We start from the raw sequence: 42928 nt of genomic DNA, 5'->3' as shown, positions 1-42928 counted from the left end.
GCGCACTTAGGTGCGCTTTTTTTATGCCTGCGATTTAGAATTTCGGGAGTGAAGCCCCATCAAAAACACGTCGTAAAGCCATCCTTGCTTTTATGTAAGAGTTCCGACACCGCATCCCTGCGGTGTCAGGTTCAGAGAGCGATTTCCCTCTGTAATAGGCATAAAAAAGCTAGGACTATGCCTAGCTTCTCTATTTAGGTCGGTAGCAACAAGGGGGTTACATTTGCTCGACTTTGTAGCCTTTCGCCTTTAATAAGGCGATAACACTGTCATCGCCAACTAGGTGGCCAGCACCGACTAAGACAAATTCTTGGTCATCATCGCCAAACATGGCTTCGATTTGAGGTAGCCAGTTTTGGTTGCGCTTAGTAAAAACATCGTCGTACGAAGCGGGAGATTCACGTTTGAATGTGTCTACCACCAGTTCATCGATTTTCTGAGTATTCCCTTCTCTCCATGCTTTTATGGTGCTTTTAAGCATGTCTTTTAGCTCTGGTAGCGTTTCCAAAGTTTCAGAAATGAGGCGGTCTTCTTCACCGGCTCCCATATTGGCAAGCATACTGATTTGAAAATCTAACGATTCCAGATATTCACTGGCTTTTCCGTCGCGAGCAGCTAACTGCATGAAGTAGGCATCTACACCTTGTCCAGCTAGCTGAGAGCGTTGTGCTTCCATAGCTACCAGCATTGATGCAACCATGCCTGGCTTAAACTGCGCTAACTGATCGGCTGTTGCGCCAAAGTTGGCTAAATAAACATTGAGAGCCTGATAGGTCTCTTCTGATACATCATCTTTAAGCGACTTACCGTCTTTGTAAGCAAGCCCAGCCATCATTTTTTGCTGACCTTCAATATCCGTTGGGGCAGGCATTTTTACTTCAAAAACTAAAGTGTCACTTTTTTCATAGGTTTCAGTGAAAGTAGCGGGCAATGGAAATTCAGAGATTGGCAGAATATGTATTGTACCACCTACATAAACCGCATCATCGCCTTTCGACACTTTCCAAACCGAGGTCTGGTCGTGCTCTACATTTCCTGCAAAGGCTGTTGCCGAAATAGCGAAACTTGCCGCCATTGCCCATTTACGAAGGGGTATTCTTTTCATTGTATATATCCTTATTAACTATTCTACCAAGATGTCTTAGAGTGTATTGGCTACATGCAGCTTAATTCTTCCTGTCTGCCCCCAAAACACACTGCGCTCGACTAGTATTTCCAATCATATCAGATGCACAACTAAGTAAGGACTGATCTTCAATACAGATTTTATTACTCTTTGTTGTGTCACTTTGATGTAGAACCACTATACCTGCGGTAACACGCCGCGGTCGCGAACATTTCAACTCTCGCTGAGTGAGTAATTATCTCTGCGGACTGGTATAAACTATATGTTAAAGCTTCGGGCGAGTTAATACGTTACGCTATGCACTCCATATTCGGTGTAGGCTGGTAGGATTCATACATTCTTGGCACCAACTCGCTGTTTATTAACTTTAACACTTCAAAAATAATGTCAAAACCTAACGAACCAAAAACACAGACCGTTAGTGATGCTCTTAAGCATGCTATCGAAAAATTTCCGACGACACCTATCGCAGAGGTTAAGGCAACGGTACCTCAAGATGCTGCTAGTTGGCGGGAGCTCGTGCAGCAACGAAATGCGCAGCAAAAGAAAAAAATAAAGAACATGCGTAAACAATTAGATGTCAGTGTGGAATTACTGGAAATAGCCGGCGTAACAGTTCGTAAGCTCACACCGAAAGAGGTGTCACCGCATTTTGAAAACCATGTTTATATAGACGTGCATGGGGGCGCCTATGTATTTTTTGGTGGCTTACCGAGTATTGAAGAAGGGTTATTGATTGCATCACGGTTAGGAATAACCGTATTGAGTGTAGATTACGCTATGCCGCCACATGCCCCAGCACCTGCCGCGCTTTGTGATTTAAAAGCTGTATACCTAGCGCTTTTAGATAGCGTTGACAGTCGTCGCATACTCGTTGGAGGGACATCCGCAGGCGCCGGGCTGGTTCTTGCACTTGTACAGTCACTGGCCGCCGAGAGTATAAGCCTTCCTTGCGCTATCTATACAGGCACACCATGGGTAGACTTAACGCAGGCAGGGGATAGTCGACAAGTTAATGAAGGTGCTGATCGTGTGCTGGTTACCTACGAAGGGCTACTACAATCTGCGGCAGCGCTTTACGCTGGAACTATCGACTTATCACACCCTAGTGTTTCGCCTATTTATGGTGACTTTACTTCGTTTCCGCCTGTTTTCATCGTGGCAGGAACACGCGATCTATTTTTAAGCGATGCAGTCCGTCTGCATAGAAAAATTCGCGATTTCAACGGTACGAGTCAACTTGAGATTGTGGAAGGCCTGTCTCATGCGGAGTACCTCATCGCCCATGAAACTCCAGAGTCTTATATGACTTATGATGAACTACGGGCATTTTTCTTACAGCATCTCTAGCTCAATTCTACAAAACCATACTGTTACAAAACACCTTTAGCCAATGAAAAAGAAAGCCATATAAGCTTGTACTTATTCTTAATCAACCCGCGTTTTATCAGTTCTGACTGTCAGTTTAGTGTAAATTTGTAAAAGCATATGCAAATAAAAATAATTTGCATTTAGTTTAATCTCTCTGTATTTTACTCGGTGCCAAAATTCAACTCGGTACATTTAGGCATTTAATCACACACTTAAAAGCACTAAAGGGACTTCTTTTTCATGAAGAAAATGAATACAAAAAAAAGCGCACTAGCGCTGACAGTCACCGCAGCAATACCATTTGGAACCGCACTCGCTCAACAAGAGAATACCGCAGTTCAAGAGTTAGAAACCACTAAGGTTCAAGCTACCGAAGAAGCGGGTTATAAAGTTGACGAAACCTCTTCAGTAAAGCTAACGCAACCCATCGCGAATACCCCTCGTTCGATCAACGTGATTTCAGAACGCCTTCTTGAAGATCAGGGGATTACCAACTTAAACGATGCGCTTCGAAACGTTGCAGGCGTATCAACGTTTGGTGGTGGTGAAGGTGGTGGCGGTGTCGTGTCTGCCAGCGACAAGGTCACCATTCGTGGTTTTGATGCACGCTCAAATATCTATGTAGACGGTATTCGCGATATAGCTGGTTACAGCCGCGATACCTTCAACTACGAAGCTGTAGAAGTTATCAAGGGCGGAAGCGGCTCGTTAGACGGTCGCTCTACCGGTGGTGGTAGCGTTAACCTGGCAACTAAACGTGCGCGACTTGAAGATTTTGGTGCAGTGTCAGGTCGCTATGACTCTTTCGAAAACGCACGTGTAACACTGGATTACAATAAGAAGCTTTCTGAGAATGTTGCGGGCCGTTTAAACCTGTTATACAGCGATGGCGGTGACTTCTTTGACAATGGCGTTGAGGAATACCAAACCACTGGTGTGGCGGGCTCATTACTTTATAAAGTGAATGAAGCAACAGACATAAACCTTGATGTATTTGTGATGGAGCAGGATAACGTTCCGGTGCTTGGTCTTCCCTTCCTAACTTCAGCGGCTGCAGAAGCTACAGGTCAGCCCGAAGGACCGATAGATTCGGGTTTATGGGACGAATATTACAGTGTGCCGGGCCGTGACTTCGAAGAAGTGTCGACACAAATGTACACCTTAGTTATCAATCACAAAGTAAACGACGTGGTAACGCTTCGTAGCCAAACCCGTTTTGGTAGCAACGAAAAAGAGTCAGTAATTGGTCGTCCGTGGTGGAATTCAGGTGAAGAAGCTAACTTATTGAATGCTGAGCGCTTGCAAGCATTGGACGAAGAGACTGATTTATTTGTATCACAACTAGACGCAATTCTTTCACTTGAATCAGGGGCTTTGAAGCATCGAGTTGTGCTGGGTGCAGAAGTAGCAGAAGAAGAGCGTACCAGTTTTGGTGTGACAGCAAATTACACCTATGTCGATGGGCAAGGCAATGTGTTGGAAGCTCCCACCATTAACCCTTTCGACTTGCAAAACAACGTGTTTGTAACAGGTGGTACAACGCGTAGCGGCAATGACACTTCGGGTGATGCGAGCACGGTAGCCTTATATCTTCTAGATACCATTAAAGTCGGTGAGCACCTTCAAGTAGACATAAACGCGCGTTATGACGATTTTGATATCTCCGGTTCTGCGTGTGGTCGACGTAGCGGTTGTTTCGATGGGCTCGACGCTCAAGACAGCTACTTTAGCTACGGTGCAGCGGTGAGCTATATGCCTACAGAGAACGGTAATATTTACCTAAGTCACAGTAATTCTAAGCAGCCGCCCGGCGTAGCGTTAGCGCTATCAACCAACGCCGCGCAAAATGCGGTAAGGCCTGAAAATGCAGTAACCACTGAACTTGGTGTGAAATGGCAGTTCTTTAACGACCAGCTACTTGTTAGCGGTGCTGTGTTTGAAACTACGAAAGACGTGGTCGATTCACAAAATATTGAAGACGGTGTCACAGTGTATTCGCTAGCGGGTGAGCAAGAGTCTAAAGGCTATGAAGTCAGCGTTACAGGTATGCTAACGGACTCACTATCAATCTCTGCAAACTATGCGAGTTTAGATACTGAAGTTACCCAGGACACGACAGCGGATTCTATCGGTAACGGTCTACAAGCGTCGCCAGATGATACGGCTAACATTTGGGTTAACTATGCTGCAATGGATAACAAACTAAATGTGGGCGGTGGTATCTATTACAACTCTGGTGAAACCTACTGGCGCAGAAATACGGCTTATTTCACGGTCGATTCTTACACTACGCTTTTCCTAATGGCATCTTATCAAGTGACAGAGGATCTAAAGCTTCAGTTAAACGTTGATAACTTAACAGATGAAGAGTACGTGGTAGATTACAGCGCTAAAGGGCACTTCCGTCCAGGGAACCCTCGAAGTGTAGCTGTCTTTGCTAACTATACTTTCTAATTGAGTATTCGTTATTATAAAACCAGCCTTAGGTAAAAAGACCTCTGGCTGGTTTTTTATATTTTACTCGCTTTGCCACAATGGGAACATCATGCTGGTTAGAATTGAGAACTTCCTTACCAAACAAGAAGTCACCGATGCGGTGTCGCTTCTTGAGAAAGCCGATTGGGTTGATGGCGCTGTAACAGCGGGGCATTTAGCGTTACATGCCAAGAAAAACCTGCAGTTGCCTGAAGATTCTCCCACGGCACGCCAGCTAGGGGATTTCATTTTGAGCTTAATGGGTCAGTCGCAGCACATATTAGCGGCAGGGCTACCTAATAAAATATACCCTCCCATGTTCAACTGCTATCAGAGCGAAGGAGAATTTGGCGATCATATCGATAATACCATTAGGCGGGTGGCAGGAACTGCTGTAAAGGTTCGTACGGATATCTCAATGACGGTTTTTCTCAGTGAGCCCGAAGAATACGAAGGGGGAGAGCTCGTGATCCAAGATACTTATGGAGAGCAGCGTGTGAAATTCGCGGCGGGCGATATGGTAATGTACCCATCAACCAGTTTACATAGAGTGACACCTGTTACAAAGGGCCGTCGACTCGCATCGTTTTTTTGGATGCAAAGTTTAGTGAGAAGTGCTGAACAACGCCGTATTCTGTACGACTTAGATATGAGTATTCAGGCACTTAGCGCAGAGACGCCTAATAACGCTGAAATTGTAAGGCTTTCGGGTGTGTATCACAATCTGTTAAGACAGTGGAGTGAAACCTAAGCTTAAAGACCTGCAAGTAATGCGTGTTTGCGCAGTGAAATTTTCTAAGAAATTGACTAAGCTGTGGGCCATAAACAGTGCTTATTTATTTCTTCTATGGAGCCTACGCCGCAAAGCGCCATTGTCATTTCAAGCTCGTCTCTCAACAATCGAATAGTGTGAGCAACACCTAATGCCCCCGCCGTGGCTAATCCGTACATCAGAGGCCGACCAATAAGCACGGCGTTAGCACCCAGTGCCATGAGCTTTACCACATCAGCGCCTCTGCGCACACCGCTGTCGGCCAGTACCATCATTTCATCACCAACCGTTTGGCGAATAATAGGAAGCATTTCTACCGGTGAAGGCACGCTGTCCAAAGCACGGCCGCCGTGATTCGACACTACAATACCCGCTACGCCAAGTTCCGCTGCTTTTTGAGCGTCCAGTGGATTAAGAATACCTTTCAACACAATGGGCAATGACGTGTGTTGCTGGATAAAAGCAATATCGTCCCATGTAGGAGCCTGTGCCATAAGCCCTTGAAATACAACGCTCTTGCCTTCTCCGGGGTGCACTAAGGGAGGAGGCGTATCTATATTGACCGCGCGCACATTTGGAGGGAGCGAAAATTCAGCTCTCTGCTCACGGTTTCGCAAGCCGTTAATTGGCGCATCGATGGTGATTACCAATGCTGAAAACTGAAAATGTTCTGCTTTTTGTATGAGTTCTAGAGTTTGTGAAAGGGTAGGTTGAACATAGAGTTGAAACCAGCGGGGGCTTTCCACCTGACTAGAAATATCTTCAAAGGAGCAACTGGCTAACGTGCTCATCACCCATAAGCCGCCTTGAGCTTGTGTTGCCATCGCCGTAGCAATCTCACCATCGGGATGCGCTAACGCTTGATAAGCAACAGGCCCTGAAATTATAGGGTGTTCAAACTGCTGCCCTAACAAGGTGGTTTTAGTTCCCCCCAGTTTGATATCTTTCAAAGCGCGGGGAAGTAAACACAGGTCGTCTAATTTTTCTCGATTTCTTCGCATCGACAATTCATCTGCAGAGCCACCGGCAATATATGCCCACGATTGTGGGGTTAGTCGCTCCCGAGCCAGGTTCTCGTAATCAGACAGTGCTGCAAGGGTTTTAGGAATTGTATTTAGCGGTGTTTTAAGCATATTCGTCAGTTTTATGTAAAGAAAGTAAAAAGCCTTTCAATATTAATTAAATTGCAAATGATAATAATTGTCATTAAGATGCAGTGCGATTTGAGCACGATTAGCCACTTCTTGCAAATAAGAAGAGAAATAAAGCGATGAAAATTCCCTATGACAGACAGGGGATGCAAGTTTCTACGGATAGTCTCACTTTTGGGCATTCTTTCTTGGAATAACAATAATCACACCAATTGCCCTAACTCAAATAGTTAGTGCTTTGCTCATGTTTGGCGTTAGAGCCATTTATGAAGTTAAGCCGCGCGTAACAAGACACAACATTTTGAAATGGCGAGCCACTGGCTGGCCAACACTCAACACATTAAGGATTATCAAATGCCTGTAAATGGTAAGCGCATTATTTTGTTAGGAACCCTGTTTCCCATGTTGTCAGCGGGTGTGCTGGCGCAAAGCGAAGAGATAGAAACGCTCGACACCACCGTTGTGCAATCTGCGTCTGAAGAGCTGAAGCAAGCCCAAGGCGTGTCTATCATTACGGAAGAAGATTTCAAACGTCGTCCTGTCACTAACGATATCGCTGAAATTGTAAGAACCATGCCGGGTATCAACCTTACAGGTAACTCAAGCTCAGGACAGTATGGCAACAAACGTCAAATCGACATTCGCGGAATGGGTCCAGAAAATACGCTTATTTTAATTGACGGCAAGCCAGTGTTGTCGCGTAACTCTGTAAAAATGGGCCGTTCAGGCGAGCGAAACACACAGGGCGACAGCAACTGGGTTCCAGCTGAAGCGATTGAGAGCATTGAAGTTATTCGTGGTCCAGCAGCGGCTCGCTATGGCTCTGGCGCATCAGGTGGTGTTATCAATATTATCACTAAGTCTCCTGATGAAGCTTCTACCTCTATCACCGCTCAGACCGAGCTTTCTTCAAATAAATACGAAGGCGACAACCGTCGTTTTAACCTAGTAACAAGTGCGCCTTTATCTGAGCGTTTCTCTCACCGCACTATTGTTAACTACAACGAACAGGACGCTGACGACCCACGCGTAAATTTAGACGCAACAGACGTAACAACGGGCCGCGGCGGTACAGCAAAAGCGGTAGGTGCAGGACGTGAAGGTGTTGAAAACATCGACGTGCGTACTCTTGTTCGCTTCGACCAAGATGAAATTAATCGCTGGGACTTTGAAGCAGCCTATAGCCGCCAAGGCAACCGCTATGCCGGTGACAATGCATTTCAAGGCGTAAGCTACCCCGTTGATGAAAATGGCAACGTCATCATTCCAGACGCTGAAGACCTGGCAGAAACCGATCCTCAGAGCTTAATTGGTGAAGAAACACTAGTAATGCACCGTCGTACGTTCGGCGTAACACACAATGGTGAGTATGACTTCGGCGATTCATTTAGCTATATCCAATACGAAAGCACGTCTAACAGCCGTTTAGGTGAAGGCTCTGCAGGTGGTGGTGAAGGTCGCATTAATAGCCTTGAGATGACCACCATCAAATTAGAGAACATTACGGCAAAGACCGAGTGGAATGTGCCTTTAACGTTAGGCGGCTTCAATCAAACCGCAACGTTTGGTGCGGAATACCGCAAAGAGACCCTAGACGATTCAGTTAGCAATCAGCTTTCTCTGAATGTGGTTGATGACGGCACTATTCCTGGTGTAGAGACTGACCCAGAAAATCGTCCATCTGAAACCGACGCCACGCTTGTAGGTGTGTATGTTGAAGACAACATCATGCTAACTGATTCAATCACGCTTACGCCTGGACTGCGTTTTGATGATCACAGCAAAGCGGGTACAAACCTTAGCCCGAGCTTGAATGCATCATGGCAGGCATCGCCTAATATTGTGGTTCAAGGTGGTATTAGCCGTGCTTTTAAAGCACCAAATCTCTATCAATTAAACCCTAACTACGTGTACTACACACGAGGTAATGGTTGCCCAGTTGACTTCTCTAACCTAGGTGGCGGGTGCCACATTCTAGGAAACCCTGACCTAGAGCACGAAACCTCAGTAAACAAAGAAATTGGTGTTAACTACACCAACGAAGAGGGTTTGAACGCGGGTATTACTTACTTCCACAACGACTATAAAGACAAAATTGGCACCGGTAATGTACCGCCAGAGTATGTGTTACCTGGCGAAGAAGGTGGCGAGGCAAACGTTCAGGTATTCCAGTGGTTTAACGTTCCTGAAGCGGTTATTTCTGGCCTTGAAGGTAACTTGTTGTTCCCTGTAACCAGCACTATTGAGTGGTCGACCAACTTTACCGTGATGCTTGAGTCAGAAGATAAATCTACTGGCCAGCCATTATCTATCGTTCCTGACTACACAGTGAACTCGCTAATAAGCTGGCAAGCCACCGATGCACTTGAGCTTGTGCTTAGCGCTCAACATTACGGTGAGACAGAAAGCCCTACGGCCAGCGTTAATTCGGGCGCCGTTATCGAAGCTGATGATCGCGAAGCCTATACCATCACCAACATTAACGCCATTTACGCGTTCGACGAAAACTTAAGCTTCAACGTGTCGGTTAAGAACTTGTTTAACGAAAGCGTTAAGCGTGAAGGTACACAAGCATCTAACGCAGGGGCGAATACTTTCAATGAACCAGAAAGAAGCTTCTTGTTGTCTGCTACTTACCAGTTCTAATACTTAGCAAGCAGTAACAAGACATTAAAAATGCCGGCCTCGATAGCGATATCGACGTGCCGGCAATCTCATTAATTCAGCCAAGAGATGTAAGGGATTTGAATGAAAGTTAAAAGAAGTGCAGCGCTTTCTTTTGTACTGGTATCACTTGCCGTGGCCTCATCAGGTATTGTGATGGCAGCAACAAAAGCCAGCGATATCGACGGGCTCACTGAAAAGTGGATTAGCATTGAGCGCCAGACGCAAAAGCTAGAAAACGAGTGGCGTGAATCAGAGCCTGCATTGCGTCAGCGTATTCAACTGCTTAAAGCTGAACGTACTCAGCTGCAGAGTATGATTGACGAAAGTAAGGCTGCAACCACCGACGTAGAAGCCCAGCGAGAAGCACTGCTTTCTGAGCAAAGTGAGCTTGAAGCACAACAGGGTGGGGTAGAGCGTGCATTGACTGGAGTAATAGGGCAAGTAGACAGCCTTTACTCGTCGCTTCCTGAAATTATTCGCCAGACGTGGGATAAAGAGCAAGCCGAATTAGCGGCTGACGCCGACACGTCAAATAAGCTTCAGGTTACCCTTGCAAAACTTTCATCCCTTGCGCAATTCAATAGCAAGCTTCTGGTTAACGAAACCGTAATGCGTGCTCCCGATGACAAAGATGTATTAGTTAAGCAGTTCTTTGTTGGCAGCAGCTATGCGTGGTTTACCAACGCCGATGGTCAATATCAGGGGGCCGGTCGCGTTAAAAATGGCGAGTGGCAGTGGCAATTCAGTGACAATGTAGATAGCGAATCGGTGGCCCTTGCCGTCGCTATTTTTGAGAAAAAGCATGAACCTGACTTTGTTTCTTTACCACTTACACTGGCTAAAGGAGAAGGCGAATGAAATGCTTATCTCACGTCCTCACAACATTTAATCCAATGTTGAGATCCTCTCTCATCGCAGCATGTGTTGCTTTGTGCGCAGCTGTGGTTTGTGTACCGGCAGTGGCAGCGCCTGAAGATAGCATGCTGGCCAATATTAAAGAGGCAAAAGCGCGTCTGGATCGCACCGAAAGCAAAATTAGTAAAGAGCGGGTAGCGCTGGCTAATGAATTGCGTGCGCTTGAACAGCAGGTAATGAAACTGCGCAATGAAACCACGGTAGCCCGCCGTAAAATGGACGAAAGAACCCTTAGTCTTTCACAGTTAGAAAATCGCCTATCGAGCTGGAGCGAGCAACAAGAGTTCCAACAAAATTTGTTGAGCCGTTTCCTGCTTCAAACTGGTGTAGACAGTCTGTCATTAAGCGAAATGAGCTTGTCTGACAAAGTCCAGAAAGTGGGTGAAAAAGCGAAAGAGTTTGCCAATCAACAAACCCCTAATTTCAGTGCAGGAAAGGTTGTACTGGCGAATGGCGAAGTGACCCAAGCAAAAGTGCTTACTCTTGGCCCGGTGACGTGGTATCTGGCGCAAGCACAAAACGTTGCGGGTACGGCAGAGCGTAAGCAAGACCTGTTTACCTCTACGTCCACTTTTTCAGATACGGATACCGAAAGCCTTGCAAGCTTGGCAAGCAGCGGCAATGGCAGCATTAAAATAGATCCTACCCTTGGCCGCGCAGCAACGCGCGAGCAAGCGTCAGAAGGGGTAATTGAACATGTTGTGAAAGGCGGAGTGTGGGTGATCCCTATCGTTTTGTTTGCCCTTCTCGCTACGCTTATCGCACTGTTTAAAGTTATTGAGCTATGGCGCTTACCGAAGGTTAAGCAAGTAGCATCAGGCAAAGCTCTGGTGAACATGGTGGGCAGTTCAGGTGTGGGCTTCTTTGATGGCATGCAGCGCGAGCTGTATGACATAACTAAGCGTGCAAGCACGCCAACTGAACGCGACGATGAGCTGTTTTCTGCACTCCAGCAAGACAAAATCAAGCTTGAAAAATACAACGGCACCATTGCTGTAACTGCTGCCGTTGCACCCTTGCTAGGTCTTCTAGGTACGGTAAGCGGCATGATTGAAACCTTTAGAATGATGACGGCATTTGGCTCAAGCGACCCCGAAGTTATTTCTGGCGGGATCGCTAAAGCCTTGGTTACGACAGAGTTAGGCTTAGTTGTGGCCATACCGGCATTAATTCTAAATGCCGTACTCTCTCGCAAAGCGCGACATTACTACGAAGAGCTCGAAAGTTTCGCGCTTGTACTTAGCAATGACGAGCCTGACGTTGCTGAGAAAAGCGACCAAAAGAGTGATGGTCAACAGCAAGCGAGCGCAAGCTAATGATTGAACAGCTAGCGGGGAATGCATTGTGTTGGTTAATGCTGCTGGTGGCATGGTTTGCTTACCAGCAAATCTTTGTGTTGTTTACTACACGCAAAGAGATAGCCCAAGTGCGTGATGGAGAGAAAGAGCTAACAAAGCGAGAAATGGTACCTGCCGTACTGGTTAGTGCTCTTCCCTTGATGGGCCTGCTAGGAACAATAGCAGGCCTACAAGTGAGTTTCACCGGAATGATGTCGTTAGGTGTCGATAGTCAAGTCGTCACTGGTGGCATTGCCGATGCACTTTTTACCACTCAGCTTGGCTTAACCTTGGCTATTCCTGGCTGGCTTTTGTTGATGTTTGTTAATGGTGCGGTAAAGCGTGCCGTAGCAAGGGAGGCGTAAACATGGCAAGTCGATTACAGCGACGCCTTGAAAACCAGCAAGCGCAAGGCATTGATATGTCTCCGCTACTAGACGTGGTTTTTATACTTTTAATTTTCTTTATCGTTTCAACAGTGTTTGTAAAAGAGACTGGGGTAGAGGTAGATAAACCACAGGCAATATCAGCACAAAAGCTCGATCAAATGGCCATTATGCTGGCAATTACCCGAACCGGTGAAGTGGTGTATGACAGTGCCAATATCGGTGTGAGCGGTGTGCGCTCTACTGTTGAGCAATTGTTGATGAAAGAACAACGCCCAGTAGTCATTCAGGTAGATAAAGCCGTTCGCTCTGAATTACTGGTAGAAGTCATAGATGAAGCCAAACTGGCGGGTGCCGACACGGTAAATATCGCCACTTTGAAGCCATAGCGAACGAGGCAAAATTCAATGAAATACAATCTTCAACCTTCTCTACTTAGCGGTGTGGTGCTCCTTAGTGCGCTCGGCGTTATGTGGCTAGGGCACTTTTTGTCTAATCTGCAGCCCGACACTATGGTTGTGCGCAAGTTAGACATTGCGGTAACGCCTCCACCACCGCCGCCCCCTAAAACGCAAAATGTAGTGGAAGAGACTGAACTTGTTATGCAGGTAGAGGGCAGTGGCGCAGCCATGACCATGGCGGATTTAAGTGTTGAGCCAGATATTCAAGTGCCAAAGCCCGACATGCCAAATGTCAAAGTGACCCAAACCCAATGGGATATGCCTGATATTGAATTGGACGCCTTTGGGCTAAGCGAACTGGATTCAAAGCCTACCTTGCTGACTCCGGTCAAAATACGTTTTCCCAAACGACTTAAAAAGCAAGGTATCAAGCGGGTGATTGTAAAGCTCGACGTCATTATTGACGAACACGGCAACGTAAAGCTGATGGATATTGTCGAGAACCCGCATCACGAGCTCAATAAAGAAATAATGCGTTTTGTTAAAGCCAGCAAATTTACATCGCCCTACAAAGAGGATGAAGCGGTGAAGGCGCGTTTTATTTGGCCCGTAGTTATAGAGGCCTAATAGAAGCCTATTAAAGGCCTGGTTTAGCGCAATAAAGCGAAATAGAAGCTAAAGAATTTAGAGGTTGATTGAGACAATGTTAAACAAGATTACAGCCGTAACTGTCCTCAGCTGTGTAGTGAGCGCGCTGGCTTTTGTTAAGCCAGTAAGTGCGAAAATAACGGTGGAATTGGAAGAACCCGATTGGCAGTTTGTCATGCGTCAGCATCATAGAGATGATCATCGTGAACGTATATCCCGTGAAGAAGGTGAGTTTATCGGGCGCATTCAGGCCGACTTGCAAGCAGGCAATTATTCAAACGTTGCCAGCGCATTTGCAACCCAGGATATTTCTCAATTTAGTCCACGCTTGCGTGAGCTTTACGGACAAGTGCTATTGAATGAGAAAAACTACTCACTTGCCGAAAAAGTGCTGTTGGACGTTATCGATGCTATGCCAAACCTTCCATCGGCGCACAGAAGTTCGAGCATGGCGTATTTAATGACAGATAAATTGGCCAAAGCACGCACTCATTTAACTAAAAGCGTAGAGCTAGGTATTCAAGATGCCCAACTTTTCGGGCAGCTAGCCTATACCAATGTTCAGCTTGGCAAACCTGTCACCGCTATTGGTGCTTATCAAAATGCGTTAATGCTCGAACCTGAAAACAAGCAATGGTATCAAGGCTTATTGTTCGCGCTTATTGAAAGTAATGCACTTGCACAGGCGGAAAGCTTGCTAAGCGAAATGTTGGTAGATGATGAAAGTAATCAGCAGCTTTGGCTCCAACGGGGACAAATAGCGTTAAAGCAGGGTGACATGGTAAAGGCGCTGAGCAGCTTAGAGACTGCCCTTTCTTTGGGTGACAGCTCGCTGTCGAACTTGATCTCAGTGGCTAAATTGCACGTATCTGACGGCAGTCCGCGGCGCGCAGCAGACATACTGGCTACCCATGCGAAGACTTTCATTACCGACAAAGATGGGGAAGGCTTTGACGCTTACTCCAAAATAGCGGCTTACTTAGCGGCTAATGAGCAGTGGTCTGATTTAGGTAAATTAACGCAAGCTGCCGACAACAATGTGAAAAAGCTCACGACCACTCAAGCAGCTACGCTTAATGTACTTAAAGCTCAGTTAGCTATGGGCAAAGGGCAAAGCAAAACGGCAATTTCCCTTTTAACCAAAGCCATTGCTGACGCCCCTGACAATGGTGAGGCGCTGTTGTCTCTTGCTTCACTTTATCGTCAACAGAACAACGTCGAACGTGCCAAAATGACCTATCTACGAGCTGAGTCACTCGCCGACGTTAAACAGCGCGCCATGCTCGGGCGTGCGCAAATTGCCATAGATCAGCGTCAGTACCAAGATGCACTTACGCTTTTACGACAAGTCTATAAATCGTACCCATCCCGTTCTGATTTACTTGGCAACATCCAGTCACTAGAAAACCTAGTGAAGAACACAATATGAAGAGCCAAACGGTAAACCGCGTCGCCATAAATCGTGAACGATTGGATGTCGCACTTAGAACGCTGATTGCTGTGGCACTGGGCTACGCTTTTTCAGCGTGGCTAAGCAGCGCCATTGCCAATTTTATAGGGGCTGACGGACGAGAGCACGAAGTGTTGGTAAGAATGCTGTTCTTTTGTGTTTACTGCACCTTCATCCTTTTTACGTTCATCTTTGATACGACGAAAAAGGCGTCCATCGTAATGACAGCGCTCTCTGCGTTAGCCTTATGTCTTTATTCAATCAGTACAGGGCTTTAACATGAAAGGGAATGTCAGAAAGTCTATGACGTGGCTTCATACTTGGAGCTCGATACTTGTTGGTTGGTTACTCTTTGCGATTTTTTTTACCGGTACGCTGTCGTTTTTTAGAACCGAAATAACCTATTGGATGCAGCCAGAACAACACGCCGTAGTACCCAGCGAAAAGGCGCTAGAGCACGGTCTACGTTATCTTGCGATCAATGCGCCCAATGCAAGTGAATGGCAACTCTCACTACCAGATGCGCGCTCGAATACACTCGACTTGTCGTGGCGCGACGCTAATGCAGGTAACGAGCGTCGTCGAGGTCCACGGGTCATGTTGAACCCGTCCACGGGTGAAGAGATAAAAGTAAGGGAAACGGCCGGTGGCAACTTCCTTTATCGTTTTCATTTCGAGTTATACGGCATAGACAGAACCGTTGGACGCTGGATAGTAGGCGTAGTCAGTATGATGATGTTTGTTGCTATTATCAGCGGCGTCATCATGCACAGAAAAATCTTTGCCGATTTCTTTATGTTCAGGCCAAAGAAGAAGCTGCTGAGCTGGATAGATGGGCACGCCATTAGTGCGGTACTAGCACTACCATTTCATATCATGATCACCTTTTCTGGTTTGATTCTATTAGGCGCCACGCTATTGCCTTTTAACAGCGAGGAGCGCGTGCGGCACCGTCCTCAAGGTACAGAAGTACGCCAGAATGCGCAGCAGCAAAATCTAGCTTCACCAGACATTAATGCCTTATTGGCCTTACCCATCTCTTCGATGATTGCTCACGCTGAGCGCACATGGCAGGTGCCGGTTGAAAGCCTATCTATTACTCACCCGGGTAAAGCTAACGCTCAGTTTACGCTAAGTGGGAACAACAGAACGCAGTTAAGTGCGGGGCGTGGAGGAAGTAGTGCGCTGGTATTTAACGCACAAGGCGAAGTCATTAACGAGCGCCCAGCCTCAGTAGCCGCTAACGCCAGCCAGGCGACGTATAACTATTTGGATATGCTACATCAAGCGCGCTTCGCCGATACCCTTACTCGCTGGTTACTATTTTTTGCCGGTATTCTGGGTACCATTATGGTGGGAACGGGCTCTGTTTTGTGGGTAGTGAAACGGGCAAAGCAGCAGCTTGGAGAGTTTGGTTTTGAATTGGTCAGAGGCAGTAATTTAGGCAGCATTGCAGGGTTAATGTGTGCGACCGGTGGCTACTTTTGGGTAAATAGACTACTTCCTGCTGATCTAACGTCTCGAAGCTTATGGGAAATTAAGGTTTTTTTCGCAATATGGCTGGTGTGTGTGGTTGCAGGGTTTATTTGGCGAGACAAAAAAGGGTGGGTAATTCAACTTGGCTTTGCAGCAGTGTTGTTTGCGCTTGTGCCTTTGCTTGACCACCTCACCTCAGCAACAGGCTTAGATTTCGCAATTGCAAATGGTGATAGCCTGAGAGTGGGTTTTGACCTTATGTGCATAACACTTGCGGCAGTACTCGGCTATGCTGCTTACCACGTCAAAAGAGCCAAAGCCGTGAAAGCAAAACGGGTGAAAAGCACACCGTCACCTAAGCGAAAAGACAGAGCTCCCCAAAATAAGCCGCAAGGTGACAACAGCGAGGCATTAATATGAGTATCATTCTGGATGTGATGTTCGCATTTGTGCTTACTTATTTGAGTTTCTTACTACTCTCGCTTGGCAACAAGAAGCATGCCGGTATCACTCGACTAACCAGTACACCTTCACCACTACTTTTAATTGTGCTTCATAGTTTGGCGTATTTGCTTATGGCAATAAGCCTCATGAACTGCATAGACGTGTGGAAGACCGAAATTGGCGTGGTGGTATGGATAGGGCTTTTACAGCTTGCAAGCGTGATGGTTTCAGCAACGTTTACCTATTTACCTACCCTTTACACCGTGGTGTGTAATTACCTATTGCTTGTCGCTTTTTGGGCGCCTCGTTTGCGCGAAAAGTGAAGCAATACTTAAAGGTTGTTGAGCAAAAAATACAATAATGAGAATAAATCTCATTTACATTGAAAAGGGTGGAAATATCTGTATTATCTAGCCCGTTGAATTAATCAATATCACCGAGTAGTACAGAGAGTTAGCAACGAAATTATGAGTTTTTCTTTAGGCGGCATCCGCCAATGGCACTGGATTAGTGGCGCAGTCTGTCTGGTCGGGATGATGTTATTTGCCCTAACGGGGATTACGCTAAATCACGCTGCAGACATTCCAGCGAACAGAACTGTAACGTCAGCTGAATCAAGCTTACCACCGTTGGTTGTCGAACAATTGGTTTCTCTGGACACCGGTGACATAGCCATTCCAAGCGAACTCGTCGCGTTTATGCAGTCGCAAGAGGGCATTTCACTACCTTCATCGGTGACGGGAGAGTGGGATGGTATTGAATTTTATGCCGCTTGGCCTGGACCCGGTGCTGACAGTTGGATAGCAGTAGATGCTGAACTTGGCACAGTGACTTATGAAAACGTTGATAGAGGATGGATATCTTATTTCAATGACCTGCATAAAGGGCGGAACACGGGAAATGCCTGGCGCTGGTTTATCGATATCTTCGCTGTTGCCTGCATTATTTTTAGCGTAACTGGGCTGCAACTATTAATGCGTCACTCGAAAACGCGCGCGTCTACTTGGCCCATTACTACGCTCGGTGTGCTCATCCCGTTTGTCATTATTTTACTGTTTGTGCACTAGCGCGACGCTAGTGGCACTTACCTACACAATTTTAAGGAGTGTTTACATGAAAATGCGAAAAGGCGCAGTGATCGCATCGACTTTATTAAGTATGACATTTGCCTCTGGCGCTATTCACGCTGCAAGCCAAGCCAAACTTGACGTGGCCTTACCGCAACTTGATGTGGCTGAATATCACAAACCTTATCTTGCCGTGTGGATTGAAGACAGTAAACGCAAGGCTACTCAAGTTGCCGTATGGTACGACGTTGAAATGCGTGAAGACAAAGGGAAAGAGTGGCTTAAAGACTTGCGCCAATGGTGGCGTCGTGGTGGACGAAGCCTTGATTTGCCTTATGACGGACTTACCAGTGCAACAAAAGGCCCAGGCGATTACAGCCTTGATTCGCAGTTAAATAAAGCGTTAGCAGAACTGCCAGAGGGCGATTACACGCTTCGCGTTGAGGCATCACGAGAAGTAGGCGGAAGAGAAGTACTATCTCTGCCATTTTCATTACCGCTATCTGCTGCGTCACTACCGGTAGAGGTGAAAGGAAATTCAGAACTTGGGCGTGTAGTACTGCGTCTGGAAGACTAATCTACTGAGGTGCTAATTCAACGCTCACTCAGTAGAGATCCAATAAGAGGACATTATGAAAAAACTATCAGTAAAAGCTTCAGCCATTGCGCTAGCAGCAACACTTGCCGTGTCATTTTCAGCCAGTGCGCATCGCGCGTGGTTACTTCCAAGCTCTACCGTACTATCAGGTGAAGAAGCTTACGTGACGTTTGATGCTGCTATTTCAAATACTATTTTTCACCCTGACCACTTCGCAATGAACGCCAGTAACTTAGTGGTTCAATCGCCAGAGGGTGAAGCCGTAGACGTAGAAAATATGGCACGCGGTAAGTACCGAACCACGTTCGATTTGAAATTAAACAAAGAAGGTACATACAAACTGACGTCTGCCAGCAATGGTATTCGCGCATTTTGGCGAGATGAAGAAGGCAAGCGCAAGATGTGGCCCGGCCGTGGTGAAGAATATAAGCCGGAAGAGTTCGCAACAGCCGTGCCTAAAAAAGCAAAAGATCTTCGCGTAATGCAAAGCTCTCGCCGCGTAGAAACGTTCGTTACTCTTGGTGCGCCATCGGATAAGGTGTTCACGCCTGATAACGTGGGTTTGGAGCTAGTGCCAGTGACTCACCCTAATGATTTATTCGCCACCGAAACGGCAACGTTCAAGTTACTTATTGACGGTGAGCCTGCGGTTGGCGCCGAGGTGGAAGTTGTGCGCGGTGGTATGCGCTACAGAAATGATCAAGAAACGATTAAAGTCACGTCTGACAAAAATGGTCAGATTGAAATTACATGGCCGCAAGCCGGTATGTACTTTGTAGAAATTGGCTATGAAGACGATAAAGCGCAAAAGCCTGCAACGTCTCGTAACGGTAGCTACTCAGGCACATTTGAAGTACTTCCGCTGTAATAACCGTACGTTATTGCGCAGCTAGGGGCTGTAAACGTTCTTTGAATACTCACAGAGCAACAGCCTCTTAAGTTTCTAGCTATTTCAATACAACGGCATAAAAGTTAAGCACATGACAGAAACACACCGTCTACTCATAGCAATAGTAAGCATTGGCCTGTATATGCTGTGGGTAGCGGTGTTATTTTTTAAACATCGAAAGCAATACAACTATGCAGTATCAGGCGAGGAGACCCTTGTCGTATACGCAAGCCAAACCGGTACGGCTGAAAAAATTGCCCGCGCAAAGGCTGCGGCGCTATCACAGCAAGAGCAAACGTCGGTCATGTCCATGGCATCTTTGAAACTCAACACGTTAAGTAGTGTGTCGAAAGTCATTTTTGTTGTGAGTACCTACGGTGAAGGCGAGCCCCCTGATGCGGGTAGAACCTTTAGTAAAGCGCTAAAAAAAGCGTCGTCGAATCAATCTGATTACCTTTCCCATCTGTCTTTTGAAGTGGTGGGATTAGGCGATAAGCAGTACGCCGCGTTTTGCCAATTCGCAGTCACGTTGTTTGATAATATCAGTGCACTAGGCGGACGTGCACTTTCTCCGCTAACGACATTAGATTCGGGGAAAGGTGAGCATTTGTCTTTGCTTGGTTCGTTGCCACAGGATGAACAGCACCCCACCCATGCTTTCACACTGAAAAAGCGGGTTCAATTAAATGAAATAAGTCTAGCTTCTGGCGAGACTTCAAACGAACCCTCTGACCACTCTGAGAGCAAACCTTCAAACCCAGCGTCGCCAGGCCTGTTCGGCTTGTCTTTGAACGTTGACCATTCTAATCATACACAAGAATTACATGAACAATGGGAAGCGGGAGACGTGTTGGAAGTCCTTATTCCTCAGCAAGGGCTGTCACCGATTGTAAGCCGAAGCTACACCATTGCGTCGGTACCACAAGAACACGACGTAAAGCTTGTAGTTCGACAGCTGGTTAAAGACAACGGCCAACTTGGGCTAGGTTCTGGATTACTTACCCGTTCTTTACCTGTATCTCAGCCAGTACAGGCCTACATTCGAAAAAATACCAGCGCAATTATTACTAATACTCAGTGCCCATTGTTATTAATTGCTGCGGGTAGCGGCATTGCGGGGGTACGAGCTCAGCTTGCAAAACGCGCATTGCTTGAGAACGCTGGGCCAGTTTGGATATTTTTTGGCGAACGTCACCCCATGCAAGATGATGTGCTTGATAAAACGCTATCGCCTTTCCAGAATAGTGACTGTATTTTCAAAAAGTCAGTGATTTTCTCCCGACAGAAAGGTGGTGGTTATGTTCAACAGCGTCTTGTTGAGCAGCGAGACGAGGTCAAATCCTTCTTAGGCGACACCGGACAAGTATATGTATGTGGGCATTTTGAGGGAATGGGCCAAGGCGTTGACATGGCTTTGCAGTCCATACTTGAAGCGCAAGCCTACAATGCGTTAGCTGACGAAGGACGTTATCACCGCGACCTTTACTAATGTGGAGAACAGCAGGCAACTAATGTCTGTTTTACGCTTTCCTGTTTCACCGCTGAATCATCCCTAATAAACCTCAAAAGCCTTACAGCTAAATCCCGAACTTTAAGTTAGACTTTAGTCTAATGCGTCAGGCCTTTGCCTTGTCGCATGTTTAAATATGCGCAACAGTACGTTGGGCATACCTTAAATAGGTGTTTTCTTATTCAGGTATGACCTTTCGCCACCGATAATTGGTGTAATGTTTGAACTGAAAATAAGAAAATCAACAGGCTAAGGGCTGCTGACCTTTGTTGTGCGTTTAAACCAAAATTCGTACACCAAAGAACAATAGGCCCCAGGGCCTGTCGATAAAACAAATTAGGACGACAGTATGCAGTCTATTGCCATTGTTATACTGGGCATCATCGGAATGTTGCTCGGTTGGTTCGTATATTCGAAGTTTATTGCGAGCCGTATATTTAAGTTGGATGATAGTTTTGTAACACCAGCCCATACAATGAAAGATGGGGTGGACTATGTTCCCACCAATAAAGTTGTATTGTGGGGGCACCATTTCACCTCCGTGGCGGGGGCAGCACCCATTGTAGGTCCAGCGATTGCTGTCTACTGGGGATGGGTTCCTGCGGTACTTTGGGTTGTGTTCGGTACGATATTGTTTGCCGGTGTGCACGATATGGGCGCTCTATGGGCCAGCGCACGCCACAAAGGCAAATCAATGGGCGCGCTGTCTGAGACCGTCATCGGAAAACGCTCTCGTTCACTATTTATGATAGTGATCTTCCTAGTACTCTTAATGGTTAATGCGGTATTTGGCGTGGTTATCGCGAACTCTTTTGTCTCCCAACCCAATGCGGTATTCCCAGCTTGGATGGCAATCGCAGTTGCATTAGTCATAGGTCAATTGCTTAAACGTAATTTCAGCCTCATACCCTTGTGTATTGTGGGGATTATTGTGCTTTACGCATCGGTCTATGCGGGCAGTTATATCCCACTAAGTTTACCGGAAACCATGTTTGGTTTAGCAGATAAAGCAAACTGGATCATTATCTTATTTATTTACGCCGCTATTGCATCGCTGTTACCAGTTTGGATGCTGTTACAGCCTCGTGATTTCATTAACGGTATGCAGTTACTTGTTGGCTTGTTCCTGCTTTATGGTGCAGTGTTCTTTGCTATGCCGGATATCACGGCGCCAGCGTTTAACGCTCAAACCGCTGTCGATTCTCCAAGTCTTATCCCGCTGTTGTTCGTTACTATTGCGTGTGGCGCTGTTTCTGGTTTCCACGGTATTGTGTCTTCAGGTACCAGCTCTAAGCAGCTAGACAAAGAGACCGATGCACGCTTTGTTGGTTACCTAGGCGCGGTCGGTGAAGGTTCACTGGCACTTATTACCATTGTCGCTGTGAGCGGCGTTGCGTTTGCAGCTTCTCCAGAAGAATGGCACGAAGTATACAGCCATTTGGGTGCGGGTAGCGTGGGTGCATTTATCACTGGTGGTGCGAACCTAATTCAGCAGGGTTGGGGGTTGCCGGTAGATTTCTCGTCAACGATCCTTGCGGTAATGGTTGTTCTATTTGCTGGCACCACCATGGATTCGGGCGTGCGTCTGCAGCGCTACATAATCCAAGAATGGGGCGATATCTATTCAATTGGTGCACTTAAGAACGGCGTGGTTGCAACGCTCGTAGCTGTTGGATGTTGTTTATTGCTGGCCTTCGGTGCAGGTGGTGCGTCAGGCAGTGGCGGTATGATTATTTGGCCGTTATTCGGTTCTACTAACCAGATACTAGCCAGTTTAACCCTGTTAGTAATCTCGGTTATGCTGATTAAATTAGGTCGACCAGCGAAATATACGCTGATTCCAATGGTGTTTGTACTGATTATGGCCTTCTTTGCTGGGCTTATTAAACTTAAAGAATACTACGTTGAAGGTAACTATCTATTGGTGTTCTTAGACGCAGTAGTACTTATTGTGTCTGTGCTTGTTATGCTTGAAGCTTTTTCTGTGGTGTCAAAACTCAAAAAGGAATCGAAGCTTAAAAAAGAGCAAGCCAACGGATAAGTCACTAGCGACAAAAACTTTCATGGTTGACCTCGTGGTTTAAAATCACACTTTCGAGACAGTCAACATTCGGCCAGTGCATTTGTGCTGGCCATTTTTCTTTCCTCTAAAAGCAAAACGCACTCGCATAAATCAGGTTAATCAGTTTTGCTGATTTTCTGTCATACAGCATATCTGTTATTATACTTACCGTTCTAAAACACCGTTATTTTTGTTGTCAAAAGCCACGTTCTTCAACGTGACCATTCAATAAAATAACCTGTGAGGCTTTGTGTCAGATATCATTTTACTTGGACAAAATTTCCTAGCACTTTTCGTTGAATCCGCGCCATGGTTACTTCTCGGTTTGCTGGTGGCGGGTATCATGCACGAATTGGTACCCGTTTCGTTTTTAGAAAAGCACATGGGCAGCCCATCGTTTGGCTCAATTACAAAGGCCGCGGTTATTGGTGCGCCTTTACCTCTGTGCTCTTGCGGCGTTATCCCAGCGGCACTTGGGCTTAGGCGTAGCGGTGCATCTAAATCTTCCACTATCTCGTTTTTAGTGTCTACGCCCGAGACTGGCGTAGACAGTGTTTCTGTGTCCTACGCATTGCTTGGACCGTTGTATGCCATTGTTAGACCCATCGCGGCCATTACAAGCGCTATTTATGCTGGATTGATGGTGCGTTTTTTCGCAGAAGCAGAAGAGGCTCAACAACGACAATCTGAGGCGACGCAGTCATCGTGCTGTGGTTCAAAGCAAGCACCTAAACCAGAGCCGCAAATACAGGCCAGCACGTCCTGTTGTGCAAGCGAAAAAACACATGCTCATAACCACGAAAGCACAGACAAGCCCACACACGAGTCTTCGCCTTCGAAAATCACAAGCGTGCTTTCATATGCCAGTGGCAAGTTACTTGAAGACATTGTGATATGGTTATTAATTGGATTAGCACTTGCGGCGGCAATTAAAACGTGGGTACCCACCGACTTTTTAACGCAATGGGGTGATGGCGTGGTCGCCATGCTAGTTATGGCGCTAATCGGCATTCCTATGTATATATGTGCTACAGCATCAACGCCACTCGCGGTTGGGTTTCTTGCGGCGGGGCTATCGCCCGGTGCTGTTTTAGTGTTTTTAATGGCGGGGCCTGCCACTAACGTATCAACGATGGGAATGATCAAACAAGAAATGGGCACGCGAACGTTAGTGCTTTACCTTTTCAGTGTTATCTCTGCGAGTATTGGTTTTGGTTACGCACTGAACTACCTAGTATCTTCGTTTTCGTTAGCCTCTATGATCAAAACGCAAAGCCATGTTCATGAGCACGGTGCAGACGTTCAGGTGATTTATGGGCTATGCGCGATTTTATTGGCGGGGTTAATGTTAAGGCTGGGTCTGAAAAAGCTGCAGCAACACCGTCATAACCAAGAGCAACATTCGGCGTGCTGCGGCTAACAGTAGCCCAGCGGATGCCTTTCATAATAAAGCGCTCAAATGATATTCATAGAGCGCTTGTATATCCCGCTCTATTATCCATAATAGTCGTTCAACTTATTAAAATTAAAACGCGTTTAAACCTACAAGGACGCTTGGAATAACTACATGCTTTTACTTATTGTGTACGTCTTCATTGCACTGGGCTTTTCTTTTTTGTGCTCCATTGCAGAGGCTGTGATTCTGAGTGTTTCGTCCGCTTATATCTCTGTGTTAGAGAAAGAGGGCAAAGCCAGTGGTGCGCTACTACGTAAGCAAACCGATAATATAAATACGCCTTTATCAGCAATATTAACGCTGAACACTATTGCTCATACTATGGGGGCTGCCGGGGCAGGTGCGCAAGCGGCAGCAGTATTTGGTGACGCCTATCTAGGCGTTATTTCAGCAGTCCTTACACTCCTTATTCTTATTTTTTCTGAGATTATCCCTAAAACACTTGGTGCAACCTATTGGCGAACACTAGCGCCAGTAACCGCATATTTCCTTAAATACCTTTCAATTGTACTTATGCCGTTCGTTAAAATGTCTGAGCTAATGACGAAAGGCTTTAAAGAAGACAGTCCACTTCGCGGGTTAAGCCGCAGTGAGCTACACGCCATGGCAGAGTTGTCGGGGCAAGAAGGTCAGCTAGCGAATCACGAAGCGGCGTTTCTGCAAAGCTTGTTAAGTTTGCACGAGCTGAAAGTGAAAGATGCGATTACCCACCGCACGGCGCTATTTAAAGTGTCGGAGTCGATGACGGTAGAAGGCTTTTTCCACAAACACGCCAATATAGAATTTTCTCGTATCCCTGTGTTTGAAGACAGCGACTCAGAAAACATTACCGGCTTTGTTATGCGTTCTGATTTATTGGTGGCACAAGCCAGAGGTAACACTGATAAGCCGCTTTCTGAATACGCAAAAGATATGGTTACCGTGTTAAACACTATGCCGCTGTCAGTCACCTTCGAGCACTTCATCAATAAGCACGTGCATATGTTACTAGTGGTTGACGAGTACGGCGGTTTAGAAGGGGTGCTTACGCTAGAAGACCTGCTCGAACGCTTGTTAGGTGTCGATATCGTAGATGAAAAAGACACCACGGTGAGCATGCGTAGGCTTGCCAAGATGATGATGAAACGCAAAGAACAAATGATGATCAAAAACGTACCCGATGCGTCGCTTGAGAGTTCGTCTAAAAAGTAGAATTAGCGCTAATTCGCTCGTAATGTTTAGCCATTATTAAGGATGATGAATATGAAACAGGATTTATGGAAAAAAGCAGTAAGAACAGAATATTCAGCCCAGGAAGGCATTGTTAAGCGAATCCAACCGTCGCTCGTTTTAGCGGCTTTGCTCGCTACAGGTTTCACGGCAAGTGCAGCTGCACAGGAACTGAGTATCCCATGTGATGATCTTGAAGAAAAAGCGCTCGCTGAATCGAAAGCTGATGAAGTAGAGCGCATAAGCGCATTTACACCAGCGACGCCTTTGAAACGTGTCGATCCTAAATACCCATCTCAAGCCATTAGAAAAGGCCGAGAAGGTTGGGTTAGGCTAAGCTACGTTATCGACGAAGAAGGCAGAGTGAAAGACCCTGTTGTAGAAGACTTCTTTGGAAGCCCTTCTTTCAAACGCAGTGCACTGTCAGCGGTTAAAAAATGGCAGTATAACCCCGCGATCAAAGATGGCGAACCTACCCAGCAGTGTCATCAAGCAGTCCAAATGGATTTCGCTATAAGCGGAAAAAGCGGTGCCACACGCAAATTTATTAAAGCTTATAAAGACGCAGACGAGCGCTTTAATGCGGGTGATGTTGACGCGGCTGATGAAGCACTTAAAGAGCTTCTAGCTTGGGATACGCTAAACCGCTATGAAAATACGTGGTTGCTAAACTTGGAGTCTCATATAGCGAGCAAACAAGGCGACGTAGAGAGGGAAGCGCAAAGCCTAACGCGATTACTTGCCAGCAACGGTAGTAAGCGCTTCAATAACATGGTGTTTGATGAAGATTATGTGGCATACGCCCTTCAAAGAAAAATCATACTCGATGCTCAGCGCGGATATTATGCAGAAGCATTAAAATCCTACACCACACTTCAAGACATGGAAGCGCAAGAAACGCGTATTGGCGAGATCGCGCCGCTAATTAGTCAGATTGAAGAATCTATTGCATCTGAGCAAAACTTAACCGTGCCCGTAACGATAGGAAGTGATGGGAATTGGTTCCACACTCTTGTGCGAAGTAAGTTTGCTTTTGGCAACATCCAAGGCGAACTTGATACCGTTGAAGTCCGTTGTGATACTCATCGAGAAAAATTCACGGTTGCCGAAGCGCATGTTTGGCAAATTCCAAGTTCTTGGGGACAGTGTCAGGTGATGGTGAAAGGTGACAGCGAAACAAAATTTGATTTAATTGAAGTGGCGAAAGGGTAGGACTGAACAACAGTCGCGTCGCTACAGAGTTACAGTGAATGCCAGTTGAAATAGTTGCTCTCTATAGTCCTCGTCGGATTGGAAAAAACGCAAATTCTCCTGATGCCCTGAATTTAATTGCCATTCTGTGCTAACGGATAAATAAGCGGTAATGTCGTACCTTACGCTAACGGTAAAGGCGTTACCTCTGCTTCCATTCGGGTCATACATAACATCATCTTTATCTACCACCTGATACCAGTCCCCACGCATGGCTAAAGTTAAATCTTCCCAGCCTAATTGCTTTAGGTTGTATGCCGCACCGATATACGCACTGGAAAAATCGTTGTCTACGATATGCTCCCCCATCAAAGTGTCACCTAGTAGCACTTGAGAAAACACCGTTAACTCAGGTCGTGGTAAATATCGCAGTGTTAATGAATGAAAGCGCGTATGCCAGGCATAAATGCGGTCTGGGTCAACAATGTTCGGGTCTGCATTATTGTCGTAATAGTAATAACGCAACTCGGCCTTTCTAGCATAGGCTAAGTGAGCTCCTACGTAGTACCCAAACCGATTGTCAATTTCCCTGAAGGGTTCAGTCCATGCCGGTGCGTTTAACTTATCTTCATCGACGACGCCGGGAATGGGGAGGAAGTTTACGCGATCATTATAAACGGACTGCCTGTCGTGAAGGGCAAACCCTCGCCAAGAAAGCAGAGTGCCGGTGGAATCGTTACCTTTGAATACGCTGCCTAATACTTTCCATGACCAGTGGCTTCTTATTTGCCTGCCATTTTGTCGTAGACTTACTTCGATGCCGCCCGTTCTTAGTTCTTCACCCACCCAACTATTAATTGCTGAGTTACTCAGAAAATGAGGCGATAACCAACCCGCGTCGGTATTTTCCGCTGAGAGAGCGGGAAAAAATGCCCCTATTTTTACTTCAGGCTTTATGCTGGATGCGACTAACGGGCGATATTTTAAATAAAGCTCGGAAAATCCAACCTTTTGTTCCCCATCGCTATAACCATTGATGACGCCAACTGCCGACCAACTATCCGCTAACATAAAGTCAGCTATTACTACAGCATGAGAGAGCTGTATACCGTTACTTTCATAACGCTGATGACCGGCCCCCATTTGCTGAAAGCTCCGCGAATCATCTTTTGCCACAAAGCTTGTTCTTACTAGGGCCTTGGTTTCTCCGTGAACCTGAAGTGTTAAACTCGTGCAAAGCAAACAGACGGTTAAGGCAAAGACATTACGCATTAATAATCGCCAAATCCTTCGTCGAAGTCATCGTCACTGAAAACTGCATCAAGAACAAATTTGTATTCTTGTGAGTTGGTGATATGCAATGTTGCGCTGTTAAATAGTTTCACATCAGGTTGCTGCGGGTGCCAGGTCATAACACTGTACTCGCCTACCGGAAGTGAAACATTCATTACGCCTTCTTCATCGGTTTTTGCGAAAAATGGACTGTCGGTTACCACAATATAGCCCAGCATCCAGTCGTGAATATTGCAGCCAATATCTACAATACCAGCTTGCTCAAAGCGAAGCGGTTCAGCGGTAAACTCTTTATAGAGTTTTAGCTCAAACTGTTTTGTAGGCGAAAAAGAATACACGTGATGAAAAAGATTATCTGCGTTTGGAAACGAAATATCTGTGCCTGATTGAACAACAAGCACGTGAGGCGCAAATTGTTTATCGATTTGATTCATTATGGCGGGCTCTTCTTCACGCTGTGGCGTTGATGCAAGCGTAAAGTTAGGCGTTAGGGTTAACACCATATCTTTCACAGGCTCCCCATTGGCGTCGCTAACGTATATCGAAATGGTTGGCGTTGCTGATAAGGATGTCTCAGCGGCATGTGCCCATGAAAGGGGAGCGCCGGCTAGTAAGAGAGCGCTCGATGTGAATGTACCTGTGATAAAACTAGTTATGTTGAACGTGCTCGCCCTTCGATGAGAAGTAAAGAAAATAGAAAGCGCAAATGACATGGATTTAATCAATAACGTGTTGTTTTTATGCATTGTAATTCATTCTTTATAATGGCTTTAGCCTTTGACAGAAAGGCAAAGCGCTATGCGTCCTTTGTTGACACGAAAGCATATGACTACGTATAGCCTATTTAATACCAATCCATATAGATAATAACCTATGTGGACTGGTATAAGGTATGTGCTCGGCTTTCGCTATCTATGTAGTAAAGTTTATTAGACTTTAACTATAGACCGAGTTGGACGTTTTTTTCATTCATTTACATCAAAGGAAAGCGCGCGCTGACGACTACACCTGTACTATCCTTCCGATTGAATAAAGATAACTGACCTTTGTGGAAGGTCATTATGATGTTGGCAATGTAAAGTCCTAGTCCCAAGTGCGGTGAAGAGGCATTTTGCACATCGTTTTCTTTTCTCACCGACACCATAGACTGAAGCAACTGAGACCTCATTCCTTCAGGAAGAAGCGGCCCGGTATTACTAATGGTTAACTCAGCTTGCTTGTCCTTAACCGTAATACTGACTTGGATTTCACTTTCTTTTTCACTGAAATCTACGGCGTTAGCGATAACTTTATCGAACATTTGAGCCGTAAGTTCAGGGGAACCAAGTATGCGCGCAGTATCAGCATTGTGGGTAAAACTAAAGCGTCGATGGCTATAGGCATGTTCATAACCAGCAATACACCCAGATATCACCTTAACTAAGTCGAATGGTTCTAAATCTTCTTGTTGAATGGCCTGCTCTAATCGGGTGGCTTCACTCATACTGTTTAATATTGTACTTAGGCGGTTCACCCCTGATTGCGCCCTCTCAACAAAAACGGCTTGTTGGTCGGCGTCATTCACCTGAGTCAGCATATCCAGCGACGATTTTACCACGGCAATGGGCGTTCTAAGTTCGTGAGACAAGCGAGATGCCATGTTTTCTAAATAGGAGTTGTACTGCTGTAACCGCGAAAGCACATCCGCAAATGAACGGGATAAATCACCAATTTCATCACGCTGATTTGATACTGGCAGGGTGGCAATGATTTTGCCATTATCATCTATCACCGCTTCGGTGTTATCGCGAAGGGAGCGAATGCGGTTTGAAATTCGCGTAGCGAACAGCAGTAGCCCTAATGTACCTATGGTCATCACTGCTAAAATCACGTGAAAGAGCTGTTCCAACGCCCGGTTCCGCAACGTACGAATACCGTTAGTGGTTTGCTCTACAATAACCGCACCCATTACGTTGCCTTCAATAAAAATAGGGTAGGCAGCGGAAAGTACTATGGCTTTGTTATCGGGTGACAAACGCCATAGTGAATCGGGTTGGCCATTCAGCGCCGTGCCTAAATCCTGCCCTACCAATGCATAAGCATCGTCTAGCTCGTCAATAAAGTCGGCAGGTGGCCGCGTAAGAATCTGATAATAAAGTGGAAGTAACCACTCACTCTCAAGCCAGTGCCAAATTGTATTTGAAGAGGTTTCTTTTTCATCTACTTCAATGCCTGTGGCCGATTGAATGTCACCAGCGCGGGCGAGTACCCGCTTGTGCTTATCTACAACCCAAACCCGTGAATCGGCATATTTTAAACCTGCCAGAATGCGCTCAATTTCAGGGGAAGGAGTGATAACAGTACCTAATTCAGCGAGCTCTTTTGTATTCGCCGTACCTAACGCGTACTGCTTCAATCGACTTGCCCTGTCGTCCACATCGACAATTGAAAATGCTAAGCCGCCTGTGGTCATTGATAGCGGAAAGCGCAGTTCAATGTTGTAGCCCGTGGCAGTCTCTTGCCATCGGCCTTGAATAGAGAGCGCGTTCTCTACCGCCCGAGTTGTCGTTGTGTTTTCTGCCAGCTTGTACGCATTTACCCAGCCACTTTCATAAGGGGCGACAACATACCTTGCTAATTCTCCCTGTGGAGTTTCCATGCCCACAAGTAAGTGGTCGCCAGTCTCCACGCTTAAACTATTGGGTTGCCGCCACAGCAGTACGTCATCACTGACTTCAAACATGGCATACAGAAATTGACCGTAGCGCCCCACCATATGCTTGAACGATAAGCTGGTAGGTTCTCCCGCGTAGCCATTGTAGTACTCAATAACTTCGCCACTGCCATACTCACTCATTAACTCGCTGACTTGCTGCCAGTCGTTAAGTTCGCCATCCAGTCGAATGGGGGACGGGATAGGTGGCGCGTAAAGATCTGTTCCAGGGCGCACGTCTTGAAGATACGCCGATTGGCTATCAAATAAAGCGGGACGCTCGTGAAGGGCAGTGGCAACAGCTCGTGCCGTGCCAATCATGGTTTGTTCTTGACCGTTTCGCAGATACTGCTCAAGCTCCCACACATAGTTATAACCTAAGTAGGGTATGGTGAATAAGAACAGCGACAGCACCATAAGCTGAAGGCGTATTGAAAAGCGAAATCCCATGTTTTTAGTCGGTTGCCCTTATCTTTTAATCAGACGAAACGCAGTTTTAGTCGAAAGCCCGCTACAGCTGCCAGCGATATCCCATGCCGTATACGGTGTCGATATGATCGAAGTTTGGGTCAAGCTGCACAAATTTTTTACGCATACGTTTGATATGCGAAGTAATAGTGGTGTCATCTACCACCATTCTGGACTCATCCATGAGCTGTTGGCGGCTTTTCACATGGCCAGGGCGCTTAATAAGCGCATGCAGCATCCAAAACTCTGTTACCGTTAACAAAACGGGCTGGTTCTGCCAGCTTACCGTCATTCTCGACACGTCTACTTTTAAGTCGCCCACTTTTAGCTCATCTTTTTGTTCTGTGGGGGCAGCAAGTAAGTCTGTACGCCTGAACAAGGCTGCAATGCGTGCTAGCAGATGAGCCATGCTAATATCTTTAGTCAGGTAGTCGTCCGCGCCCATTCTAAGGCCGCTGATAGTATCTACGTCGTTATCTCGTGCAGTAAAAAAGATGATAGGTAGGGTTTGTGATAGGCCTCGCAGTTGCTGACACAGCATAAAGCCCCCCTCAATTTCATCTTTCAAACCAATATCGATAATGGCTAAGTCGGGTAAGGTGTGGTTAAACGCTTCAGCAGCAGAAGGCCTGTCCTCATAGGCATTCACGCTATAGCCCTGCGCTTTAAGCGCCATAATGTAATTTTCGCGAATGGCCGCGTCATCTTCCACTAATGCAATTGTCTTTGGCATACATTAACCCGCAAATATAATTCTGATAGAGCGCACACTATACCTATGAATGACAGCTATTGCCTAAGTTCGGCATAAAATCCTCAAGCCTGCCTCATTTACGCCATATTTGAGGGGCTTATCGTGAACTTTATCTTTGGCGGCAGCCCCACACAACGTCCCGAAGCGTGGATTAACAAAACGCTTGGCGTGCAGTTTCACGTGCTAAATCTATAGGAAAGCTAAATCACCACCACATTTCCACAATTACGCGCTTTTTTTGCCATGAATAACGGGTTTAATAGTATTTGTCCGTCGAGTTTAGCGCACTGCTTTTTTTTAAGTGCCAAGCAAGATAGGCGGATTGCACTGTAGAAGCCTCTTCAAAGACTAGGAGAGGGGAAACAGTGCCGTGGAAGCGGTAAGGCTGAACTTCTACGTAAAAGTCTTAATTATCTATTCAGACTGGTATTAAGCTACCCTTTGCGCTGCGTACTACCCCAACGGTACGCGGCGCTTTTTTATTGGGGTTGAAAAAAGGCGTTTTCGCTCTCATTTAGAAGACGAAAGCTTAAACTGTTTAAAGCAACCACTAAACGCGAGTGTATTCATTTAATAGCATGAACTAGGTTACACTTCGTTGGTTGTAAGTTGTTAGCGACAGATAACTGCATCTCACTAAAGTTAATTAGGGCGTGCTGACCTTTGGTTTGCATCAAAGGTCAATACGTCTTAGTGATCACACTCTCACTACGGGCAAATCATGAAAGCGTTGGACATTAAAGGGTTAACCAAAACCTACAAAGGTGGCGTACAGGCACTAAAAGGCGTCGACCTTACAGTACAAGAAGGAGACTTCTTTGCATTACTTGGCCCAAATGGGGCGGGTAAATCTACCACTATTGGTATTATCAGTTCACTTGTAAACCAAACCAATGGCAGTGTGTCGGTGTTTGGTTATGACCTCACAACGCAAAAAGAGCAAGCCAAAGCCTGCATTGGGCTGGTGCCACAAGAGTTCAATTTCAACCAGTTTGAAACTGTACTGCAAATTGTATTGAATCAGGCAGGTTACTACGGTGTGCCGCGCAGTATTGCGAAAGAGCGCGCTAAAAAATACCTTGCCCAGCTTGACCTGTGGGAAAAACGCGATGCCCGCGCGCGTGAGCTATCGGGTGGTATGAAGCGAAGACTGATGATTGCTCGAGCACTCATGCATGAGCCGAAATTGCTTATTTTAGATGAGCCAACCGCGGGCGTAGATATTGAAATTCGCCGCTCAATGTGGGGCTTCTTAGAAGAGATTAATCGTCAGGGGATCACGATTATCCTCACTACCCACTATCTTGAAGAAGCAGAAATGCTGTGTCGCAATATCGCCATTATTAACAAGGGCACCATTGTCGAGAACACCAGCATGAAAGCTTTATTGTCTAAATTAAGCCTAGAAACCTTTGTGTTGGATATCAAAATTCCAGAGGGCATGACGACGACAGATGACCTACTAACGGGCTTTGAACACCGTTTGATTGACGACCATACCCTTGAAGTTGATGTTGAGAAAACGGAAGGATTGAACCCGGTTTTCACCCAGCTAAGTGAAAAGGGTATTCAAGTAATGAGCATGCGCAATAAATCAAACCGCCTTGAAGAGCTATTTGTGCGTTTAGTTGAATCAGCGAAGCAAGCTGGCTAAACCCACAGCAGGTAAAGGTGAAAAACATGAAAACTGAAAGTACACAAATGAACACAGAAGAAAACGTGGGTTGGTTTAAGCAAAACTATGTGGCGCTAACCACTATTTGGATAAAAGAATGCACGCGCTTTTTGCGCATATGGGTACAAACCCTTGTGCCGCCAGCTATTACAATGAGTTTGTACTTCGTGATATTCGGTAGCCTCATCGGCAACCGTATTGGCGAAATGGGCGGCTTTACTTACATGGAGTTTATTGTGCCCGGCCTTATTATGATGTCGGTGATCACAAACTCCTACGCCAACGTGTCCTCTTCATTTTTTAGTGCTAAATTTCAGCGCAATATTGAAGAGCTGTTGGTGTCACCAGTACCCACTTCGGTCATCATTCTCGGGTATGTGGGCGGCGGCGTGGCCCGCGCCATACTGATAGGTATTATCGTTACCTTAGTGTCGCTGTTTTTCGTTGATGTTCAAATACACAATTTGGGCATTATTGCGCTCACGTTGTTACTCACTTCTACCTTGTTTGCGACTGCGGGTTTAATTAATGCGGTATTTGCGAAGACCTTTGATGATATTAGCGTGGTTCCAACGTTTGTATTAACACCGTTAACTTACTTAGGTGGTGTGTTTTATTCACTTACCCTATTGCCTGAATTCTGGCAGTGGGTGAGTAAGGCGAACCCTGTTGTCTATATGGTGAACGGGTTTCGTTATGGCTTCTTGGGGGTCTCTGACGTAAATGTAACCTTGTCGCTTGCCTTGTTAGTGGGCTTTAATGCACTGCTATTTGGTGTGGCGTACTACCTACTTAAAACGGGTAAAGGTATTCGTAGCTAATGGCCAGCGGTAATTCTAGAGAAATCACAACATCGCAGGTAGGTATTCACGATAAGTTAGACGACTTAGTGAAAAAGTACCAAGCGAGTGAAAATAAGCGACCGATTAGCGACCATACACAAGCCGCGTTTGATGATGTCAGCGCGTGGCTTGATGGCTTTAGCGGCGAGATCATTTTAGATTCATGCTGCGGCGTTGGCGAAAGTACGGCGAATATTGCAAGAGCAAACCCCGATGCGCGTGTTATCGGTATCGATAAGTCGGCGCTGCGGGTGGATAAACACGAGTATTACAGTGCACAGCAAGATAACTATCGGGTCATTCGTGCCGATGTGAACGACTTTTGGCGCTTAGTAAAGCAGTCTAGTTGGAACGTGACTCAGCACTTTCTGCTGTATCCCAACCCCTATCCTAAAAAGACGCAGGTTCAAAAGCGCTGGCACGGTAGTGCGGCCATGGTGGACCTGATGGCGATCACTCCAAATATTGAAGTGCGTAGCAACTGGCTTATTTATCTAATGGAATTTGCGCAAGCGGCTAAACATTACGGCATGGTATCTGATTTATCTGAAGTTACTGGCGATGATCACATGACGCCGTTTGAGCGAAAGTACCGAGGGAGCGGTCAATCGTGCTGGCAGCTTAACTGCCGTAGCGAAGAAGGCTGAGTCTGCTATAGCAGCAAGAAATACTGAAAGCTGTAAAAGTGGGGTGAGATGAAAAGCTCGCCCCGTTTGTTATTCAAATTTGTATAATTCGCTTGTTAATGGCGCGCAGTGGCACTTCTCACATTCGCCATGGGCGGACTAAACACATATCCCTGTGCATAACGAATGGGCAGGCGTTTTACGCGTTCTAGATGCGCCTCGTCTTCTACGTGCTCCGCAATAGTGCTTACTCCATGGCGTTCACATAGCGACAGCAGATAGTCTACATATTCCCTCACTGCCTCTTGTTCGTCATAGTGTTTAATTAGCCCGCCAGCGAGCTTAATCCCCCGAACCGGCAAGTTCATAAGCGCTCGTATGTTACCTGGGCATGATCCAACGTTATCGATGAAAACGCCCAGCCCCACATGCATGCTTTTTTCGATAAATGCGGTAAGGCTTTTCGGATTGGATAGGGCAGTAGAAGCACTCACTTCTATACTTACACGCTCCGGCGTGGGATAGCTTGCTAAATGGGTGATGAGGGTATTAGTAAGCTCTACATTGTGAAGGTCATTGGCAGTTATATTGATGTTCCAAGGGATATTAACGTCGTGAAAATAGCTGGCACATTGCACAAACATGCTCGCTGCAAGCGTATTTACGTGTTGTTCGCGCTCTATAAGGTAGAGAAATTCGCTAGGTAAAAAAGTCTTATCACCTCGGGTTATCAAGCGTGCCAGGCACTCGTAGCGCCATACTCCTTGGCTTTGTAAGTCAACGATGGGTTGAAAATAAGGCACGATATCATCGATAGAGAAATCCTCGGAAATTTCACGAATGGGCATAAACAGACCCCCTTGCTTTGAAGCAGTACTTTATCGCAGCGATGAATGCTTGAATGTGAGTTCAATGGCTACTTAGGCTCGCAATTAGAAGATGGAAAACCAATACGAGAGACCCGTGTTGGTACTATTCATAAATTAAATATAGTAGAGACTGATAAAATTTGCGGTACAAAATTCGGGGGAATTCGTTTAAATACGTGTGCAGAGTTAACCGCTTCATAAGTTTTTTACATGTAATAAAACGTTAATAGTCGCTTAAATGCCGTGCGCTAACCCTTGGCGAGCATTGCAATCTGATGTAAAGTGCGACACCCTGAAAGTATTGTGATAAGTTTTCAGGTTTGGCAACGAATGGACCGCGTCAACGCGCATTAGCCCAGCCGATGTACCGTTAAGGGATATGTTGGATAAATAGCTGCACCAGTCACAAAGTAATTGTGTCGAATGCTAGTTGGCTAAAAGGAAAAGTAAGTGTCAGGCCGGTGTCCTACAAAACCGCCTGTTGATTTCGCCCAATAAATGTAAGCGAAATGTGTGATTGTTTTAAGTATGAGGTGTGTTGAGTGGGTGAAGCGCAAGTTAGTTTAGAGCACCTGTTTAGGGTCTTTACCAAGCCTGAACACAAAGACTCAAAGCTGGCTCAAATAGAGCAGCATTTATCTGACAATATCTTAGATTTTTTGTCGCAGCACGTAGTGACAAAAAAGACGTCGTTAGAAGAAATTGAAAAAGACTTTTCAGACTCCAAGGTGCCTGAGTCACCCGAGTTTGTGTCTACTCATGCTGAAAGCTTGTTAGATAAGCTTGTTGCGCATTCAGTTAATACTTACTCGCCTACCTTTATTGGTCACATGACCTCAGCGTTGCCCTATTTTCACCTGCCGCTTTCTAAGTTAATGGTCGGGCTTAACCAGAACTTGGTTAAAATAGAAACGTCTAAAGCTTTCACGCCGCTAGAACGTCAAGTATTGGGTATGATGCACAACCTTGTGTACGATCAGCCTCAAAGCTTTTACGACAACCATCTACACAGTGCGGCCCATTCTTTGGGGGCATTTTGCTCTGGCGGAACCATTGCCAACATCACTGCCTTATGGGTGGCTCGCAACAAATTACTAGGCCCACAAAAAGGGTTTTCTGGCGTGGCAAAAGCAGGTCTTGCCGCTGCCTATCGTCACTACGACATTAACAATTTAGGCGTGATGTGCAGTAAACGTGGGCACTACTCGCTGTCAAAGGCTGTGGATGTATTGGGGTTAGGTCGCGAACAATTATTAACTGTGCCCGCGCCAAAGCAAACCCTAGACCCAGCAAAAGCCCTTCGCATTGGTAAACGTTATCAAGAGGAAGGCAATAAGCTTCTTGCTATCGTTGGGGTAGGCGGTACCACCGAAACAGGGCACGTAGACCCGCTAGACGAGCTTGCTGACGTAGCCAAAGAGTTAGGCTGCTGGTTCCATGTAGACGCAGCCTGGGGCGGCGCTACGCTGTTCTCGGCGCGCTATCGCGACAGACTAAAAGGTATTGAACGCGCAGACTCAGTGACTATTGATGCACATAAGCAAATGTACGTGCCAATGGGCGCAGGAATGGCGCTTTTCAAAGACCCACAAAATGCCAATGCGGTAAGACATCACGCCCAATATATTTTGCGTGCAGGCTCTAAAGACTTAGGTGCTACCACGCTGGAAGGCTCCCGAAACGGTATGGCCATGATGGTGTACTCGGCGCTGCATATATTCGGTCGCAAAGGGTACGAGCTACTTATTGATCGCAGCATTGATAAAGCCAAAGACTTTGCGCAGATGATTGATAAAGCCCAAGACTTTGAATTGACGACCACACCTATTCTATCACTGTTGACCTATCGCGTTTGTCCCGCTGAAGTGCAGGAAAAGCTAAAGCATGTGAATGCTAAAACCCGCAACGCTATTAATGAGAAGGTTGACGCCCTTGTTGTTGCGGTACAAAAGCAGCAGCGTGAAGCAGGTAAGTCTTTTGTGTCTCGTACTCGCCTGGAAGCGCCGGATTATCCTTCCCAGTGCATTACTGTATTTCGCGTGGTGTTAGCGAATCCGCTTACCAGCCATAACGATTTGGCCGCGATTTTAGCTGAACAGCACTTAATTGCGAAAGAGACACAGGCATGGAAAGAGCTAATGGATTTTGTTCGCGAAACAGAAACCGTTGCGTCTTAAAGACTTCAGCAGCAACAAATAAAAAAACGCCCGATGCAGGCCCTGTTTAAGAGCATTGCATCGGGCGTTTTCTTTTGTAGTTCGAGATTATCCGCGAGGATTGGTATTACGCTTAATCTCGCGTAATTTGCATATTATCAATTAAGCGCGTCTTGCCCATAAACATAGCAACAAGTAGAACTAATTCTTTGTCGCTATCGTTAGCTGGTTCAAAGGTGGCGGCGTTAACTACCTGACAGTAGTCTTTCTTAAAGCCTTTTGCTTCAAGGTTACTGACCATGGCATTTTCAAGCTGAACAAAGTCGGTGTTACCACTTTCTATGCCCGCTTTTAAGCGCTGCATTTCTGCAAAAATAGCACTCGCCGTCGCTTTTTCAGTGTCTGTGAGATAACCATTTCTAGAGCTCATTGCTAGGCCTGACGTTTCGCGCTCAGTAGGCACACCGTGAACCTTCACTGCCATTGATAAATCGCGAGCTAACGCGCGAATAACTTGTAGCTGCTGGAAGTCTTTTTCACCAAAAAACGCATCGTCGGGCTGTACCATGTTGAAAAGCTTGGTCACCACGGTAGCGACGCCGCGAAAATGGCCAGGGCGACTGGCGCCACAGTGCGAGCCTGAAATGCCGGGCACTTCAACGAACGTCTGCGCATCCAGACCTGCCGGATACATTTCCGCTACGCTAGGTAAAAACACCGCGTCTGCACCCACAGAAATAAGCTTAGCTTTATCTTCTTCGATAGTGCGTGGATAGGCGTCTAAATCTTCGTTCGCGCCAAACTGCATGGGGTTAACAAAAATGCTAACCACCACTTTGTCGTTGTGCGCTTTCGCTTTTTTAACTAGTTTGAGATGACCATCGTGCAGGTTGCCCATAGTGGGTACAAAACCTACGGTTTCACCATTACGTCGCCATGCGTTCACCGTGCTGCGTAATGCTGAAATACTATCAACCACCTTCATAATTTACCTCATTACTCGAAGCTGTGTTCAGCCGATGGGAACGCACCGCTTTGCACATCTTCAATATATTTTGATACGGCTTTGCGCATATCGCCGGTTTCTACAAGGTAGTTCTTTGAAAACTTCGGCATATAGTTTGCGCTGATGCCAAACATGTCGTGCATCACCAGAATTTGACCGTCAGTATCTTTGCCTGCGCCTATACCGATTACCGGTATGGTTAGGGCTTCACTAACTGCTTTGCCTAGCGATGAAGGCACGCACTCTAGCACTAATAACTGAATACCGGCTTCTTCCAACGCTTTCGCTTCGCTAAGCAGTTTTTCAGCTTGGCTCGCTTCGCGGCCTTGTACTTTAAAACCACCGAAAACGTGCACTGACTGAGGCGTTAAGCCTAAATGGCCACACACAGGGACGCCGCGCAGGTTTAAGCCTTTGATGGTGTCGCACAACCAGCTTCCACCTTCCATCTTAACCATACTTGCACCTGCAGCCATAAGCTTTGCTGCATTGGCGTAGGTTTGCTCAGGAGTGGCGTAAGACATAAACGGCATATCGGCTAATACGAAGGCGCGTTCAGTGCCGCGACGCACACTTTTCGTGTGGTAGGCAATGTCATCGATGGTTACCGGTAGGGTGTCGTCTTCACCTTGAAGGACCATGCCTAAAGAGTCGCCGATAAGAAGGGCGTCAACGCCTTGTTCGTCGAACATTTTGGCGAAGCTGGCGTCGTAAGCGGTTAAAGAGGTGATCTTTTCCCCGGCCTGCTTTTTCTTAAGCAAGCCCGATACAGTTACTTTCTTCATGACATGTCTCAGATTGATATTGTTGGTATCGTGTGGCGAACTATACGGATTTTGCCGCTAATTGGAAGAGCGCAGGCGACGAAGTCCATCCAGCGAGCAGTTAGCGACCCATGCCGAGATGGGTTTGCCATCGTGCATAACCATATTGGGCGCAATTTCAAACAGCGGCACCATAACGAACTCGCGCTCTGCCATGCCGTAATGGGGAATGATTAAGTCTGCGGTGTCGATAGTTTCGCTGCCGTACAACAAAATATCCAAATCCAACGTGCGTGGACCCCAGCGCTCACCTTTGCGCTCACGGCCTTCTTCCAGCTCAATGCGTTGCAGCTGCTTCAATAAGCCGTGGGGCTTTAACGAGGTCTCAATTAAGCACACCGCATTAATATAGTCAGGTTGGTCTTGCGGCCCCATCGGTTTACTAGAATAAAGTGAAGAGGTTTTAAGTACGCGGGTGTCTTCGATTTGACCTATCGCATCAAACGCGCGCTGGGCTTTTCCTTGGCTATCGCCGAGGTTGCTACCTACACCAATGTAAACGTGCTCTTTATGCATCAGGACCTCGCTTCGCTGGTTTACGCTTGCGCTTACGCGGGACACCTTTTGCGCCGCCTTCGCTTTTGCGAAGGGCGTTAAGCATGCCTTTCTGCTTACCGTTGTCAGCGTGCTGGAAGTGCGTCCACCACTGAGCTAGCTCTAATAGATCGCCACCTTCAATTTGGCCTCGGGCAAGTAAAAAGTCATAGCCAGCTCTAAATTTAGGGTGCGTGAGCAATTGGAAAGCGCGACGGCCAAAGCGCTTAGGTAGGCGTTGCTGTAAAATCCAGATGTCCCGAACCACGGTAGAGAAGCGTTTAGGGATCATAATACGTTGTGTTTGACGTGCGATAACCTCGCCTGACGCAATATTAAATGCATCGTGAGCATTTAAGCCAGACTCACTTTGTAAGCGTTGTGACTCTTCTTCAACCGGATACCAGAGTAGTGCGGCATAAAGGAACGCTGGCGTAACACGCTGGTCGCTATTAATGCGCTCGTCGGTATTGGCAAGTACGCGACGTACAAACTGCATTTCACGGCTGTTTTCATCTTTCAAAAACGGCGTTAGCTGAGGGAACAAAGGCTCGATTAAGCCGTATTCGTGCAGCATTAAGAAGGTTTCTTCTCCCTTACCCGATAAAAACAGTTTAAGGGTTTCTTCAAACAAGCGCGCTGGTGGAATGTTCTGTAAAAGGTTGGCCAGAGATTTTATCGGTGCAGCGGTTTTTGCTTCAATGCGCATGCCAAGCTTAACGGCAAAGCGCACCGCACGTAGCATGCGTACCGGATCTTCACGGTAGCGTGTTTCCGGGTCGCCAATAAGCTCAACTTCTCGTTTTTCTATGGCGGCTAAGCCATTAGCAAAGTCTTTTACCGTAAAGTCTGCCACGCTGTAATACATGGCGTTAAAGGTAAAGTCACGGCGTTCAGCATCTTCTTCAATGGTGCCAAATACGTTGTCGCGTACTAATTGACCGTGAGCGTCGCGCTTTGCGACAGCCTTGCCCTTGGGAAGGTTTTCGTCTTCGTCTGACTCTTGGTGGTGCCCGCGGAACGTGGCTACTTCAATGATTTCACGGCCAAACACAATGTGGGCCAAACGAAAGCGCCTGCCGATAAGGCGGCAATTTCTGAACAAGCCTTTAATTTGTTCAGGTGTGGCGTTCGTCACCACGTCGAAATCTTTTGGTTCGTGACCCATCAAAATGTCGCGTACACAGCCTCCTACCAAATAGGATTCGAAGCCAGCTCCATTAAGGCGATACATTACTTTTAATGCATTTGCGCTTACGTCTTCGCGAGATATACCGTGTTCTCCACGGGTCATAGTCCTTGGCTTTAAAGCGTTAGGAGACGAACTCTCTTTTGAAAAAGCGCGCTTAACAGATTTAAAAACACGATGAATGATGATGGTATCTCCGCAGACTATAAAGGTTCGCTATAATAAGTGGATTCATGCTGTGGAACAATAATTTCGGGTGTTTTCACTACTTTTTTCCTATTCCACATTGAAATAGCCGTCTTAAGCGCCGAATCAATATCACCAAATTCTGACGCATTTGGAAAGGAAAAGCCTAAAAAGTGCATCACACGCACGAGATTATCTAAAGCTGATTCGTTTTTAACTGGCGCTGCACGGTTTTGTTTACTTAGTTTTCTGCCTGGTGCCACGGCAGCGACCGGCACGTGACCGTATTCAGGAGTAGAATAGCCCAGCGTGTGATATACGGCGCGCTGTAAAGGCGTGACATCAATTAAATCACACCCTCTAATGACATGGTTAACTTGCTGAAATACGTCATCTAAAATCACGACAAGGTTATACGAAAATAAGCCGTCTCGACGTTTCAGTACTACGTCTTCGGCTATTAAATCGGAGCTTGAATTAGAGGGCATAACTTTGCCCATAAGCACGTCATCAAAGGCTTCAAGTTGAGTATCTACTTTTAAACGAACTGCACAATCCTGTGTGTTGGAGTGCACTGGCTCAGTTCGACAGTGGCCGTTATAAACACCGCCCATGGCTTTAATTTGCTTACGTGTGCAGGTACAAAAATAGGCTTTTTGTTGTGTAAGTAAGTCATCGAGAACCGCTTGATAACGGGCATGTTGTTGGCTTTGATAGATGACGTCGCCGTCCCAATACAGGCCGTGGGCTTCTAGGGTAGTGAGTATGTCTTTATCTACACCTTTAATACAGCGCGGCTCGTCTATATCTTCCATACGTAGCAGCCATTTTCCGTTATGGCTTTTGGCATCTAGGTAGCTGGCAACAGCGGTAACTATCGAACCGAAGTGAAGTTGGCCGGATGGAGAGGGAGCAAAGCGCCCTACATAGTGGTTATGCATAATAAAGGCTTAACAAAAAGCCCCATCTTTTCGGGATGAGGCTTTCTATATCAACGTAATCGAGGCTAGTAACTTAACCTTGAAGTTGTTTTTCTTTAATTTCAGCCATGGTCTTACAGTCGATACATAAATCTGCTGTAGGACGAGCTTCTAAGCGACGAATACCAATTTCGATACCACACTGGTCACAGAAGCCGAAATCGTCTTCTTCAATTCGCTTAAGCGTTTTTTCAATTTTCTTTATTAGCTTACGCTCACGGTCACGTGTACGT

At 46.3% G+C, this 42928-nt stretch carries 38 protein-coding genes (1 of these 38 only partly in view); 25 read left to right on the top strand and 13 right to left on the bottom strand.

Going from position 1 to position 42928, the window contains the following annotated elements:
- Window positions 1-217: 217 nt before the first annotated feature.
- Window positions 218-1105, bottom strand: coding sequence for a TraB/GumN family protein (locus tag ACFI6J_RS05305; RefSeq protein WP_039234928.1), 888 nt, complete (start codon window positions 1103-1105; stop codon window positions 218-220).
- Window positions 1106-1510: 405 nt separating this feature from the next.
- Here ACFI6J_RS05305 and ACFI6J_RS05300 point away from each other — a divergent pair, with 405 nt between their 5' ends.
- From ACFI6J_RS05300 to ACFI6J_RS05290, 3 genes are all read left to right on the top strand, one after another.
- Entirely contained in the window at window positions 1511-2476 is a 966-nt protein-coding gene (locus ACFI6J_RS05300; protein ID WP_283622475.1) for an alpha/beta hydrolase fold domain-containing protein, read from the top strand.
- 261 nt (window positions 2477-2737) lie between these two features.
- Window positions 2738-4951, top strand: coding sequence for a TonB-dependent receptor (locus ACFI6J_RS05295; protein WP_283619660.1), 2214 nt, complete (start codon window positions 2738-2740; stop codon window positions 4949-4951).
- A 91-nt stretch (window positions 4952-5042) separates the two neighbouring features.
- Window positions 5043-5723: a Fe2+-dependent dioxygenase gene (locus tag ACFI6J_RS05290; protein ID WP_014951030.1), complete on the top strand. Its 681-nt coding sequence runs from the start codon at window positions 5043-5045 to the stop codon at window positions 5721-5723.
- 56 nt (window positions 5724-5779) lie between these two features.
- Here the strand turns inward: ACFI6J_RS05290 and ACFI6J_RS05285 are convergent, their stop codons facing one another.
- The gene (locus ACFI6J_RS05285; protein ID WP_462557793.1) at window positions 5780-6877 is read right to left on the bottom strand and encodes an alpha-hydroxy acid oxidase; all 1098 of its coding nucleotides are present in this window, start codon (window positions 6875-6877) and stop codon (window positions 5780-5782) included.
- Between the two features lie 372 nt (window positions 6878-7249).
- Between ACFI6J_RS05285 and ACFI6J_RS05280 the strand changes: the two genes are divergently transcribed.
- The 18 genes from ACFI6J_RS05280 (at window position 7250) to ACFI6J_RS05195 (ending at window position 26622) form a co-directional block, all read left to right on the top strand.
- Entirely contained in the window at window positions 7250-9541 is a 2292-nt protein-coding gene (locus tag ACFI6J_RS05280; RefSeq protein WP_435786817.1) for a FepA family TonB-dependent siderophore receptor, read from the top strand.
- A 102-nt stretch (window positions 9542-9643) separates the two neighbouring features.
- Window positions 9644-10420 carry a DUF3450 family protein gene (locus ACFI6J_RS05275; RefSeq protein WP_039234921.1) on the top strand — a complete coding sequence of 259 codons (777 nt, stop codon included), beginning with the start codon at window positions 9644-9646 and terminating at the stop codon, window positions 10418-10420.
- Window positions 10417-11793, top strand: a complete 1377-nt coding sequence (locus ACFI6J_RS05270; protein ID WP_462557796.1) for a MotA/TolQ/ExbB proton channel family protein — start codon at window positions 10417-10419, stop codon at window positions 11791-11793. The genes ACFI6J_RS05275 and ACFI6J_RS05270 overlap by 4 nt, the downstream gene beginning before the upstream one ends.
- Complete coding sequence (locus ACFI6J_RS05265; RefSeq protein WP_014951025.1) at window positions 11793-12179, top strand: MotA/TolQ/ExbB proton channel family protein; 387 nt, start codon at window positions 11793-11795, stop codon at window positions 12177-12179. The genes ACFI6J_RS05270 and ACFI6J_RS05265 overlap by 1 nt, the downstream gene beginning before the upstream one ends.
- A gap of 2 nt (window positions 12180-12181) precedes the next feature.
- Window positions 12182-12589, top strand: a complete 408-nt coding sequence (locus ACFI6J_RS05260) for an ExbD/TolR family protein (protein ID WP_014951024.1) — start codon at window positions 12182-12184, stop codon at window positions 12587-12589.
- Window positions 12590-12607: 18 nt separating this feature from the next.
- The gene (locus ACFI6J_RS05255; protein WP_462557799.1) at window positions 12608-13228 is read left to right on the top strand and encodes an energy transducer TonB; all 621 of its coding nucleotides are present in this window, start codon (window positions 12608-12610) and stop codon (window positions 13226-13228) included.
- A gap of 76 nt (window positions 13229-13304) precedes the next feature.
- Window positions 13305-14678, top strand: coding sequence for a tetratricopeptide repeat protein (locus ACFI6J_RS05250; RefSeq protein ID WP_462585765.1), 1374 nt, complete (start codon window positions 13305-13307; stop codon window positions 14676-14678).
- Window positions 14675-14977 (top strand): hypothetical protein, encoded by a 303-nt coding sequence (locus ACFI6J_RS05245; protein ID WP_014951021.1) that lies wholly within the window; start codon window positions 14675-14677, stop codon window positions 14975-14977. The genes ACFI6J_RS05250 and ACFI6J_RS05245 overlap by 4 nt, the downstream gene beginning before the upstream one ends.
- A 1-nt stretch (window position 14978) precedes the next feature.
- Entirely contained in the window at window positions 14979-16595 is a 1617-nt protein-coding gene (locus tag ACFI6J_RS05240) for a PepSY-associated TM helix domain-containing protein (protein WP_232375965.1), read from the top strand.
- Window positions 16592-16942 carry a DUF3325 domain-containing protein gene (locus ACFI6J_RS05235; protein WP_061486699.1) on the top strand — a complete coding sequence of 117 codons (351 nt, stop codon included), beginning with the start codon at window positions 16592-16594 and terminating at the stop codon, window positions 16940-16942. Before ACFI6J_RS05240 ends, ACFI6J_RS05235 begins: the two co-directional genes overlap by 4 nt.
- Before the next feature lie 144 nt (window positions 16943-17086).
- Entirely contained in the window at window positions 17087-17686 is a 600-nt protein-coding gene (locus tag ACFI6J_RS05230; RefSeq protein ID WP_039227019.1) for a PepSY-associated TM helix domain-containing protein, read from the top strand.
- Between the two features lie 46 nt (window positions 17687-17732).
- Window positions 17733-18263: a DUF2271 domain-containing protein gene (locus tag ACFI6J_RS05225; protein ID WP_014977604.1), complete on the top strand. Its 531-nt coding sequence runs from the start codon at window positions 17733-17735 to the stop codon at window positions 18261-18263.
- A 55-nt stretch (window positions 18264-18318) separates the two neighbouring features.
- Complete coding sequence (locus tag ACFI6J_RS05220) at window positions 18319-19152, top strand: DUF4198 domain-containing protein (RefSeq protein ID WP_061486698.1); 834 nt, start codon at window positions 18319-18321, stop codon at window positions 19150-19152.
- A 112-nt stretch (window positions 19153-19264) separates the two neighbouring features.
- Window positions 19265-20662, top strand: a complete 1398-nt coding sequence (locus ACFI6J_RS05215; protein ID WP_061486697.1) for a flavodoxin domain-containing protein — start codon at window positions 19265-19267, stop codon at window positions 20660-20662.
- 370 nt (window positions 20663-21032) lie between these two features.
- The gene (locus ACFI6J_RS05210; RefSeq protein WP_014951015.1) at window positions 21033-22724 is read left to right on the top strand and encodes a carbon starvation CstA family protein; all 1692 of its coding nucleotides are present in this window, start codon (window positions 21033-21035) and stop codon (window positions 22722-22724) included.
- Between the two features lie 271 nt (window positions 22725-22995).
- Window positions 22996-24165: an SO_0444 family Cu/Zn efflux transporter gene (locus tag ACFI6J_RS05205; RefSeq protein ID WP_321824903.1), complete on the top strand. Its 1170-nt coding sequence runs from the start codon at window positions 22996-22998 to the stop codon at window positions 24163-24165.
- A gap of 147 nt (window positions 24166-24312) precedes the next feature.
- Window positions 24313-25392 (top strand): CNNM domain-containing protein, encoded by a 1080-nt coding sequence (locus tag ACFI6J_RS05200; RefSeq protein WP_014951013.1) that lies wholly within the window; start codon window positions 24313-24315, stop codon window positions 25390-25392.
- 51 nt (window positions 25393-25443) lie between these two features.
- The gene (locus ACFI6J_RS05195; protein ID WP_462585760.1) at window positions 25444-26622 is read left to right on the top strand and encodes an energy transducer TonB; all 1179 of its coding nucleotides are present in this window, start codon (window positions 25444-25446) and stop codon (window positions 26620-26622) included.
- A gap of 21 nt (window positions 26623-26643) precedes the next feature.
- Here ACFI6J_RS05195 and ACFI6J_RS05190 read toward each other — a convergent pair whose 3' ends face one another.
- From ACFI6J_RS05190 to pdsR, 4 genes are all read right to left on the bottom strand, one after another.
- The gene (locus tag ACFI6J_RS05190; protein ID WP_278344058.1) at window positions 26644-27777 is read right to left on the bottom strand and encodes a hypothetical protein; all 1134 of its coding nucleotides are present in this window, start codon (window positions 27775-27777) and stop codon (window positions 26644-26646) included.
- 95 nt (window positions 27778-27872) lie between these two features.
- Window positions 27873-28640 carry a methylamine utilization protein gene (locus tag ACFI6J_RS05185; RefSeq protein ID WP_278344059.1) on the bottom strand — a complete coding sequence of 256 codons (768 nt, stop codon included), beginning with the start codon at window positions 28638-28640 and terminating at the stop codon, window positions 27873-27875.
- A gap of 227 nt (window positions 28641-28867) precedes the next feature.
- The gene (gene pdsS / locus ACFI6J_RS05180; RefSeq protein WP_278344685.1) at window positions 28868-31036 is read right to left on the bottom strand and encodes a proteobacterial dedicated sortase system histidine kinase; all 2169 of its coding nucleotides are present in this window, start codon (window positions 31034-31036) and stop codon (window positions 28868-28870) included.
- A gap of 61 nt (window positions 31037-31097) precedes the next feature.
- Complete coding sequence (pdsR, locus tag ACFI6J_RS05175) at window positions 31098-31787, bottom strand: proteobacterial dedicated sortase system response regulator (protein ID WP_014951008.1); 690 nt, start codon at window positions 31785-31787, stop codon at window positions 31098-31100.
- A 742-nt stretch (window positions 31788-32529) separates the two neighbouring features.
- Between pdsR and ACFI6J_RS05170 the strand changes: the two genes are divergently transcribed.
- The 3 genes from ACFI6J_RS05170 to trmB are packed head-to-tail and all read left to right on the top strand — an operon-like array spanning window position 32530 to window position 34972.
- Window positions 32530-33462: an ABC transporter ATP-binding protein gene (locus ACFI6J_RS05170; protein ID WP_039226809.1), complete on the top strand. Its 933-nt coding sequence runs from the start codon at window positions 32530-32532 to the stop codon at window positions 33460-33462.
- Between the two features lie 26 nt (window positions 33463-33488).
- The gene (locus ACFI6J_RS05165; protein ID WP_014951006.1) at window positions 33489-34304 is read left to right on the top strand and encodes an ABC transporter permease; all 816 of its coding nucleotides are present in this window, start codon (window positions 33489-33491) and stop codon (window positions 34302-34304) included.
- Window positions 34304-34972, top strand: a complete 669-nt coding sequence (gene trmB / locus ACFI6J_RS05160) for a tRNA (guanine(46)-N(7))-methyltransferase TrmB (RefSeq protein WP_110289379.1) — start codon at window positions 34304-34306, stop codon at window positions 34970-34972. Before ACFI6J_RS05165 ends, trmB begins: the two co-directional genes overlap by 1 nt.
- Before the next feature lie 95 nt (window positions 34973-35067).
- On the opposite strand, the gene ACFI6J_RS05155 is transcribed toward trmB, so the two are convergent.
- Window positions 35068-35799: an EAL domain-containing protein gene (locus ACFI6J_RS05155; RefSeq protein WP_014951004.1), complete on the bottom strand. Its 732-nt coding sequence runs from the start codon at window positions 35797-35799 to the stop codon at window positions 35068-35070.
- A 563-nt stretch (window positions 35800-36362) separates the two neighbouring features.
- On the opposite strand from ACFI6J_RS05155, the gene panP reads away from it, so the two are divergent.
- Window positions 36363-37997: a pyridoxal-dependent aspartate 1-decarboxylase PanP gene (gene panP / locus ACFI6J_RS05150; protein WP_014977595.1), complete on the top strand. Its 1635-nt coding sequence runs from the start codon at window positions 36363-36365 to the stop codon at window positions 37995-37997.
- Window positions 37998-38109: 112 nt separating this feature from the next.
- Here the strand turns inward: panP and panC are convergent, their stop codons facing one another.
- The 6 genes from panC to dksA all read right to left on the bottom strand — a co-directional run.
- The gene (gene panC / locus ACFI6J_RS05145; RefSeq protein WP_014980495.1) at window positions 38110-38961 is read right to left on the bottom strand and encodes a pantoate--beta-alanine ligase; all 852 of its coding nucleotides are present in this window, start codon (window positions 38959-38961) and stop codon (window positions 38110-38112) included.
- An 11-nt stretch (window positions 38962-38972) separates the two neighbouring features.
- Window positions 38973-39767, bottom strand: coding sequence for a 3-methyl-2-oxobutanoate hydroxymethyltransferase (gene panB / locus ACFI6J_RS05140; protein WP_014977593.1), 795 nt, complete (start codon window positions 39765-39767; stop codon window positions 38973-38975).
- 57 nt (window positions 39768-39824) lie between these two features.
- Window positions 39825-40322 (bottom strand): 2-amino-4-hydroxy-6-hydroxymethyldihydropteridine diphosphokinase, encoded by a 498-nt coding sequence (gene folK, locus ACFI6J_RS05135; protein WP_014951000.1) that lies wholly within the window; start codon window positions 40320-40322, stop codon window positions 39825-39827.
- The gene (gene pcnB, locus ACFI6J_RS05130) at window positions 40315-41634 is read right to left on the bottom strand and encodes a polynucleotide adenylyltransferase PcnB (RefSeq protein ID WP_462557818.1); all 1320 of its coding nucleotides are present in this window, start codon (window positions 41632-41634) and stop codon (window positions 40315-40317) included. Before pcnB ends, folK begins: the two co-directional genes overlap by 8 nt.
- 98 nt (window positions 41635-41732) lie before the next feature.
- Window positions 41733-42656 (bottom strand): tRNA glutamyl-Q(34) synthetase GluQRS, encoded by a 924-nt coding sequence (gene gluQRS / locus ACFI6J_RS05125; protein ID WP_371342325.1) that lies wholly within the window; start codon window positions 42654-42656, stop codon window positions 41733-41735.
- Window positions 42657-42729: 73 nt separating this feature from the next.
- On the bottom strand, window positions 42730-42928 hold the 3' portion of the coding sequence (dksA, locus tag ACFI6J_RS05120; protein WP_014950997.1) for an RNA polymerase-binding protein DksA. It continues 251 nt past the right edge of the window; the window shows 199 of its 450 coding nt (coding positions 252-450); the start codon falls outside the window, past its right edge; the stop codon is at window positions 42730-42732.

The sequence above is a fragment of the Alteromonas sp. G4i13 genome (assembly GCF_054960505.1).
The sequence above is the reverse complement of the archived record's forward strand: the minus strand, read 5'-3'. Positions and strand labels throughout refer to the sequence as shown.

What these genes read in the sequence shown, in the direction of transcription:
- ACFI6J_RS05305 (WP_039234928.1), bottom strand. Translation starts at nt 1,105, where the DNA reads ATGAAAAGAATACCCCTTCGTAAATGGGCAATGGCGGCAAGTTTCGCT.
- ACFI6J_RS05300 (WP_283622475.1), top strand. Translation starts at nt 1,511, where the DNA reads ATGTCAAAACCTAACGAACCAAAAACACAGACCGTTAGTGATGCTCTT.
- ACFI6J_RS05295 (WP_283619660.1), top strand. Translation starts at nt 2,738, where the DNA reads ATGAAGAAAATGAATACAAAAAAAAGCGCACTAGCGCTGACAGTCACC.
- ACFI6J_RS05290 (WP_014951030.1), top strand. Translation starts at nt 5,043, where the DNA reads ATGCTGGTTAGAATTGAGAACTTCCTTACCAAACAAGAAGTCACCGAT.
- ACFI6J_RS05285 (WP_462557793.1), bottom strand. Translation starts at nt 6,877, where the DNA reads ATGCTTAAAACACCGCTAAATACAATTCCTAAAACCCTTGCAGCACTG.
- ACFI6J_RS05280 (WP_435786817.1), top strand. Translation starts at nt 7,250, where the DNA reads ATGCCTGTAAATGGTAAGCGCATTATTTTGTTAGGAACCCTGTTTCCC.
- ACFI6J_RS05275 (WP_039234921.1), top strand. Translation starts at nt 9,644, where the DNA reads ATGAAAGTTAAAAGAAGTGCAGCGCTTTCTTTTGTACTGGTATCACTT.
- ACFI6J_RS05270 (WP_462557796.1), top strand. Translation starts at nt 10,417, where the DNA reads ATGAAATGCTTATCTCACGTCCTCACAACATTTAATCCAATGTTGAGA.
- ACFI6J_RS05265 (WP_014951025.1), top strand. Translation starts at nt 11,793, where the DNA reads ATGATTGAACAGCTAGCGGGGAATGCATTGTGTTGGTTAATGCTGCTG.
- ACFI6J_RS05260 (WP_014951024.1), top strand. Translation starts at nt 12,182, where the DNA reads ATGGCAAGTCGATTACAGCGACGCCTTGAAAACCAGCAAGCGCAAGGC.
- ACFI6J_RS05255 (WP_462557799.1), top strand. Translation starts at nt 12,608, where the DNA reads ATGAAATACAATCTTCAACCTTCTCTACTTAGCGGTGTGGTGCTCCTT.
- ACFI6J_RS05250 (WP_462585765.1), top strand. Translation starts at nt 13,305, where the DNA reads ATGTTAAACAAGATTACAGCCGTAACTGTCCTCAGCTGTGTAGTGAGC.
- ACFI6J_RS05245 (WP_014951021.1), top strand. Translation starts at nt 14,675, where the DNA reads ATGAAGAGCCAAACGGTAAACCGCGTCGCCATAAATCGTGAACGATTG.
- ACFI6J_RS05240 (WP_232375965.1), top strand. Translation starts at nt 14,979, where the DNA reads ATGAAAGGGAATGTCAGAAAGTCTATGACGTGGCTTCATACTTGGAGC.
- ACFI6J_RS05235 (WP_061486699.1), top strand. Translation starts at nt 16,592, where the DNA reads ATGAGTATCATTCTGGATGTGATGTTCGCATTTGTGCTTACTTATTTG.
- ACFI6J_RS05230 (WP_039227019.1), top strand. Translation starts at nt 17,087, where the DNA reads ATGAGTTTTTCTTTAGGCGGCATCCGCCAATGGCACTGGATTAGTGGC.
- ACFI6J_RS05225 (WP_014977604.1), top strand. Translation starts at nt 17,733, where the DNA reads ATGAAAATGCGAAAAGGCGCAGTGATCGCATCGACTTTATTAAGTATG.
- ACFI6J_RS05220 (WP_061486698.1), top strand. Translation starts at nt 18,319, where the DNA reads ATGAAAAAACTATCAGTAAAAGCTTCAGCCATTGCGCTAGCAGCAACA.
- ACFI6J_RS05215 (WP_061486697.1), top strand. Translation starts at nt 19,265, where the DNA reads ATGACAGAAACACACCGTCTACTCATAGCAATAGTAAGCATTGGCCTG.
- ACFI6J_RS05210 (WP_014951015.1), top strand. Translation starts at nt 21,033, where the DNA reads ATGCAGTCTATTGCCATTGTTATACTGGGCATCATCGGAATGTTGCTC.
- ACFI6J_RS05200 (WP_014951013.1), top strand. Translation starts at nt 24,313, where the DNA reads ATGCTTTTACTTATTGTGTACGTCTTCATTGCACTGGGCTTTTCTTTT.
- ACFI6J_RS05195 (WP_462585760.1), top strand. Translation starts at nt 25,444, where the DNA reads ATGAAACAGGATTTATGGAAAAAAGCAGTAAGAACAGAATATTCAGCC.
- ACFI6J_RS05185 (WP_278344059.1), bottom strand. Translation starts at nt 28,640, where the DNA reads ATGCATAAAAACAACACGTTATTGATTAAATCCATGTCATTTGCGCTT.
- pdsS (WP_278344685.1), bottom strand. Translation starts at nt 31,036, where the DNA reads ATGGGATTTCGCTTTTCAATACGCCTTCAGCTTATGGTGCTGTCGCTG.
- pdsR (WP_014951008.1), bottom strand. Translation starts at nt 31,787, where the DNA reads ATGCCAAAGACAATTGCATTAGTGGAAGATGACGCGGCCATTCGCGAA.
- ACFI6J_RS05170 (WP_039226809.1), top strand. Translation starts at nt 32,530, where the DNA reads ATGAAAGCGTTGGACATTAAAGGGTTAACCAAAACCTACAAAGGTGGC.
- ACFI6J_RS05165 (WP_014951006.1), top strand. Translation starts at nt 33,489, where the DNA reads ATGAAAACTGAAAGTACACAAATGAACACAGAAGAAAACGTGGGTTGG.
- trmB (WP_110289379.1), top strand. Translation starts at nt 34,304, where the DNA reads ATGGCCAGCGGTAATTCTAGAGAAATCACAACATCGCAGGTAGGTATT.
- ACFI6J_RS05155 (WP_014951004.1), bottom strand. Translation starts at nt 35,799, where the DNA reads ATGCCCATTCGTGAAATTTCCGAGGATTTCTCTATCGATGATATCGTG.
- panC (WP_014980495.1), bottom strand. Translation starts at nt 38,961, where the DNA reads ATGAAGGTGGTTGATAGTATTTCAGCATTACGCAGCACGGTGAACGCA.
- panB (WP_014977593.1), bottom strand. Translation starts at nt 39,767, where the DNA reads ATGAAGAAAGTAACTGTATCGGGCTTGCTTAAGAAAAAGCAGGCCGGG.
- folK (WP_014951000.1), bottom strand. Translation starts at nt 40,322, where the DNA reads ATGCATAAAGAGCACGTTTACATTGGTGTAGGTAGCAACCTCGGCGAT.
- pcnB (WP_462557818.1), bottom strand. Translation starts at nt 41,634, where the DNA reads ATGACCCGTGGAGAACACGGTATATCTCGCGAAGACGTAAGCGCAAAT.
- gluQRS (WP_371342325.1), bottom strand. Translation starts at nt 42,656, where the DNA reads ATGCATAACCACTATGTAGGGCGCTTTGCTCCCTCTCCATCCGGCCAA.